This is a genomic window from Morganella sp. HSTU-ASny43 (genome assembly GCF_022819185.1).
In the GTDB taxonomy this organism is placed as follows: Bacteria; Pseudomonadota; Gammaproteobacteria; order Enterobacterales; family Enterobacteriaceae; genus Morganella; species Morganella morganii.
In genome coordinates, this window is sequence record NZ_WSPG01000021.1 from 1 (window position 1) to 54,792 (window position 54,792).

General features: G+C 47.6%; 74 protein-coding genes and 2 tRNA genes (1 of these 76 only partly in view). 52 read left to right on the forward strand and 24 right to left on the reverse strand.

What is annotated here, in order from left to right; all coding sequences use genetic code 11:
- Positions 1-331 precede the first annotated feature (331 nt).
- Positions 332-407: transfer RNA gene (locus GN208_RS11955), tRNA-Thr, on the forward strand.
- Between the two features lie 29 nt (positions 408-436).
- Here the strand turns inward: GN208_RS11955 and GN208_RS11960 are convergent.
- The 16 genes from GN208_RS11960 to GN208_RS12035 form a co-directional block, all read right to left on the reverse strand.
- The gene (locus tag GN208_RS11960; RefSeq protein WP_243828380.1) at positions 437-1,504 is read right to left on the reverse strand and encodes a site-specific integrase; all 1,068 of its coding nucleotides are present in this window, start codon (positions 1,502-1,504) and stop codon (positions 437-439) included.
- A gap of 467 nt (positions 1,505-1,971) precedes the next feature.
- Complete coding sequence (locus GN208_RS11965; RefSeq protein ID WP_087696447.1) at positions 1,972-2,511, reverse strand: phage N-6-adenine-methyltransferase; 540 nt, start codon at positions 2,509-2,511, stop codon at positions 1,972-1,974.
- Positions 2,501-2,839, reverse strand: coding sequence for a phage protein NinX family protein (locus tag GN208_RS11970; RefSeq protein WP_115356113.1), 339 nt, complete (start codon positions 2,837-2,839; stop codon positions 2,501-2,503). The genes GN208_RS11965 and GN208_RS11970 overlap by 11 nt, the downstream gene beginning before the upstream one ends.
- On the reverse strand, positions 2,823-3,116 hold the full coding sequence (locus tag GN208_RS11975) for a hypothetical protein (protein WP_243828381.1): 294 nt from the start codon (positions 3,114-3,116) through the stop codon (positions 2,823-2,825). Before GN208_RS11975 ends, GN208_RS11970 begins: the two co-directional genes overlap by 17 nt.
- A gap of 201 nt (positions 3,117-3,317) precedes the next feature.
- A complete protein-coding gene (locus GN208_RS11980; protein ID WP_098935851.1) occupies positions 3,318-3,719 on the reverse strand; it encodes a DUF4354 family protein in 402 nt (133 codons plus the stop codon).
- 132 nt (positions 3,720-3,851) lie between these two features.
- The gene (locus GN208_RS11985) at positions 3,852-4,547 is read right to left on the reverse strand and encodes a lambda exonuclease family protein (RefSeq protein ID WP_243828412.1); all 696 of its coding nucleotides are present in this window, start codon (positions 4,545-4,547) and stop codon (positions 3,852-3,854) included.
- A 2-nt stretch (positions 4,548-4,549) separates the two neighbouring features.
- Complete coding sequence (locus tag GN208_RS11990) at positions 4,550-5,431, reverse strand: recombinase RecT (protein WP_025155105.1); 882 nt, start codon at positions 5,429-5,431, stop codon at positions 4,550-4,552.
- 47 nt (positions 5,432-5,478) lie between these two features.
- Entirely contained in the window at positions 5,479-5,715 is a 237-nt protein-coding gene (locus tag GN208_RS11995; protein WP_243828382.1) for a hypothetical protein, read from the reverse strand.
- Entirely contained in the window at positions 5,712-5,912 is a 201-nt protein-coding gene (locus tag GN208_RS12000) for a hypothetical protein (RefSeq protein ID WP_036412791.1), read from the reverse strand. The genes GN208_RS11995 and GN208_RS12000 overlap by 4 nt, the downstream gene beginning before the upstream one ends.
- Before the next feature lie 164 nt (positions 5,913-6,076).
- Complete coding sequence (locus GN208_RS12005) at positions 6,077-7,018, reverse strand: cell envelope biogenesis protein TolA (protein ID WP_243828383.1); 942 nt, start codon at positions 7,016-7,018, stop codon at positions 6,077-6,079.
- Between the two features lie 28 nt (positions 7,019-7,046).
- The gene (locus GN208_RS12010) at positions 7,047-7,409 is read right to left on the reverse strand and encodes a hypothetical protein (protein ID WP_243828384.1); all 363 of its coding nucleotides are present in this window, start codon (positions 7,407-7,409) and stop codon (positions 7,047-7,049) included.
- A 29-nt stretch (positions 7,410-7,438) separates the two neighbouring features.
- Positions 7,439-7,654, reverse strand: a complete 216-nt coding sequence (locus GN208_RS12015; RefSeq protein WP_243828385.1) for a hypothetical protein — start codon at positions 7,652-7,654, stop codon at positions 7,439-7,441.
- A 39-nt stretch (positions 7,655-7,693) separates the two neighbouring features.
- Entirely contained in the window at positions 7,694-7,909 is a 216-nt protein-coding gene (locus tag GN208_RS12020) for a hypothetical protein (protein ID WP_243828386.1), read from the reverse strand.
- Positions 7,910-8,165: 256 nt separating this feature from the next.
- Positions 8,166-8,465 carry a hypothetical protein gene (locus GN208_RS12025; RefSeq protein WP_004241050.1) on the reverse strand — a complete coding sequence of 100 codons (300 nt, stop codon included), beginning with the start codon at positions 8,463-8,465 and terminating at the stop codon, positions 8,166-8,168.
- A gap of 506 nt (positions 8,466-8,971) precedes the next feature.
- On the reverse strand, positions 8,972-10,126 hold the full coding sequence (locus tag GN208_RS12030) for a type I restriction endonuclease (protein WP_036424712.1): 1,155 nt from the start codon (positions 10,124-10,126) through the stop codon (positions 8,972-8,974).
- Positions 10,127-10,134: 8 nt separating this feature from the next.
- Positions 10,135-10,821 carry a helix-turn-helix transcriptional regulator gene (locus GN208_RS12035; protein WP_243828413.1) on the reverse strand — a complete coding sequence of 229 codons (687 nt, stop codon included), beginning with the start codon at positions 10,819-10,821 and terminating at the stop codon, positions 10,135-10,137.
- A gap of 102 nt (positions 10,822-10,923) precedes the next feature.
- On the opposite strand from GN208_RS12035, the gene GN208_RS12040 reads away from it, so the two are divergent.
- The 8 genes from GN208_RS12040 (at position 10,924) to GN208_RS12075 (ending at position 14,710) form a co-directional block, all read left to right on the forward strand.
- Positions 10,924-11,130 carry a helix-turn-helix transcriptional regulator gene (locus GN208_RS12040; RefSeq protein ID WP_062772828.1) on the forward strand — a complete coding sequence of 69 codons (207 nt, stop codon included), beginning with the start codon at positions 10,924-10,926 and terminating at the stop codon, positions 11,128-11,130.
- 125 nt (positions 11,131-11,255) lie between these two features.
- The gene (locus GN208_RS12045; protein WP_025154244.1) at positions 11,256-11,582 is read left to right on the forward strand and encodes a hypothetical protein; all 327 of its coding nucleotides are present in this window, start codon (positions 11,256-11,258) and stop codon (positions 11,580-11,582) included.
- A gap of 24 nt (positions 11,583-11,606) precedes the next feature.
- Entirely contained in the window at positions 11,607-12,401 is a 795-nt protein-coding gene (locus tag GN208_RS12050; RefSeq protein WP_243828387.1) for a DNA-binding protein, read from the forward strand.
- A gap of 107 nt (positions 12,402-12,508) precedes the next feature.
- Positions 12,509-13,348: a hypothetical protein gene (locus GN208_RS12055; RefSeq protein ID WP_243828414.1), complete on the forward strand. Its 840-nt coding sequence runs from the start codon at positions 12,509-12,511 to the stop codon at positions 13,346-13,348.
- Positions 13,345-14,040, forward strand: a complete 696-nt coding sequence (locus GN208_RS12060; RefSeq protein ID WP_143971451.1) for a replication protein P — start codon at positions 13,345-13,347, stop codon at positions 14,038-14,040. Before GN208_RS12055 ends, GN208_RS12060 begins: the two co-directional genes overlap by 4 nt.
- A gap of 24 nt (positions 14,041-14,064) precedes the next feature.
- Positions 14,065-14,313 carry a hypothetical protein gene (locus tag GN208_RS12065; RefSeq protein WP_243828388.1) on the forward strand — a complete coding sequence of 83 codons (249 nt, stop codon included), beginning with the start codon at positions 14,065-14,067 and terminating at the stop codon, positions 14,311-14,313.
- Between the two features lie 12 nt (positions 14,314-14,325).
- Positions 14,326-14,535 (forward strand): hypothetical protein, encoded by a 210-nt coding sequence (locus GN208_RS12070; RefSeq protein ID WP_243828389.1) that lies wholly within the window; start codon positions 14,326-14,328, stop codon positions 14,533-14,535.
- A complete protein-coding gene (locus GN208_RS12075) occupies positions 14,522-14,710 on the forward strand; it encodes a DUF551 domain-containing protein (RefSeq protein ID WP_243828390.1) in 189 nt (62 codons plus the stop codon). The genes GN208_RS12070 and GN208_RS12075 overlap by 14 nt, the downstream gene beginning before the upstream one ends.
- 42 nt (positions 14,711-14,752) lie before the next feature.
- Here the strand turns inward: GN208_RS12075 and GN208_RS12080 are convergent, their stop codons facing one another.
- Entirely contained in the window at positions 14,753-15,409 is a 657-nt protein-coding gene (locus GN208_RS12080; protein ID WP_165894657.1) for a DUF4145 domain-containing protein, read from the reverse strand.
- Between GN208_RS12080 and GN208_RS12085 the strand changes: the two genes are divergently transcribed.
- From GN208_RS12085 to GN208_RS12140, 13 genes are all read left to right on the forward strand, one after another.
- On the forward strand, positions 15,408-15,608 hold the full coding sequence (locus GN208_RS12085) for a hypothetical protein (RefSeq protein WP_165894656.1): 201 nt from the start codon (positions 15,408-15,410) through the stop codon (positions 15,606-15,608). The two genes, GN208_RS12080 and GN208_RS12085, sit on opposite strands and share 2 nt — an antisense overlap.
- A gap of 8 nt (positions 15,609-15,616) precedes the next feature.
- Positions 15,617-16,060: a recombination protein NinB gene (locus GN208_RS12090; protein WP_243828391.1), complete on the forward strand. Its 444-nt coding sequence runs from the start codon at positions 15,617-15,619 to the stop codon at positions 16,058-16,060.
- The gene (locus GN208_RS12095; protein ID WP_243828392.1) at positions 16,057-16,254 is read left to right on the forward strand and encodes a hypothetical protein; all 198 of its coding nucleotides are present in this window, start codon (positions 16,057-16,059) and stop codon (positions 16,252-16,254) included. The genes GN208_RS12090 and GN208_RS12095 overlap by 4 nt, the downstream gene beginning before the upstream one ends.
- A gap of 14 nt (positions 16,255-16,268) precedes the next feature.
- Complete coding sequence (locus tag GN208_RS12100; protein ID WP_243828393.1) at positions 16,269-16,661, forward strand: hypothetical protein; 393 nt, start codon at positions 16,269-16,271, stop codon at positions 16,659-16,661.
- Complete coding sequence (locus tag GN208_RS18085; RefSeq protein ID WP_279577438.1) at positions 16,639-16,761, forward strand: hypothetical protein; 123 nt, start codon at positions 16,639-16,641, stop codon at positions 16,759-16,761. The genes GN208_RS12100 and GN208_RS18085 overlap by 23 nt, the downstream gene beginning before the upstream one ends.
- Before the next feature lie 90 nt (positions 16,762-16,851).
- Positions 16,852-17,142 (forward strand): DUF1364 domain-containing protein, encoded by a 291-nt coding sequence (locus tag GN208_RS12105; protein ID WP_036423480.1) that lies wholly within the window; start codon positions 16,852-16,854, stop codon positions 17,140-17,142.
- Positions 17,139-17,504: a crossover junction endodeoxyribonuclease RusA gene (locus GN208_RS12110; protein ID WP_243828394.1), complete on the forward strand. Its 366-nt coding sequence runs from the start codon at positions 17,139-17,141 to the stop codon at positions 17,502-17,504. The genes GN208_RS12105 and GN208_RS12110 overlap by 4 nt, the downstream gene beginning before the upstream one ends.
- A complete protein-coding gene (locus GN208_RS12115; RefSeq protein ID WP_243828395.1) occupies positions 17,494-17,694 on the forward strand; it encodes a phage NinH family protein in 201 nt (66 codons plus the stop codon). Before GN208_RS12110 ends, GN208_RS12115 begins: the two co-directional genes overlap by 11 nt.
- Positions 17,691-18,320, forward strand: a complete 630-nt coding sequence (locus tag GN208_RS12120; RefSeq protein WP_243828396.1) for a hypothetical protein — start codon at positions 17,691-17,693, stop codon at positions 18,318-18,320. The genes GN208_RS12115 and GN208_RS12120 overlap by 4 nt, the downstream gene beginning before the upstream one ends.
- Before the next feature lie 363 nt (positions 18,321-18,683).
- A tRNA-Met gene (locus GN208_RS12125) sits at positions 18,684-18,759 on the forward strand.
- Positions 18,760-18,866: 107 nt separating this feature from the next.
- Positions 18,867-19,175: a phage holin, lambda family gene (locus GN208_RS12130; protein ID WP_049246056.1), complete on the forward strand. Its 309-nt coding sequence runs from the start codon at positions 18,867-18,869 to the stop codon at positions 19,173-19,175.
- On the forward strand, positions 19,168-19,650 hold the full coding sequence (locus GN208_RS12135; RefSeq protein ID WP_243828397.1) for a TIGR02594 family protein: 483 nt from the start codon (positions 19,168-19,170) through the stop codon (positions 19,648-19,650). Before GN208_RS12130 ends, GN208_RS12135 begins: the two co-directional genes overlap by 8 nt.
- 1 nt (position 19,651) lies before the next feature.
- Positions 19,652-20,101, forward strand: coding sequence for a lysis protein (locus GN208_RS12140; RefSeq protein WP_214192932.1), 450 nt, complete (start codon positions 19,652-19,654; stop codon positions 20,099-20,101).
- 29 nt (positions 20,102-20,130) lie between these two features.
- Here the strand turns inward: GN208_RS12140 and GN208_RS12145 are convergent, their stop codons facing one another.
- Positions 20,131-20,346 carry a KTSC domain-containing protein gene (locus GN208_RS12145; RefSeq protein WP_126117329.1) on the reverse strand — a complete coding sequence of 72 codons (216 nt, stop codon included), beginning with the start codon at positions 20,344-20,346 and terminating at the stop codon, positions 20,131-20,133.
- A 420-nt stretch (positions 20,347-20,766) separates the two neighbouring features.
- On the opposite strand from GN208_RS12145, the gene GN208_RS12150 reads away from it, so the two are divergent.
- The 21 genes from GN208_RS12150 (at position 20,767) to GN208_RS12250 (ending at position 39,776) form a co-directional block, all read left to right on the forward strand.
- Positions 20,767-21,309 carry a KilA-N domain-containing protein gene (locus GN208_RS12150; protein ID WP_098935823.1) on the forward strand — a complete coding sequence of 181 codons (543 nt, stop codon included), beginning with the start codon at positions 20,767-20,769 and terminating at the stop codon, positions 21,307-21,309.
- A 252-nt stretch (positions 21,310-21,561) separates the two neighbouring features.
- Positions 21,562-21,759, forward strand: a complete 198-nt coding sequence (locus tag GN208_RS12155; protein ID WP_214182967.1) for a hypothetical protein — start codon at positions 21,562-21,564, stop codon at positions 21,757-21,759.
- Positions 21,760-21,761: 2 nt separating this feature from the next.
- Complete coding sequence (locus tag GN208_RS12160) at positions 21,762-22,364, forward strand: hypothetical protein (protein WP_214182968.1); 603 nt, start codon at positions 21,762-21,764, stop codon at positions 22,362-22,364.
- Position 22,365: 1 nt separating this feature from the next.
- Positions 22,366-23,847, forward strand: a complete 1,482-nt coding sequence (locus tag GN208_RS12165) for a terminase (protein WP_036423454.1) — start codon at positions 22,366-22,368, stop codon at positions 23,845-23,847.
- Positions 23,848-23,858: 11 nt separating this feature from the next.
- Positions 23,859-25,304 carry a phage portal protein gene (locus GN208_RS12170; RefSeq protein ID WP_243828398.1) on the forward strand — a complete coding sequence of 482 codons (1,446 nt, stop codon included), beginning with the start codon at positions 23,859-23,861 and terminating at the stop codon, positions 25,302-25,304.
- The gene (locus tag GN208_RS12175; RefSeq protein ID WP_163623519.1) at positions 25,258-26,253 is read left to right on the forward strand and encodes a phage minor head protein; all 996 of its coding nucleotides are present in this window, start codon (positions 25,258-25,260) and stop codon (positions 26,251-26,253) included. Before GN208_RS12170 ends, GN208_RS12175 begins: the two co-directional genes overlap by 47 nt.
- A 16-nt stretch (positions 26,254-26,269) precedes the next feature.
- Positions 26,270-27,673 (forward strand): DUF2213 domain-containing protein, encoded by a 1,404-nt coding sequence (locus tag GN208_RS12180; RefSeq protein WP_163623520.1) that lies wholly within the window; start codon positions 26,270-26,272, stop codon positions 27,671-27,673.
- 6 nt (positions 27,674-27,679) lie between these two features.
- Entirely contained in the window at positions 27,680-28,117 is a 438-nt protein-coding gene (locus GN208_RS12185) for a hypothetical protein (protein ID WP_163623521.1), read from the forward strand.
- A gap of 10 nt (positions 28,118-28,127) precedes the next feature.
- Entirely contained in the window at positions 28,128-29,204 is a 1,077-nt protein-coding gene (locus GN208_RS12190) for a major capsid protein (RefSeq protein WP_243828399.1), read from the forward strand.
- Between the two features lie 9 nt (positions 29,205-29,213).
- Entirely contained in the window at positions 29,214-29,474 is a 261-nt protein-coding gene (locus GN208_RS12195; protein WP_243828400.1) for a hypothetical protein, read from the forward strand.
- Entirely contained in the window at positions 29,474-29,845 is a 372-nt protein-coding gene (locus GN208_RS12200; RefSeq protein ID WP_163623523.1) for a hypothetical protein, read from the forward strand. The genes GN208_RS12195 and GN208_RS12200 overlap by 1 nt, the downstream gene beginning before the upstream one ends.
- Entirely contained in the window at positions 29,842-30,183 is a 342-nt protein-coding gene (locus GN208_RS12205) for a hypothetical protein (protein ID WP_243828401.1), read from the forward strand. The genes GN208_RS12200 and GN208_RS12205 overlap by 4 nt, the downstream gene beginning before the upstream one ends.
- Position 30,184: 1 nt before the next feature.
- Positions 30,185-30,553 (forward strand): HK97 gp10 family phage protein, encoded by a 369-nt coding sequence (locus GN208_RS12210; protein WP_111759595.1) that lies wholly within the window; start codon positions 30,185-30,187, stop codon positions 30,551-30,553.
- Positions 30,550-30,918, forward strand: coding sequence for a hypothetical protein (locus tag GN208_RS12215; RefSeq protein ID WP_111759596.1), 369 nt, complete (start codon positions 30,550-30,552; stop codon positions 30,916-30,918). Before GN208_RS12210 ends, GN208_RS12215 begins: the two co-directional genes overlap by 4 nt.
- Before the next feature lie 64 nt (positions 30,919-30,982).
- On the forward strand, positions 30,983-31,738 hold the full coding sequence (locus GN208_RS12220) for an Ig-like domain-containing protein (protein ID WP_111759597.1): 756 nt from the start codon (positions 30,983-30,985) through the stop codon (positions 31,736-31,738).
- Between the two features lie 50 nt (positions 31,739-31,788).
- Positions 31,789-32,481 (forward strand): DUF6246 family protein, encoded by a 693-nt coding sequence (locus GN208_RS12225; protein WP_243828402.1) that lies wholly within the window; start codon positions 31,789-31,791, stop codon positions 32,479-32,481.
- 43 nt (positions 32,482-32,524) lie between these two features.
- A complete protein-coding gene (locus tag GN208_RS12230; RefSeq protein WP_243828403.1) occupies positions 32,525-35,986 on the forward strand; it encodes a tape measure protein in 3,462 nt (1,153 codons plus the stop codon).
- Positions 35,983-36,459 carry a hypothetical protein gene (locus GN208_RS12235; RefSeq protein ID WP_159298480.1) on the forward strand — a complete coding sequence of 159 codons (477 nt, stop codon included), beginning with the start codon at positions 35,983-35,985 and terminating at the stop codon, positions 36,457-36,459. Before GN208_RS12230 ends, GN208_RS12235 begins: the two co-directional genes overlap by 4 nt.
- Positions 36,459-36,929, forward strand: a complete 471-nt coding sequence (locus tag GN208_RS12240) for a DUF1833 family protein (RefSeq protein ID WP_243828404.1) — start codon at positions 36,459-36,461, stop codon at positions 36,927-36,929. Before GN208_RS12235 ends, GN208_RS12240 begins: the two co-directional genes overlap by 1 nt.
- Positions 36,926-37,318, forward strand: coding sequence for an NlpC/P60 family protein (locus GN208_RS12245; RefSeq protein ID WP_243828405.1), 393 nt, complete (start codon positions 36,926-36,928; stop codon positions 37,316-37,318). The genes GN208_RS12240 and GN208_RS12245 overlap by 4 nt, the downstream gene beginning before the upstream one ends.
- Entirely contained in the window at positions 37,305-39,776 is a 2,472-nt protein-coding gene (locus GN208_RS12250; protein WP_243828406.1) for a host specificity factor TipJ family phage tail protein, read from the forward strand. Before GN208_RS12245 ends, GN208_RS12250 begins: the two co-directional genes overlap by 14 nt.
- Before the next feature lie 55 nt (positions 39,777-39,831).
- Here GN208_RS12250 and GN208_RS12255 read toward each other — a convergent pair whose 3' ends face one another.
- On the reverse strand, positions 39,832-40,533 hold the full coding sequence (locus tag GN208_RS12255; RefSeq protein WP_243828407.1) for a helix-turn-helix domain-containing protein: 702 nt from the start codon (positions 40,531-40,533) through the stop codon (positions 39,832-39,834).
- Between the two features lie 240 nt (positions 40,534-40,773).
- Here GN208_RS12255 and GN208_RS12260 point away from each other — a divergent pair, with 240 nt between their 5' ends.
- The 4 genes from GN208_RS12260 (at position 40,774) to GN208_RS12275 (ending at position 45,709) form a co-directional block, all read left to right on the forward strand.
- Positions 40,774-41,592, forward strand: coding sequence for a phage antirepressor KilAC domain-containing protein (locus GN208_RS12260; protein WP_243828408.1), 819 nt, complete (start codon positions 40,774-40,776; stop codon positions 41,590-41,592).
- Positions 41,589-42,455: a phage antirepressor N-terminal domain-containing protein gene (locus GN208_RS12265; RefSeq protein ID WP_243828409.1), complete on the forward strand. Its 867-nt coding sequence runs from the start codon at positions 41,589-41,591 to the stop codon at positions 42,453-42,455. Before GN208_RS12260 ends, GN208_RS12265 begins: the two co-directional genes overlap by 4 nt.
- An 85-nt stretch (positions 42,456-42,540) precedes the next feature.
- Entirely contained in the window at positions 42,541-44,544 is a 2,004-nt protein-coding gene (locus tag GN208_RS12270) for a hypothetical protein (RefSeq protein ID WP_243828410.1), read from the forward strand.
- An 82-nt stretch (positions 44,545-44,626) separates the two neighbouring features.
- Positions 44,627-45,709, forward strand: coding sequence for a hypothetical protein (locus tag GN208_RS12275; protein ID WP_126117336.1), 1,083 nt, complete (start codon positions 44,627-44,629; stop codon positions 45,707-45,709).
- 53 nt (positions 45,710-45,762) lie between these two features.
- On the opposite strand, the gene GN208_RS12280 is transcribed toward GN208_RS12275, so the two are convergent.
- From GN208_RS12280 to GN208_RS12295, 4 genes are all read right to left on the reverse strand, one after another.
- Complete coding sequence (locus GN208_RS12280) at positions 45,763-46,776, reverse strand: acyltransferase family protein (RefSeq protein ID WP_164545834.1); 1,014 nt, start codon at positions 46,774-46,776, stop codon at positions 45,763-45,765.
- A gap of 125 nt (positions 46,777-46,901) precedes the next feature.
- On the reverse strand, positions 46,902-47,126 hold the full coding sequence (locus GN208_RS12285) for a DNA polymerase III subunit theta (protein ID WP_015422866.1): 225 nt from the start codon (positions 47,124-47,126) through the stop codon (positions 46,902-46,904).
- 286 nt (positions 47,127-47,412) lie between these two features.
- Positions 47,413-48,567, reverse strand: coding sequence for an SGNH/GDSL hydrolase family protein (locus tag GN208_RS12290; protein WP_004903987.1), 1,155 nt, complete (start codon positions 48,565-48,567; stop codon positions 47,413-47,415).
- A gap of 29 nt (positions 48,568-48,596) precedes the next feature.
- Positions 48,597-49,205 (reverse strand): TetR/AcrR family transcriptional regulator, encoded by a 609-nt coding sequence (locus tag GN208_RS12295; protein WP_036415943.1) that lies wholly within the window; start codon positions 49,203-49,205, stop codon positions 48,597-48,599.
- 210 nt (positions 49,206-49,415) lie between these two features.
- Between GN208_RS12295 and GN208_RS12300 the strand changes: the two genes are divergently transcribed.
- The 4 genes from GN208_RS12300 (at position 49,416) to catA (ending at position 53,024) form a co-directional block, all read left to right on the forward strand.
- A complete protein-coding gene (locus GN208_RS12300; RefSeq protein WP_004903989.1) occupies positions 49,416-50,372 on the forward strand; it encodes an alpha/beta hydrolase in 957 nt (318 codons plus the stop codon).
- A gap of 162 nt (positions 50,373-50,534) precedes the next feature.
- A complete protein-coding gene (locus GN208_RS12305) occupies positions 50,535-51,143 on the forward strand; it encodes a hypothetical protein (protein WP_004903990.1) in 609 nt (202 codons plus the stop codon).
- 283 nt (positions 51,144-51,426) lie between these two features.
- On the forward strand, positions 51,427-52,233 hold the full coding sequence (locus GN208_RS12310) for a hypothetical protein (RefSeq protein ID WP_004903991.1): 807 nt from the start codon (positions 51,427-51,429) through the stop codon (positions 52,231-52,233).
- 149 nt (positions 52,234-52,382) lie between these two features.
- Positions 52,383-53,024: a type A chloramphenicol O-acetyltransferase gene (catA, locus tag GN208_RS12315; RefSeq protein ID WP_004903992.1), complete on the forward strand. Its 642-nt coding sequence runs from the start codon at positions 52,383-52,385 to the stop codon at positions 53,022-53,024.
- A 564-nt stretch (positions 53,025-53,588) separates the two neighbouring features.
- On the opposite strand, the gene GN208_RS12320 is transcribed toward catA, so the two are convergent.
- Complete coding sequence (locus tag GN208_RS12320) at positions 53,589-54,161, reverse strand: XRE family transcriptional regulator (protein ID WP_004903993.1); 573 nt, start codon at positions 54,159-54,161, stop codon at positions 53,589-53,591.
- A 93-nt stretch (positions 54,162-54,254) separates the two neighbouring features.
- Between GN208_RS12320 and GN208_RS12325 the strand changes: the two genes are divergently transcribed.
- On the forward strand, positions 54,255-54,792 hold the start of the coding sequence (locus GN208_RS12325) for a benzoate/H(+) symporter BenE family transporter (protein WP_004240243.1). 638 nt of this gene lie beyond the right edge of the window; only the first 538 of its 1,176 coding nucleotides appear in the window; its start codon is at positions 54,255-54,257; its stop codon lies beyond the right edge, outside the window.

A 54,792-nucleotide genomic window follows, 5' to 3' on the forward strand; every position in this document is an offset into this window, starting at 1 on the left:
ATATTTCCCCGGGTCTTGTTATTGAAATTTAACGCTAATATATTCTATTTATCTGGCATTTAAATCCATAATACATATTAATATCAGTTAATAATTAGAATCAAGTTCTTGTTGTCAGGTTATTCATCTTTGATGGTATCCGGAGTGATTTACAGAGACAGACACGATTTCATGAAGAATCAGCAACCGCCCGCTGAAAACGGAAAATAACGAATTTGTGCTTCAGATCACGCAAGGAAGGTATGAATAAAGAAGAAAAATCAGGCAAAGCGGCAGAGATTTCCGGTTTTCAGCTTGAAAACCCTGCCGGGCAGGAGTGTAATAATGCCGTGCCGGATTAGCTCAGTTGGCAGAGCAGTTCATTCGTAATGAAAAGGTCACCAGTTCGAATCCGGTATCCGGCACCAGTAAATCAATAAGTTACGCGATAAATAAATCAGACTGCATTTTTGCGTGCCATATTCGTGCCATGAGCGTTAAAAATGTCATCGATATTTTTCGCGTGTTCCTGCAAGTGAGCGGGTGATAAGTGAGCATATCTTCGTACCATTTCTATGCTTTCCCACCCGCCCATTTCCTGAAGCGCTGACAATGGTACACCGGCCTGAATTAACCAACTCGCCCAGGTGTGTCGCAAGTCGTGGAACCGGAATCCCTCAATTCCTGCTCTGCGCATTGCACTTTTGAAAGCCTTGTTTGCATCGGCACGCATAGGAACTAACTCTGTAGTGCCGTGCAGCTTTCTTTCCCTGACGAAAACGAACTGCTCATGCCTGCCAATTTGCTCGCGTATTACCTGACAGGCGGTGTCGTTCAGAGAAACACCTATGGCGCGGAAGTTTTTAGACTGATCCGGATTTATCCATGCAACCTTTCTCACCAGGTCAACCTGAGACCATTCCAGCCCCATGATATTCGACTTCCTCAGCCCAGTGGCGACAGCGAATGTAATTACCGGCTTCAGGTAGTCTGCCGCATGACTGACAAGTGCGTTAACCTGCTCGCGAGTCATCCACTTTATACGCGGTTGCCGCGGCGGAGTGGCTTTTATATACGGAGCGTGTTTCAGCCATCCCCATTCATTAGCCGCCATTCTCAGCATTGCCCTGATGAACGCCAGATATGCATACTTCGATGCCTGTGACGGATACCCGCCGCCGGGCTTCTGTTTCTTCATCCGTGATATGATATTCTGGCATTCATTATTGGTTATCGTACCTATTGGCCGTCCCTTGAAATGCTGCAGCCAAAATCTGATCCGGCCTTTGTCTGCGTTAATCGTTCTTTTACTCTGCTTCTCTTTTAGCCACCGTAAGCACGCTTCCTCAAAGCGATACTCCGGCTCCTCTCCAAGGCGGTCTATTTTCCAGTAGTCCGCCTTTAATTTATCGTGCAGTTCTTCTGCTAATTCGCGGTCTGACGTGCCAAGGCTTTTTCTAACTCTCGTTCCGCCTGCTGAAACGAAATCACAGTGCCACACGCCGTACCGTAGTTTGATTGACATGATTTTAATCTCTCCTTCGATTTGTCACGACAATCAGTATTCACCAGGTTATTTTCATGAATGCTGATCGCGTAAGCAAGACAATCCGACTTCAGCATGCGGTACCGGCCGTAAATAACTCTTCCGTTTTCGCCTCTGGTCTTCCTCTGGCTGGCTGTGAGTTCGCCAGTTCTGATTAACCGGCGCACTTCACGTTCAGAGCATTTCAATAGCTGAGATGCTTCTTTTGTAGTAAGAACCTCATCATTAAGATCCATCCTTCATCTCCTTCTGTAACGTACGCACGTAATACCCGAGCACTCTCTTTGCCGGAAAGCGCAGGTGATTAAGTGGTTTAAATTTCGGTGTGTATTTGTCGAGTATTGCGGTGTGTTGTTCATCTGATGTGTACTGCATTAATTCCTTCAGGCATTCCCTTGCTATTCGTCTGCGTCCGTTCTCTGCTTCCTGTGGTGTCATTGGTCACCTCAGATTTGTGCTTCCAGTAACCGGTTGCCGATATCCATCAGGTCATCACGGTTAACTGTGGTAATTATCCGGCGTGGCTGGGTGAATGGTCGCCAGATTAAAAGCATAGAACCTTTGTTGTTTCCGTTCACCGGTTTGTTTGTGCCGGCGTTAATAAACGATATCCGGCCACCGGTAATAAACCTGACCTCATCAACGGTATCCAGTGCCGATTTAAACCATCCCACGGATGTATCTGCCGGAACCAGCATCACGACCGGCTGCAGTTGCTCCCCACACTGTTCGGCAGCTTTGCGTACCCACGGCTGTATGTCGCTATACGGCGGGTTGCACCATATAGAACCGTAGCTTTGCCAGTCTGAGTTTAATGCGTTGTCTTTTTCGGTGAGATAATGAGAGCAGAGGGTATTATTTTTATCGGCGGCGGCATCAAGGTAAAAACCGAATTCAGCGTCCAGTGCTGAGAATAACGGGAGGGGAGTTTGCCATAAATCACGCAATTCCTTTGGTGTTGTGCTCCCGCCGTAATCAGCTTTCATTCTCCGCATCCTTCATCATCAGGAATACTTCCATAGCGGCACGTAAAGGATTTTTATTGTATTTTATATGCCTTGATAGTTCATATGTCGCAGCCCATTCTCCATTTATGCCCCAGTTCGCTAGAATGCTTATGTTATTCTCAATAATAATCGGCATTGCGTCCGCCGGGTTGTTGCAGGGGTCGAATGGATAATTATTAGCATACTTATCCATAACTAATATATGTTTGTCATGATATTCAACGCCAATAATGAAACCGGATTGAATTAATTCCTCAGCAACAGACTTATTAATTTCAAAGTCTGATTTGTCACGATATTTGTTCATCGACAGCCTCACATTTTGATTTTAACAACGCAATCACATCATCAACCTGGTCACGCAAAGCTATCAGAGAGTTGATATTCTGCGTTACAACAACAATGATTGGCTCAAGGTCGCCAATTGTCGTGCCTTCCGGGTAGGTGAATTTATTTCCGATATCACGATTGTTATCTTTTCGTTCAGATATCGATAATCCAACACATTGTTCCTCTTTATAATCAATGGTTGAAAATACTTTGTCACCAGCACCAATCTCAATAACTACACATTTATTCCCCACGAACCACCTCCGCACACACTAATTCAACATTCCGCACAGTCATCATCTGCACTGCGCGGCTCTCACATTCTTCGAGCGTATAAATATCATCAGTAACAGGCACAGCAGAGCCGTGCATTACCAGTGGTAATACAAATCCGATTGTCATGGTTAGATCTGAATTTTAGGTATAAAAAACCCTGCTAGTGCAGGGCGGTTTATTTATTTTGGACACTCTTCCGGAGTCCAATCAATGAATATTGCATCATATATTTTTTTATTTTTACTCTTAAATTCCATTTTGCCATACGAAAATGAGGATTTTTGTATAATAAACCCGAGCATATCACCATCCATTTGACCTGCAGGAAACCTATCTCCGTCATCACTAACGGCAAAAAAACACCCATCTCTTACCCATGTTATCCCTTTTACCTTGTTATCATCAGGGCCTGAAATTCTGACGTCAAACTTTGAAACATAAAATGGGTCCCCCTTAATTACTGAGGTGGAATTCGTGGTTTTTTGTGCGTGTATATTCAGATCGCTTTTAGTTAACTCAGGAACAGAAAAGGCTGAAAATGAAAGTACAGTTAAAGCAGAAAGTGTAAATATTTTAAGCATAACTCCTCCATAGCATGGGTGCTCTTCAATGTTTACACGGCTGACGATATAAGACAATGACTACATTGAGCCACTTTGCTGGATGAGCGTGCCCATCCCTGCATTACGCTTCATCCTGAAACGGTGGGGTTATTAAAGCTGAAATCCTTTCCACTGATTACCGTACTCAATGCCGAGTGTGCTTAGTGCGGCATCCATTGCCTCAATAAACTCTGGTATCTGTTGGTCGAATTCCTGCATCATTTTTTCGTCGCGCTCTACCGGTATGTGGACAATTTCCTTTCCTCCCGGCATGCGCGGGTCGTAGTTTGCGAAGTGCCAGACATCCCTTCCGGTGATCCACATTGAATACTGAACCTGAGCGGTGTATTCCTTTTTCATGGCCTTAATTCCGTTTAAAGCCAGGTCGATAAAGACTTCCGTTGTCTTGGGGCATTTAAGCTCAAGGCCAGCGCCGTCACTGCAAATGCCGTCCGGAGAGCATGCTGTCCGCAGTGATTCATCCCTGAAAATTATCGGGTCTTCCGTGACCACCAGTCCGCTGTAAAACTCGAATGTCATCCGTGCTTCGAGTTCGTAATCTTTTCCCCATTCCAGCGTTCTGGCGCTAACATCCTTGCTTACGCCGGTGCATACTTCACCGATAAGCGTATTGAAATACGTCTTTTTGGTGTCGCTCCATGTCGTCCCTGAGCGTGGTTTTGTGAGCACTTTCCAGACCTCTGAGGCGGTAATCACCCCGAGGCGCAGTGACATCCATTCTTCGCTTCCCTGCGATATGTTTGATAAATCGATGCCGGTTTTGCTGAGAATGATGTCGTTACTGATCATTATTCTCCTGCCTTTTTCCTGAGCATGTCGATGATGGTGTTAGCCTCAAATACGGTGAGTTGTTCCGGGTGGGAGATAGGGCGGTTGAATTTTTTGCTGATGAAGGCGATGAAAACCTCACTCCATTCACCATCAACTTTGATCATCAGATCAGATATATCCTTCAGTTGGTCTTCGCTGGCCGGTGTTATGTCGCGCTCCTGATTCTTGGGTGCCTGAAAATCATTTCCTTCACCAGCATCTGTATTTATGTACTCGATGGCCTGATCAAGCCTTTCACGACGAGGCCAGTATTTGCTGGCACGTTTGACGATGGTCTTCCTTGCCATCTCTTCCCAGAATGTTTTCCATGGCCCGTTACTGGCCTTACTGGTTGCCTCGACAGCTTTGATATCTTCAAGTGTCATTTCTTCCGTGAGATAGTCACCTTCCGCTGTTTTTACCGTGCAATACCCACCGATAACCGCCCCTCGCTCTCCGAATGCGTTATATTTATGAGTGGGGGGAAGCTCCAATCCGTTGGACTCATAAACATCCTTTTCATGCACCAGCTTGCATTGCCCCCAGATGATCGCTTTTGTTGCCTGGGCAAGATGAAGCAGACCCATGTAACTGATATCAAGGCATACCTCACCTTTCCGTGGGACAAGATATGCTAGCTTACTGGCCGGATTCAGGGTTATCCCGATAGCTGCGACGTTGATAATTGCATTCTGTGCGCTGGCCTGATTCTTTAACGCAGCTTCTGCCAGTTTGTCGTTTTTCTGGAATGCCTGAATAGCAAACTGGCTTTCCTTAGCCCATGTTATTGTTTGCTCTGTCAATGCACTGCTGAACAATGTCTCCTGCTGTTGTACAAATTCAATAATTGATGTGCTCATTTCTCCTGTCCTTTCTTGTATAGCGATTCCATTCGCAGATGCTGTCGTTAAAGATGCTGTTGATAAATGGCAGCATAGTGATCCCTGATTTCCACTGTTACCCCGTAAAGAGAATTCCATATCTCGTTCTGTAGTTCCTCGCTGACTTCATCCAGAAGACGCTGAGGGAGCTTATTAAAGGCATCCGTTGCCCGCTCGCTGACTTCCGTGTCCGTGTCATCCTGCCATGCTGCATGCTCCAGCCGCCGCTCTTCCTGAGCATCCTGTGCTGCGTATGCGTTCATGCTGCCTCCCCGTATCGTTCCCTGAGTATTTTTTCCAGAGTTTCCTTCTCTGGATTAAGCAGCAAGATAAGCGTTTCAACGTCCATTGTTTCCACGCTCGAATTACGGTCAAAATAAATGACGGCGCGCTGATTTCCGCATCCTGCCTGCTCAGTGCTTGTCGCCAGGTGTTTTGATTCGATAGTTATCTTGTGCATTCCTGCCTCCCGTAACTTTCTCTGAGTAATTCCATTGCTAACCACCAGATGTCATCGCATTTCTGGCGTATAGCTACCCGCGCCTGTGCTTGCGCCAGACGGAAAACGTTCTGATTGATAGTCATGTGATTACCTGCTGATATCCCGAGGTGGGATAGGGTGGGTTAGTAGTTCATTGAGAGGTGAGGGACTTCGCCTTTGATTACCATCTCAAGGAATTTTGTTGCGGTTTCATCGTCAAATCCTGCTGCAGTCAGTGCCTGTAAAGCTTCGCGGTTAAATTTACGCTGATGCTCTTTGTTCGCCTGGCGCTTTAATTCTTCCTGCTTCTGGCGATCAATCTCCGCCAGTCGTGTGCGTTCGGCTTCCTCTGCCTTTCGCCGCTCCGCTTCAACTGCGGCCAGCTTTTCACGCTCAGCCTTCGCGATAGCCTCCTGCTTTTCACGCTCTGCGCGTTCCTGTGCCTCTCTGGCCTCGCGTTCTCGCTTAGCTGCCGCCTCGACTTCCTGTCGTGCTTTAAATTCCGCAGCTTCACGTTCCTGTTTGGCTTTCAGTTCCGCCGCCTCACGCTCACGCTGTGCTTTTTGCTCAGCTTCGATTCGTGCCTGCTCCGCTGCCTGACTCTTGATTTCGTTTTCATGCTCAATGCGTTTGCGTTCTTCTTCGGCTTTACGCAGGTCGTGCAGCTCATTCATCTGCAGTGCTTCTTCGTGGTCACGCTCAATTTGGCGAGCTAATTCTTCCGCTGCTACACGCGCTTTTTCTGCATCCTCCCAGGCTGTTACCGGTTTGCGGATTTCTTCGCTCAGTGCGTCGAGTTCATCCCGGCACTGTTTGCGACTGGCATCCACTTTTTTAGGCAGCTCTTTCAGCTCATCAACGACAACCTTTCCGGCTTTGTCGATGTATGTTTTTGACTGCGTAACTTTGTAGGCCAGTGATTTGATAGCATCGCGATTCTTGGCTTTCGATAAATCAGTATCGAGTAATGCCTGCTCTGCTAATGCTTTCTCCCGGATACCAGACAGCAGTACCTGAACCTTATCCGGCGCTGTAAAAAGGTCGAGCGCTGTCGCTGGTTCGATAACGACCAGTTCGTTTGCCATAATTAACTCCGTTTATTTATAGGGTGGGTTACTTCTGTGTGAAAGAGAGCAGGGCTGCTGAGTGGGCTTCTGCTGCTTCTTTGGTTAGATGAATGATGCCGCGTTCAAGCCAGCGATAGTCAGCGTCATTATTCTCCCAATTAAAAACAGATGGCGCATATCGAATGTCCGCTATCCAGTACTCTTGGTCGTCTTCCAGAGGCTCCCGAACCGACTCAGGAACCTGGTGGCCGTTAATGTCGATATAGAGTGGCTTAAGCCGGTATTCGACATGTTCATAAAACAGGGAACCAAAAGACATATCAATCCAATCACTGCATTTATCAGTTTTAAATTCAAAGTGCCGATACCACTCTTTATCCGTCTTCGCTATCTCTGCTGCCTTAGCCATAAGGTCAGCATGTGGATGTCCTGACATTGTTATTTCTCCATTGCTCTGAGCATTGCGTCTGCCTGTGCATAAGCAGCATTGGCTATTAAGTGCTGCTCATTACTATCTAAAGCTAACGGGACTGATGCCATAGCCTTTGCTGCGAAATAATCCCGCAGCGTCATTCCTGGGTCGATACTCCAATCTGAGTTGTAGGCTACACTGCCAAGCATTGGAAACGCTGAACCGCCTGTTTTATCTGTCATACTTCCTCCTATACACTTCCCTGTGCTACGTGATGTCCGTTACGGTTCGATTACGGCGTAGCCCTGACCTGTGAGATATTTGATAATGTCTTCATCTTCCATTTCTTCGAGAAGCACTTCTGCGGAGTATTCTTCGATGATTTCCGAAGCATCAACACATCCGTTGAGTGTGGCACCATCAACCTGAAGTAAAACATTGCCGGTGCTAAGCCGCGCTACGCCAGAAAAAGCAATGCACTCAAAATTAATATCCATATCAGTTTCCTTTCGTTATCCCCGCTGCGGGGGTGTTAGTCAGTATTGGTGATTGGTGGCAGGTGCTGAAATCCTGCCCATATCAAAGCTCAAACCACCAAGGATTAAAGTTGGAATCGAACCAACTGCCTCTGATCTGTTCCTGAGCGCATCAGCCTGCGCATTCACCAATCCCAATACTGACTGTTATTAACTCACCATAGCCCACTCACCGAATGGGCTATAATTAGTATCTGCGCTCACACAACCCATCAGGTCATGCTCGCACTGTAATCCCGAAATCACCTTTCGGCTGCTTGACCTTAACTCCGCTGAAAATTGCCACTTTAGGCAGGCAACAGTTATCACCGGATGGGTAATACTGTGTTGGTTTCAGTGTCAGCACCGGACGTTCTTCTTTCGCTGGCGCAAATACTGAATCAAAAATCTCCTCCACTGAGCGGCTTTTAGGCTTCGCTGCATACTCCTCACGCTTTCTGTCCCAGAACGCCATTTGCTTTGCTAACCGGCGGTTCTTCGCGTTGTCTTTCTTTGGAATAACAGTAATTGTTGCCATATTGCCTCCTGAGTAATTTTTGGTGGTGCGGGCAATCTACTTGCTACCTCCATGCTTCACACATGGCGCCCTAAGCTTTGGTTATCAGTTTGCTTGCATCGTGCGCACTCAGCAGGCACTTGATGACGTATTGCAACCGTAATGACTATCGCGAATAGTTCACTTCCGATTCACAGCGAGCTACCGCACCCCAAAAACCACTCAGTGGTGATCTGACACTTATTCAGATCAGGTTCCTGATTGTAAAAGAGCTAAGTCCGTTTTATCTTTGGCTCCGTGCCGTTGATGTTTGTAATATACAAGAATTCTTGTTCTCTTGTAAACAGGTAAACTTGTATTAATTTGTATTTTAAGGGTGTTTATTTTGTATTTGCTTGTTTTTTATGATGTATTATTTTTTGTAATTTTTGTTTTAGTGATGCTGGTCACGCGGATTTATAGTGTGTTCTTGGCGGTGGGCATAAAAAAGCCCTCAGAAGAGGGCTGTAGAGTGGGAGGATTGGTGGTTAACTTTGTTTTTTACGGATGAAATTCTCATCATTTTTAACGTATTCAAATGAGTCAAGCACGATCCCTGTTATACGGAGGATGTCTTCTGGACACCCAAGAGAAATACGGCCATTGGTTAATTCTAATCCGGCTCTGGCTATTTCATTGGCAAGGATGTCAGTGACTTCTATTGGTACCTGGATAAAAGCATTGTTTTTGTCGTAATACCTTACGATCCATCTGTTTGTTTTTCCTTGATACAATATCCCGAAATATGATTCGGTATCCTTGTATTGAATATCTTCACAACCGGTTATTGCCTTGATTTTTTCGAAAAGCTCTAATTCGTTTTTTGTTGTGATAATGTTTGGGTTATCTGGGTCGATAATATTCTCAAACTCTTTATCCTGCTTGGTTTCTGTTGGATCTGTCAACTCAGTTGGCTCATCAATAGAGAGCCCCTTACCAGACAGGCCAGACACCACCATTGCACTAACAGAGCGTTCTACTGCTTGTTTAACTAATGGGGTAATAGAATCAATAAATCGCTGGTTAAGCTGCCTTTCTACATTAGATCTGCTGGCAACATATCTTACGAACTCACTGTCCACATCTCTCAGGCTTGAGCTGATTGTTTTTGTAAATGCAGATAAATAAACACTTTCTTCAGCTAAGGTTCTCAATGCTTCTGGTTTGAATTTGTCATGTCTGAATCGGAATAACTGACCAGCATCAGAATCACTTACTTCATCCATTCTAATCCGGAGGAACGGAGTCGGGTCCATGACGTTCTTTTGTTTTAGATCAGTAAAAAAACGCCACTCAAGGCCGTTTGTAATGGCAGAAATAGTAACTTCGGGCGTTGAGTTGAAATAGCGAGATAACTGAGGGCAATGGTTGTCTAATTTCTCAAAATAACCTTTGGCCTCTATAAACATCACCGGAACATCCTGGCAGAACAGGGCATAATCGACCCTTTCATTTGCTTTTGCACCAGGGAAATCGGCGCCATACTCGGCTTTTACTTTCTGTGGATCATACGGGCTAAACCCTAGAATATCCAAGAATGGCAGAATAAGAGCTTGTTTTGTCGTCTCTTCAGTAGAGCAATGCTGTCCAACCTGTTTCACATGCTCAACATGATTTTTCAGTCTTGCCTTAAAGTTATCCATTACTTACCTCAATAATCAAGTACGGAATACCAAAACATTCTGCCAACTATCTGGACTTCATTTTCATCGGCTTCTTCATCTTCGTATTCATCACGGTTATAACTACGAATAATAAGTTTGTTCCCTGGTCTGCGATAAAGCATCTTCAAACGCTTCAATCCATCCTGATCTATCGCGTAAACTTTCCCGTCAATTATTTTTTTATTAGATATATCAATAGCTACAGCTGCCTTATCAGGTATAACTGGCTCCATGCTATCGCCTTTAGCTGGGAAACAGACAATAGTTGACCCATCAGAAGGCGCACCAATTCTTCTAAGGGTGGATTTTGAAAACCTTAATTTGTAGCCGTTATAATCAACATTAATAAAACTGCCATTGCCACATGCCAACTCAATGTCTTTTAAAAATGGCACTTCAACCTCGTCATCTTCAAGTGGCGTTCCGCTGTCCCACGTCGTAACAGCTCCCCACTCAGATTGTGGAGGAATAGAATCCTCCTGATTTCCTGTAACTAACCAATCAACTGAGCAATTTAATGCCGCAGCTAACTCCGGCAAAAACCGTGGTCTCTTGGTTTTACCGCTTTCTAATTGTTCTATTGACTGCTGTGTAGTTCCTGCTCGCTCGGCTAACTCAGCCTGTGTTAATCCGAGAGCAGTTCTCTTGTTTTTGACTCGTTCTGAGATCGACATAAAAACCTCTTTAAATATCTTATCGATAGTCACAAGAAAACCTGTAATTGACAAACAAACTAATTTGTTTTTAAATACAAGAAACTTTGTCAAGGAGGCACGATGAGTACACTATCGGAAAGAGTTAAAACTCGTCGCGTAGCGCTTAATCTTACCCAGTCAGAATTAGCTGAGATGGTTGGATTAAAACAGCAATCAATTCAACAGATTGAATCAGGGTTCATCAAAAGACCGCGATTTATTGTTGAAATTGCTACTGCACTGAAATGCGACCCAAGTTGGCTGATCTGCGGCGCAGATGCAGCATAAAAATAAAATCACCGCTCTTTACACAATTTAGCCCGTTCCGGATATGTGCTGGAACATTTTTCAACACAGCAACACCTCACAGGAAGTGAGCGAATAACTGTATCTCAATAAGGACATTATGAATTATGGAAAATGCAAATCCACGCAAATCGTTTAACCGGTTTGTGTCAAATCATCTGATGGCAACTGCTCATCAGGCACTGAGAAGCACCACACAGACAGTGGTTGCAAAACTGCTCGGTGTACACGATTCAACAGTCTTACGCAGAACAGAAAAGTTACCGGAGATATGCGAGACATTGGCCGCAGCCGGTATCACCGATTTTGTTTTGCCAGGCGAGAAGAAAATCAGCGAGGAAGAGTACCGGTTTCTGTGGAAACAGATCGGCGAACTTTCTCTGATGAGAACAAAAGAAAACGCCCCTGCTGTTGGAGCAGCAGAGGCGCATTAACTGAACATACATACAGGAGTAATTATGAGTTCTTTATCGCTGCATTACAAGTCAAAAGATAAGAACGGTACGGAGACAACGGTCAAAAAAACGTATCTGGTTCCGGTTTCAGAGCTGTACGTCGAGCCAGGATATAACGTCCGCGAAATCGACCAGGAACATGTTGCTGAGTTTCGTGACGCATTTGTGGCGGGGGAATATATCCCGCCTCTTGCTGTTCAGGTGACAGAGCAGGGCATCAAAATTATCGACGGTCACCACCGCTATTACGGCGCGCTGATGGCTATCGAATCCGGTACCGAAATCCCGCGCATTGAGTGTAAGGATTTTGTCGGTTCGGATGCTGACCGTATCGCATTCATGATCACCAGCTCACAGGGGAAAGCATTATCTCCACTGGAAAGAGCTGCGGCATATCAGCGGCTGATTAATCAGGGATGGGAACCGGCAGAGGTGGCGAAGAAAGTGAAACGCTCACTGGCCGATGTTGATCACCACCTTCAGTTACTGGCGTGTGGCGATGGCCTGATTGAAATGGTTCGTACCGGCGAAGTATCAGCGACAACAGCTGTTGCATTATCCCGCGAACACGGCACTCAGGCATCCGCAGTTGCCACCGAGCAGATGAGCAAAGCCAAAGCCGCCGGTAAGAAGAAACTGACCCGCAGCGCGGCGTTACCGCAATTCAGCGCAGTGAAAGCCAGAAAGTTTATTCAGGCTGTTGCTGATGCCGGATTGGAGCTGAACGGCGAGGCGGGGTTGCTTATGGAAGAGTACCGAGCATTTTTATCTGAAACCGGGCAGGAGGTCGGATCATGAATACCGCATTAAATAACGTGTACCGGTTCCCCGGCAGAGCGCCGGAGGAGCGGCCTGTAACGCCGGAGCAATCTGGCAAGGGGTTTGCATTGATACACAGACAATTCATGGACAGCAGGCTATACAGGGATTCTCAGGCAGTCCATTTATGGCTGCATCTGATACTGAAAGCAAATCACACTGACGAGGAGGTTAACACTGATATCGGCATGATGATTGTCCGGCGCGGCCAGATGATCACCGGCAGGCCGACACTAGTATCCGAGACGTTCATTCCGGACAACAAAGTGAAGAGTTTACTCCGCACTTTTGAGTCGAAAGGGATGATTAATATTGAGTCGAAAGGTCGTAAATTCAGCCTGATTTCGATAGTGAAATATGACGATTTTCAGTCTCAAAATTGTCCAACGGATGTCCAACAGATGTCCAACGCAAACACCAGTAAAAACGCACCTCTCAGCGATGTTTGTCCAACAGATGTCCAACGATTGTCCATAAACAATAATAATATATTAAATACTAACGTATTTAATGATCGTCCGAGAATTTCAAAATCTTCTCCCCGCAAAGCAAAACCAGAGGCCGCAGTCAGCTCACCGAAAGGTGACAAGTGGGGAACTGACGACGACCTGAAAGCCGCTCAGTGGATATTCCAGCTCATCACCAGAATCAGCCCGTCTGCCAAAACACCTAACTGGTCAGGATGGGCTAACGATGTCCGGCTGATGCGCGAGCAGGACAACAGGACGCATTCGGATATCTGCCAGATGTTCAAATTCGCGAACCAGGACAGTTTCTGGAAGAGCAATATCCTCAGCCCTGCAAAGCTTCGCGAGAAATGGACTCAACTGGAAGCCAAGCGGAACACGCAGGGGCAGGGTAAGCCATCCGGCAGGCCGCATCTTGATTTCGATAACACCGATTGGGCGGAGGGGCTGAAAGTATGAAATCACTCACCACAGCCATTCAGCAGCGTGATGCCGGCGCATTGCGGTCAATGGCTGGAGCTGCACCAAAACCGCAACAGAAAGTTCCACAGGAAGCCATTCAGGTATTCAACGAGCTGTTCCGGCAGCTGAAAGCAACATTCCCGGCCGCAATGGCAAACTTCCAGACACAGGATGACCTGAACGAATTTCGTCGTCAGTGGGTTCTGGCCTTTGCTGAAAACGGAATCCGGACGGTGGAGCAGATCAACGCCGGTATGCGGATTGCCAGGCAGCAGGAGAAACCGTTTCTTCCGTCACCGGGTCAGTTTGTTCAGTGGTGCAAGCAGGCAGACTGCGTGGCCGTTGGATTGCCGGACGCGGACGGGCTTTACGACATGATCATGAAGTTCAGTGCTAACCGCAGCATGTACCGGACGGCAGAGGATTATCCGTGGCAAAACAACGCCTGTTACTGGATGGTCACAAAATTACACGCGCTGAGTCGTGCGTCCGGCCTGACTGAGTCAGAGCTGAAAAAACGCTGCGCTCAGGAACTGGCGGTGATGGCATCCAGAATCCGATCCGGTGAAGAAATTCCGGCACCGCGTGTGCAAATCCCTAAGCTGCATATTCCGGTACCAAAGGAAAAAGCACTGGCGCATATCGCAGAATTAAAGGCCAAGTTCGGATTCCGGACGCGGACGGCATAACCCAAGACAGAAGGACTTTTGATTATGAAAAAATGTGAATCCAACGGAACCAAATACGCGAGCTACCTGTGTGACTTCATGCGCAAAAGGGCGAAAAGTAAATCACCGACCGGCAAAGTAAAAGGAATTTACAAATACACAGCCATTGACACGATGACTGGGGATAGCCTAGGTGATGCAGTTTATTACGACGAGGGTAACGGTAGTCGAATTCACATCAATTTCTGTCCGTTCTGCGGCGGAAAATTGCATAGCGTTGATATCGGTGAGTGAGGAATCCTGATTATGGAACCAACGGATTTTGAAAAGTGGTGTGCGGGGGAACTTGGTTATACGCCGGAGTGGGTCATGATGCAGCGGAAAATAAATTTTTTCGGCGGTCATGAATACAAACATGGTGAGATTGCGAAAAGATACCGCGCCTACATGGCCGGAGTTCTCAGCAGATTGCCGTACCAGACACCGCCAAAAGGAGATGAAGATGAAATGGATTAAGTGCTCGGAAAGAATGCCGGAAGACCGCAGTGGTGTCCTGTTATGGGATGCAGACCTTGAAGAAGTAATCAGCGGCCACTACAGCCATAAAACGCAGTTGTTCTATCACCACGGACATCTTATCGAAAATGAGATTACCCACTGGTGCATGCCGCCACAACCACCGGAGGAGTGATGAAAAGCAGCGGAAACCAGTTTATTAGTCTCCGCCATCTGATCATTTAGAGTCAGAACGACGTTTCTCAATCATCGCTGGCAGGGTGAATGAATACATCAGGAATACTTCAGTAAATCCTAATATTTGCTCAGCTTCTTCTTTGGTAAATTCTTCGTCTGAATGAACAGCACCGTTGGAGTCAATCCTCACAATGTGCGCCCAATCTTTCATTTGTTCGGTGATTTTCCCTTTACCGTGAAGCATGGATATTCGTTTTGATAGTGGCTCACTTCCGGCTTCATCACCCATCAGAACTTTGGTGGCTATATCGATTACTTTGCGGCAATTCATTACAGATGTTTCGTACCTGCCACGCTGATAATCGTCTTTTGATTCAATGAAAAATTTGGCTGCTCTTTCCGGAGTTTCATCTGGCGCACTACTAACTTTTGGTGCTGGGATTACCTCTTCTATTTTATATCCATATGAATTAGAAGGAATAGTTATGCCAAATAGACTCTTGGCGGCGAAACTAAGGGGCTCCGGATTTCCAAAGGTATTCACGACAGCTACACCAACTTTTAAACAACTGCGACATTTAAAAGTAATATCTATCAAATCCAATTGTTCGTCACGACGAACTTCATTAATTGCAGTAAGTACAGCTTTTTCACGCAAACAATGTGGACAGGTCATATCAAATGAGAGCATACCCATGAATAAATTAACTCCATTATTAAATGATATTTCAATAATACTCGGCAATTCAGATAGACCAGAATTTACCTTATTGCAACGGTACGAAACAGCGACTAATGCACAGAAGGGCGATATTGTTGTTGCCATGATTGGAAGATTGATTGAGCAGCACCAGATGCTGAAGGTCATGCACCATAAACATATAACGAAGGAGTAGGAGGTAATGTGGAAAATTTCTGCCTGCATGAATCCAACAAAAAACTGTTTTACGAGCAACTAAAATCACTACTGAATACCCACCCGAAGTTAAGTATCACCGCAAAACCCTACCGCCTGAAACGAAGCCTTTCACAAAATGCACTCAGCCATGTCTGGTACAAAGAAATCAGCGATTATCTGATTCGTGCCGGCCGGCCGTTTTGCACTGAAGCATGGGTGAAAGAAAGCCTGAAGGCGACATACCTCGGATTTGAAACCACTGAGTACACCGATGTCATCACCGGCGAGAAAACGCAGCGTGAGACGCTCAGGCGCACTTCAAAACTGGATAAAGGGGATATGCATTACTTTCTTCAGCAAATCGAATCATGGGCTGCACAGTTCGGTTTAATACTGACCACGCCGGAGGATTCGGAGTACATGAAACTCAAAAGGGAGCAGGACGCATGAAAGAACCTCACATACACCAGCTTCTCACCAATGACGAAGCCGATAACCTCTGTGCTTACTACAGGAGCAAAGGATATAACCCGGTTAAGTCACTGAATATCAACCCTCAGTATTTCGACGTTACCGTGTATCTGCCGGTAGTCAAATATCTGAAACCAACACCACGAGCAATGGTTAACAGGATGTGGCGATGACAAACAATATGTATATGCAATTTGATTTCATCATCAGTGTTTTCCGCAACAAAAAATCTTTTACGTCTCAGGATGTTGCTGATGACACCGGCTACGCTGACGTCACCGCAAGAGCAAAAATCGCTGAAATGGTGAGGATGGGAATTATTCATAAATTACCGAAGGTTCTTAATAAAGGGATTTATGTTATTGACCCGATGGCAAATGAAAAACTGGAATCATGGCGAGGGATGGGGCGGTTCGCATTTGAGCCGGATGATGATGTTTTCGATAAATATCCGAAGCTGAATTTCACCGGTGGAAAAGTGGTGAAAAAAGCCAATGTGAAAAGGATGGGCAGCGCATTCTTAAAGCGTTTTGATTCGTTGCTGCGGGAGGTGCGCTGTGGAATGCCAACTGTGCAGTAAAGAACTGGCCGACGATGAAGTTTATGTCTGTGACCAATGCGCCAATGAATGCCCGCATCTGGAAGTGGTCGAGAAGAAAAAAGGAGATGGTGATGATTAAACGCATCCTGGGATATCTGAGTAATCCGTTCACTCTGAGTTGGGTGATATTTGTTATTGCACTCGGCATCTATGAATACTGGTGGTGATTATGGCGAATTTACGAAAAGAAGCGCGCGGCAGAGAGTGCCAGATCCGAATTCCGGGAGTGTGTAACGGAAATTCTGAAACGGTGGTGCTGGCTCACTATCGGATGCCTGGATTGTGCGGTACCGGAATTAAGTCACCGGATATTTTTGGCGCATGGGCGTGCAGTGCGTGCCATGACGAAACAGATCGACGCACACGCCTAACAGACACTGAGTATGCAAAACAGTGTCACCTTGAGGGCGTTATCCGGACTCAGGCGCAGCTGCTGGCAGAGGGGAAAATATCGGTATGAACCAATATCACCTTAAGTTGCCGTATCCGCCATCGCTAAACACGTACTGGCGACACGCCAGAGGTCGGCACTACATCGCAGAGAAAGGAACCAGATACCGGCAACACATCACAGAGTTAATCAGACAGCAAAACCTCGATATCAGCACCACATCCCGCATCAGAATCAGCATCACAGCAAATCCACCGGACAAACGACAGAGAGACCTCGATAACCTGCCAAAGGCTGTTTTCGATTCGCTAACTCACGCCGGTTTCTGGAAGGACGACAGCCAGATTGATGATATGCGGATCAGTCGTGGTGAAAGGGTAAGTGGCGGGTCACTGGATGTCACGATATGGGAGATAGGGGATGAAACCTGAGATCACATCGATACCGGAAATGCTGGTTAAGCACCACGGAAACATGACTGCACTGGCGAGAGAGCTGGAAATAAACCGGAACACCGTCAGGAAGTTTCACCGCGATACCCGGTGTGAAATGCGCGTTATCTACAACGGCGTGCTGATGACCAAATCCAAGATGAAAGGCAACCAGGGGAAAGAGAAATGAGAGATAGTGTTTCTTATACGGCAGTTGCTAATTCACCAAGAAAATCTCACCTCGGGAAGGCGCGGAAATTAACTCCGGCGCAAGACCGGTGGGTCAGAGCCATTATCACCGTGTGGGCTGATGAAATGCGGGGTAGTGATAGCCCTGGCTATGGAGGATGTGGTGGTGTATGGCGATTTTTAACGGGCTGGTCTGTGGAAAATCTGGATAGGTTTACCGATGCCTTTAACTCTCTTCGAAAACTTGGATATAAGGGAGAGGAATTACTGAAGAAGGCGCAATCAATATTATTTCCTAAACAATCACTCAGCAACATGTTCCAGCGCGCCAACGATGTAGATGAAGCTGACTTTGTCGAAAAATCAATATTGAAAGCCTTCGATAAAACCAATCCCGTATATGTAATCGCTACTGATTACTATCTTCACAGAGAAACAATGCAAAATCTCGCAAATTATATGCAGGAAAGAATAGCTCCGTGGCTAACGATAAAACAATGCACAGATCGGGTTAGGTGGTGCATTAGTTTATTTAATGCAAAGGTCTACATGGTTATGCAGGATGAAATAGCCAAAGAGCGTGTAACAAAAGGAGATTTTTCAGAAAATATATCAAAAATAACTTGAAAAAAAGTTATTGATGTGTATATTTGTGATATGCTCGGGCAGTTAAAGCAAGAGCAGGTAACAGGGTAAAAGAGGCGGCTCCTGTTATCGATGCCGCCTAGTTCGTCACTTCGCCGCAGGGCTGGGACTCGAACCGCATCGGCTGAGAGGTCGATATAATTTGCTTAGGATTAACGATTACGACGGGTCACCCCATAGTTATCTTTAATAAAACAGAGCCCTCTCCGGAGGGCTTTTTCATATCTGCAACTTGTAAGAGTTACTTACAGGTTTAACTCTCCGGAAATTCCGGATAGTTCACATGTTCGGTTATTCCGAACAACTGATACTAAAGGTTGCCCTGTGCGGCCTTTTTTCATATACGCCCCAGTAGCCCAACGGTAGAGCGCTCGGCTCATAACCGATGGGTTGTCGGTTCGAATCCGGCCTCGGGGCACCAATACGCCGCCACAGAATCCTGAACAAACAAACGTAATCAGCGCAGAGATACTGTGCGCGGCACCCTATTAACTTCTAATACCCTCCGTCAGGAGGTAAGCCATGAAAATGAAAGAAAACCCAGACGTTTGGGATCAGGTACTGATGTATCTGTCTCAGTACAAAGACCAGGGCATATTTGCCGCTCTCGCTGGGTCGGTGGCTATCCTTCGTGGTCGCTATAACGGCGGAGGATGGAAGAAGACCATTTTTGACGGGCTGATGTGTGCAATCTTCGCGTGGTTCGTGAAGGACTTGCTGGCGCTACTCGGCCTTAATCCTGATTTGGCGTATCTGACCAGTGTATTCATTGGGTATATCGGTGTGGATGCGCTGAGCAAAATAATCAAAGGCAAGGCGGGAGTGAGTGATGACTGAACCAAAATGGATTACTGAAGCCCAGAAAGAAATCGGCGTATCAGAACACACAGCAGCAGGTTCCGCAGCTGTAGACCAGATGTGGATTGACAGCAAACTGCGCGGACTGGTTGGCACTGCGCGTAAAGTGCCGTGGTGTGCCGGGTTTGTGAATGCCTGCCTGGAGCGCGCCGGTATTCGTTCTACCCGCTCTGATTCTTCCCGCTCATATCTGGCGTTCGGGAAAATGCTGACACAGCCTGCATACGGTTGCATTGTGACGTTTTCCCGTACCGGCGGCGGTCATGTTGGCTTCGTGGTCGGTAAGACAGAATCAGGTCAGTTGATGGTGCTGGGCGGCAATCAGTCCGACGCGGTAAATATCAAAGCATTCGGTACTGACCGTGTTACTGGTTACCGGTGGCCATCTGGAGAGCCGGTAGATAATCGCCCATTGCCGGTTGGCAATGCTGCGCTGTCAGTAAAAGAGTCATGATATGGACTGGCTGACAAAAGCACTGACTGGTATCTGTGTGGTGCTGGTCATTGGTCTGCTACTTACCCTGCACCTGTATGGTGGTCTGAAAGATAATTATCAGCTGCTGTCCTCTCAGTTTGCTGAGCAGGTCGCCATCAACAAAGACTACAAATACCGCATTCAGTCACTTCACGAACTCGACACCATGTATACGCAGGAGTTAACCAATGCCAAAACTGAAATTGATAACCTGCGTGATGCTGTTAAGTCTGGCAACAAGCGGGTGTACATCAAAGCCGAGTGTCCAAAGGCCGGAGCCGATACCGCCGAAAGCGGAAGCAATGAAACCGCCCCACGACTTAGTGAAGCAACTGAACAGGATTATTGGCGTCTCAGAGAAATGATGGCTGAGAACGAAAAGCAGACCCTGTATTTGCAGGACTACATAAAGACTCAGTGCCTGAAATGAAAAAGCGAGGCTAGCCCCGCTTTAACTAATCACCCCACCTTGCGATAAGGGTATCCGGCTTTTTTAATGTGAGCATCAAAATACTGGCCTTTTGATGACGCGTTCATTAACCCGCTGTGAATATGCGGAGGTACACCGGAGTACTGATAGATGCCACTACTGTGGAACTCAATTTCCAGCACGTGAGTGGCAGGATCATAACCAACTGAACGAAGGTTTGAAGATGAAACAGGAACACGATTCAATTTCTAAATCTCCTATCATCGGGAAAAGTCCCGAGGAGATAGTAGAGCATTTCAATAAATATAACTTCGTGGACGATCACGGACACCGCCTTGAGTTTTGTCAGGACTTCATCGACTTAATCCGGTCGGCAACAGCGCCTCGCTAAATAGCGGGGCTTTTTAATGGATTCTTCGCAAATAAGTGAGGTGATCCAAACTATCTTGACATGCCGGAACAGACGGAAGTGACCAAAGTAACGCAGTGATGCGTGATGATGGTTGCGCATCTCTCGCATTTCACCCTGTGCACCACATGCACACATCTTTAAACACCAAGCCAATATTTAGGAATGAGTCCTGAGGCGATCAGTTATAGCTGATGTCGCTTTGGTGGGCTGATCTCCTATGTGGCAGGATTCATTACTAAGTAAGGTAGACATCATGCAATATCCAAAAGTTATTGTGAACGGCGTGTCCGTTCGTGTTGATAGCGAAGGGCGTTACAGCCTGAATGATTTACACGCTGCGGCAGTTCTCAAAGGCGAGGCAAATGAGTCACAAAGGCCAAGTAAGTTTATCCGGAGCGCCGGAGTTAAGCGCTTTGTTTCTGCTCTCGATGCCAGAGGACAAAAAAGTCCTCTGAAAGGAAATCAATCACTTAAGGTAGTTAACGGTGGTAATGAGCAAGGCGTATGGGCTGCTGAATTATTGGCGATACGCTATGCAGCATGGATTAAGCCTGAGTTTGAAATCAGTGTGTATGAGACATTCCGCGAAGCGACACTTAACGGGCTGTCGAACATGACCATGCTTAACCGCCTTGACCTGCTGATTGCCACTGAAAAGCAGGAGATTAGCCACTGCGCCCGCAGAATGAATAGCTGGGGCGTTGGCGGACGGAAGAAGTCGCTGACAGATACCCGAGCAAATATCATTGCGCAGATGGATCCGGATATGGTTTCTCTGATGGAGGCGCACCAGTAATCTGATGAAGCTCCGCATTCGGAGCCTCGTCAAAGAAAAACAATCGTTCACGGAATAGACCGCACAGCGGTCTTTTTTATTACCTACGAGCCGCCGATCTCATCTGCCACATTAGCCACGACCTGTGCCACTCCTCACAGCTAGCGTGTGGACATCCAGAATAATCGGTAACACCGGGATAAAGACACCCTCATATGCGGCGACACCTGCCGTGGTGGAAGAAATGGTGAACATCAATCAACTGAGGTGGACATGACTGAAAAATACGAAGTCACAGCAACCAAAAAGGACGGCACGACATATCACGGATTGATGGCAACGAAAGAGCCGCGCATTACTAACGGACTGATTGGTATTTCTGGTCTGGATGGCTCATGGACATATATCGCACCGGATGAAATCAGCGACATCAGATACATTCCGGTGGTTGAGGAAAAGAGTAAGGAGTAGGAATGGCTAAAAGACCAGACTGGGAGGCCATCGAGTCGGCTTACAGAGCTGGCGTGATGTCACTCCGTGAAATTGCCTCACAGCATGACATATCCGAAGGGGCGATAAGAAAGAGAGCAAAACGTGACGATTGGTCGCGTGACCTGAATGCGAAGATAAAAGCCAGGTCTGATGACATGGTACGCAAGCAGGAGGTACGCAGGCAGGTACGCAGTGAAACGGCGCTATCGGAACGCGTACTTATCGAAGCTACCGCAGAGGTAATAACCAATGTTCGAATGGAGCATCGCGGCAATATCCGGCGGGCGCGTGAATTGGCTAACGTGCTGTTTGACGAGCTGAGCGCAGAGTGTGCCGATGTGGCCGCACTGGAGAAACTCGGCGAGCTGATGATTGAGCCAGATGATAATGGGCGAGACAAGCTGAACGAGCTTTACCATGCTGTTATCTCACTGCCTGAACGCGTGAAGTCAGCTAAAGCGCTGAGTGAAACACTGAAGAACCTTATCGGCCTTGAGCGTCAGGCGTATGGCCTTGATGACATGCAGCCGAATAAAACAGCCAGCCAGCTATCCGACCTGATGGACGAACTATCGAGCAAATAACATGAAGCCAGAGCATTTAGCGTTACTGCGTAATAAGCAATGGCGTCTGAATAATCTGTACTGGATCACCGATAAAGAAGGTCGCCCGGTTCGCTTTAAAATGACGCCTGAGCAAACGGAATATTTCGAAGGCATCCACAACCGCAATATCATCTTGAAAGCCCGTCAACTTGGATTCACGACTGAGGTCTGCATCATCCAGCTTGACGCGGCCATATTTGAATCGGCTAAGTGCGCACTGATTGCACACACCCTGCCGGATGCAAAACGCCTGTTCCGGGAGAAAATCAAATACGCCTACGAGCGCCTGCCGGACGAAATCAAAGCAGCCAATCCCGCGAGTAATGACTCCGCCGGTGAACTGGTGTTCAGCAAAGGCGGCTCGGTGACTGTGTCCGTGTCGTTTCGTGGCGGTACGCTGCGCTACCTGCACGTATCGGAGTTCGGTAAGATATGCGCCAAGCAACCAGAGAAAGCCCGTGAGATTGTTACAGGGGCGTTTGAGGCGGTATCAACGGAATGCTTTACGACGATTGAGAGCACGGCAGAAGGGCGGGCCGGTTATTTCTTTGACTACTGCCAGTTGGCAGAAAAAGCACTGATGCAGGGCAAATCATTATCTCCGCTGGACTGGAAGTTTTTCTTCTTCTCCTGGTGGAAGAATCCGCAGTACGCAATCGACCCTGTTGAGCAACTTCCGCAACGCCTGTCTGATTATTTTGCTGAGCTATCCGGCAAGTACGGAATTACGCTCAACGACCGGCAGAAAGCCTGGTACTACGCCAAAGAAAAAACACTCGGCGACGATATGAAGAGGGAATACCCGTCGATACCGTCAGAGGCATTTCAGCAGTCTGTGGATGGTGCGTATTACGCCAAGCAATTCCGCTGGCTGTACGAGAATAAACGCATTGGCGAAATCCCTGATAACTCACACCTGCCGGTGCATACGTACTGGGATATCGGTGTGGGTGACTCCACTTCAATCTGGTTTGTTCGTGAAGTTGGTGAAGAATTTCACATTGTAGATCACTACTCAAACAGTGGTGAGGGTCTGCGGCACTACATGAAGGTGCTGAAAGATAAAGGCTATGACTATGCCAGCCATAACGGGCCACATGATATCGATAACCGCGAGTTCGGCTCTGATGCGAAATCACGCCGGGAGCTGGCGCGGGAAGGGTACGAAATTGACGGGCAGATTTATTCAATACGTTTCGAAGTAGTGCCGAAGCTATCCGTTGATGAGGGTATTGAGGCAGTGCGTGAAATCCTGCCGCTCTGTGTATTCGACGAGAACAAATGCGGCGAAGGCATCACTCACCTTGAGGCGTACCGGAAAGAGTGGGATGACAAACGCGGGTGCTGGAAAGATAAACCACTTCACGACTACACATCACACGATGCTGACGGATTCCGTTATTTCGCGGTCAGTCGCCGTAATAAGAAATCTCACTCCGGCATGCTGGTTCGTAAACGTTAATGAGGGCAACAATGGAAGTAAACAGAGACAGGCTGTCATTGGCGGTGAATAACGCTATCAGTGCGGTAGCAAGAGCCAGAATGACATACGCAACCGGTGGCACCGGAACCGGAAACACAAAGCGACCGCGCATCTGGCGTGAGTTCGGTTATCCGGAAGTGCTGACGTTTAATGACTTTTACGCCGCCTATGACCGTAACGCTTTGGGCGGTGCAGCGGTAGACCGGTATATCTCCGGCTGCTGGATTGATGTTCCTGAAATATTCGAAGGTGACGAAGAAGCAGACCAGGATGGGTCTACTGATTGGGATAACAAACTGAACAAGTTGCTTAAATCGCACTGGGAGCAAATCAAAGAGGCCGACAAGCGCAATCTGGTTGGCCGGTATTCAGGTCTGATTATTCAGTTGCGCGATGGTCGCAAATGGGATGAACCGGTAGACAGAGCCGTGGTTTCCCGCCTGAAAGATAAAGCCATTATTCGCATGATCCCCGCGTGGGAAGAGCAGCTTGATGTGAGGCTCTGGAATGAAGACCAGACTAGTGAAGATTACGGCTATCCTGCTCTGTACTCATTTACAGAATTGCATGTCGGTAAGGAATCAGATGGCTCTCCGGGGCGGATTATTGATATTCACCCTGATCGCGTAATCATCCTTGCTGAAGGGGCGGCAGACGGAAAATTAACATCCGGTACCCCGTTACTGAGGAAAGGCTACAACAAACTCATTGATGCTGAAAAGGTATCGGGCGGCAGCGCTGAAGGATTCCTGAAAAACGCCAGTCGTCAGCTCAACTATGCGTTCAGCAAAGAAACCGACTTCCAGCGCCTGGCGGAGGCATTAGGCACCAATATGGATGGCCTGGCCGATGCACTTGATGATCAGGTTCGCAGGCTGAACGAGAGCATTGACGCATCAGTGATGATGCAGGAAGGAACGGCAAGTGTGCTTTCCGTTGCACCGGCTGATCCTGAACCAACATGGCGTACCGCACTGGCTGAATTCGCTGCCTCAATCAATATGCCGGTTAAGGTGCTTATAGGTCAGATTACCGGTGAACGGGCATCAACAGAGGACATGAAGGATTGGGCGAAAACGTGCATGTCACGGCGCACAGGATTTCTGAAATCAGTGATTGAGTCCGTGGTATCACGATTCTGGGCGCTCGGCATTATCGAGCCAAGAGAGGAAATCACCGTCAGTTGGTCTGATTTACTGGCACCGAGTAAGGCTGAGAAAATCGACTCGATGAACAAAGCTGCCGATGTCGCTGTTAAAACACAGCAGGCATTCGGTCATTCGGTATTCCAGGAGAACGAAATCAGGGCGCTGGGGGAATATCCGACTCTGACCGAGTTTGAAAGTACTGATCCACCGGAAACCGGCCCCAAAGGAGATCCGTTAACTGATGATAACGAACCAGAAAACAGGGTCTCCGATAATACCGGGGAATAAGGCGGACCCGACACAGTCAGGAAAGCCTGTCAGAAAGATGTACCGCGATATTGAAAACCGGTATCACGGACTGAAAAAATCACTCCGCCAACTGTTCGATCTGTCATTCACCGGCAGAGAGCGAAACCAGAACTCACTCTACAGCTATATCATCGCTAAAAACGCACAGAACGAACCAGATTCGCTTATCAGGGTTAACGCGGGTGTTTATTTGTATGACCTGGCTGGGCGTCCTGATGAGTACGCACGGTTCCTTGAGCGGCTGCAATCCATTCTGGATGAATATCTGCTTGAGGGCGGAAATGAAAACCTGTGGGCGTTCAGCCATGTCGCAGCTGAGTATGACCGCGGCACACTGAATGCATATACCAACCTGTCGTTACAGTCAGAGGTGTATGCATCACAGACCACGCTCACTTACCTGATGTCGCAGCCTGCATACCAGAACCAGATAGCCGCAGCGTTTATCTCAACGTTCAGCGACTGGAAAGGTATTTCTGATGCCGCCCGCGCCGATCTGTCGAACATCATAGGCACATCGATAGCCAGAGGTGTTAATCCGAGAGAAACAGCCAGAATCGTTAGTCAGCGGCTGGATGTCTCAATGAGCAATGCAAAGCGCATAGCTCAGACAGAGCAGGTAGGCGCGTTACGCCGTGCAAACTGGAATGAAACCACATGGGCGAGTGAGAGATTAGGGCTGCGCACCGGCCTGTTGTGGTTATCTGCACTGAAGCCGACGACACGCAGCTGGCATGCTGCACGACACGGCAAAGTGTTCACTGTCGAGGAGGTTGAGTCGTTCTACGCTGACGGCGGCAACCGGTTTAACTGCTACTGCGCGACACAGCCGGTATTACTGAATGACGACGGGACGATTTACAACAAAGGCATTACTGACCGGCTGACAGCAGAACGGAAAGCCTGGTCAACAGACGAAGATTCATAACCAAAGAGGCCACCACATGAAGCTTTCGGGTATTCATGTTAAATCGCTGGCTATCAACTCCTCCAATATCGCAACTGAAACCATCGACGGTGACGAGCATATCGTCATTCGCGGCGTTGTTCCTGTTGTTGATGACGTTGTGATGAACGGGGGGCTGTATCCGGCCAGCGAAATTAACAAAAGCTTTCAGTCGATGGAGGGGCGGCAGTGCCCGTACGGGCATCCCAAAATCGGCACAGATTACGTATCGGCTGACACGCCGAGAGCAGTAAATCAGTTTCACATCGGCGCATGGGCTGAGAATGTCCGCAAAGATGGTGAAAGAGTCGTCATGGACGTGAAGGTCAACCGTCGGTTTGCTGATGCCACTGAGAAAGGCAAAGAGTTCCTTGCCCGTGTGGATGACATCATTGCCGGTAACAGCACAGACCCGATCCACGTATCAACCGGATTACTGTTACAGCGCGAGCAGAACAAAGGCAAGTCGAAGGGCAAACCGTACACATGGGTAGCCAGGAACATGCACTTTGATCATATCGCCATTCTTCCGGCGAGTGAGCCCGGCGCGGCCACTCCTGATGATGGTGTCGGGATGTTCGTTAATGCTGACGGGCAGAAATGCGATATCGAAAATGCCAGCCTGGTTGATGCGGCGAACTGCACGAAGGCGGATATTTTCAGTCAGGTGAAATTCTTCTTCACCAACGGTTCAAATTTCTCTTTCGAGGATATCCATAAAGCACTGCGAGATGCCATGAGAGAGCAATCATCAGGTGACGACTGGCCTTATCCGGAAACAGTCTGGCCTGACAAATTCATCTACTACAAATCCGGAAAAACCTACCAGCAAAAGTACCTCATTGACGACAACGGCGAAGCTGATCTTGTCGGTGAGCCCATTGAAGTTGTGCGCAAGCCAACAGAGTACGAAGTAAAAACCAATAAGGAAAACGACCCGATGAAACAACTCATCACAAACGCGCTGAAGGCAAAAGGCATCGACACAGATGGTAAATCCGATGCTGAGCTGATGGATGCGTACAACCAGATGATCGCCAATGAATCAAAAGGCGAAGAAACGCCGGAAGAGAAAGCGGCGCGTGAGAAAGCAGAGAAAGAGGCCAAAGACAAGGCCACTAACACAGATGACGTCACCGCAGCAGTGAATGCCGCACTCAAGCCGCTCACTGATGAAATCAGCGCACTTAAAAGCCAGTTAAACGCAAACGCTGACAAAGAAAAGTCAGCCATGCGCGAAGCAGTTAAAGCCAAATTCGGCTTCACGGAAACAGCCGTGAATGCGCTGGACGGCGACCCGTTGAAAGAGCTGTATGCGCAGTGTGCACCGGTTCAGGGGCTGAATGGCTCGTTCCATTCTCAGCATAACTCTTCCACCTCAGTATCAGAAATGCCGGAGTAAAACGAAATGGCGAACAAAACAAAACGCGTTATCCATGCGGGCGGTATTTTTCCTAACCCGCTGTTAAATCGTGAGGGTGCGGCAGCGGCAGACACCAAGCCGGGCACTATCGGGTTCTTTGATGGTGGCGAGTTCAAAGCCTCCGTTGATGGTAAAGAGTCGGCGATCCTGTACGTGGCAAACATGGATTATCTGCGCTGCAAAGGTGTAGATGACGACCTGAAGGCTGGTGATTGGGTGGTGGCAATCCAGCCATTGCAGGGATTATTCCTGAACGTCCGCGCTGCTGCCGGTACGTACAAAAAAGGCCAGCCGGTGATTGTTGCCAACGGCCAGATCACAGCGGCCACCGCTGCGGAAGGTGAAGTTGTATTCGCCTATGTCGAAGAAGATTCAGCACTGACCGCTAAGGCGGGTGAGCTGGTTCGCGTTGTGTTCAAGTAAGGAGAACTGAATGTTTTATTTTTCAACCAAAAAAGCGACCGAAACCGGCAATCTCGAAGCAAACACGGCTCAGTTCGGTGAATTGCAGATTGCCCGTGACGCATCCGCACAGGCAGTTGCTGAGTTCATTATCCGCGCCAATTCACGCGGTAATGGCGCAATCAGAGTTGACGCCGCTAACGCAGTTGATGACATCCGCCGCCTGTACAAAGCATATGACCAGACTGTCCTGTCTGAGTTTCAGCCAACCACTGAGTTCACCCTGCTGAATGACCTGATGGGACTTTCCCGCTCAGTGCGTCTGGAAGAATCCGTGTATGAATACGCCCGTAAAGGCAGTGGCGGTGTGGCTCATACGTCAATGTCCGGCCAGATCGGTGCGTTGCTGGATGCTGGCGCTTTCACCTTTGACGGTACGATGGTGCCGATTCACGATACCGGCTTTAAGTTCGGCTTCCGTGACCCGATCTTTGCAAAAGGTTCCGCGCTGGCCTCTTTGTCCGATGCGCAGTCTGATTCTGTTGATACTGTCCGCCGCAAATACGTTGACTTTATCTGGAACGGGTTCCGTGATTCCGAAGGTAATTTCATCAAGTTTGATGGCAAATCATGGAAAGGTCTTCGTGCTGATGAGCGCGTAGCACAGGTGACACTGACGGTTAACTTTGCCACTGAGCAGGACGGCAAGGTGATCCGCGCAGAAATCATCAAGCTGCGTGACGTGCTGAAACTGCAAAACCTGCAATACGGTGAGCAAACCTGGTATGTGTCAGGTGAAATCTTGTCAAACTGGGAAAGCGTGTATTTCGACGTTAACCAGACCCGCACCATCCTGGAAGAGGTGAAGAAAATCACCGGCATCAAAGATATCAAAGAAGATTACGAGCTGAAAGGCAATGAAATGCTGATCGTTCCGCTGGGTGCCGGTGTTATCGCTCCGATTGTCGGTCAGGCGTTCGGTACTGTCGCAGACCCGCGTCAGTTCTATAACTCTGATTACGTATGGCGCACATGGGGCGCTGCCGGTCTGATGGTTAAGCAGGACATCAGCGGTCACTTCTCAGTCGTTCACGCGAAAGGCGCATAAGGTGGATTTATGGCACTGGTAAAAGTAGTTTCAAATAACTTCTTCGCCGGTGCCGGTTTCCAGCCTGTGGAAGCCGGTAGCCAACTGACAATGTCAGATGAAAGCGCGAAAGAATGGGAAAAGGCTGGTCTGGTTGAGATTATCGCATCGGGTGATATTGAAGTAGCATCGCCTGGTAACGACGATTCTGAACAGCCTGAACAGCCTGAACAGCCTGAACAGCCTGAACAGCCTGAACAGCCAAAGGGCAAACCTAACGGTAAAAAATAATGCAGATAACTCTTGATGACGTAAAGCCGATGATTGCGGAACTCGGGTTTACATTGCCTGATTCTGTGCTGTCGCTGTTACTGAGTCAGGTTAATGCAAAGTCCGGATGCCTCGAAGCCAACTACGACGAAACAACGCAGAAACTGCTGCTGATTTACACCGCTGTCCGGTTGGCCTCGCTGTCTGGCGCACGAAAGATATCATCACAGAGCGCTCCTAACGGGGCGTCTCGTTCTTTCGCATATGATTCTGCCGGTACTGATTATCTGCTGAACCAGATCCGCTCATGGGACAGCGCCGGGTGTCTTTCTGATTTGCCGCTGTCGAGCAAAACGGTCGGATTCTTCGGTGTGGTCGGGGGGTATCAATGAGTTCATTGGCAAACTGGGCTTATACCTCATGGGCTACGCTTTGGCGGCTTGCCGGGAAAGACAAATACGGAAAGCCAGCATTCTCGGACCCGGTTCATTTCCTGTGTGGCTATGGTAGTGAGCTTAAGGGCGGAAAGATTGATATCGGCTCTGAAATCGCTATCAAACTGGTGTTCTGGACTGAGTACGCCGATGCGAAGAAAGGTGATTTTATCGCTATCGGAAAGCACTCAGGTGATCCGGTTTCTGCCGGTGCTGACGAAATCAAATTCATCAAGCGTGATGAGGACGTATTCGAGCACATAGCGGACGACTACACCCTGATAACGGCGGTGTGATATGGCGGCGAAAATAAGAGGTATCGCAGAGGCCAGTGCCAATCTCAATGCTCTGGTCGGCAATATCACTGGTCGAAAAGTTACCCGCGCAATACAGGCGGCGATGCTGATTGGTGGTGCTCAGGCCACGCTGTTCACGCCTATCGACACATCAACACTTATCAACTCTCAGTTCCGTGAAATCACAGTGAACGGCACCCGCGTTACCGGCCGCGTCGGGTATTCTGCGAACTACGCGGTATTTGTTCATGACCCGAAAGTTAAGCAGACATTCCGGCGTGCGACTGCGCGAAAAGAGTTCCTTACGCTGGGATTTGAAGAGGGTCGCGATGAGATTGAAGCAGCCATGCATCAGGAGATGCACATATGATACACGAGGCATTTGAGCGTTATCTGAGCCGCGTCGGCCTGCTGGATGATTTCACTGTTCAGTACCTGACGTGGACAGAAGAGCCGGATTCACGCACGCAGCAATATGCCGTTATTCAGCCTGACGGCGGCAGCGGCAGATTTGCCGACCTTGGAGCTGACGACAATGTAATGCTGATTCTGGTGTCCGCGCAGAATGATCCGGAGCCGGTGTTAACCAGGGCGAAAGGCATTCTCAGTTTCGTATCCGAGTTTCCGGACGATTGCGAACTCAACTCAGTTTACAACCTTGGCGGCATGCCTAAGCCGGTACCGACAGAAGAAGGCCGGTTCATCATGCAATTGGCCTTCCGCTGCACATCCTGAACAAACACACTTCAAACAGGTCGCTTATGCGGCCTTTTTTATTTGCAAATAAAGAGGTTACAACATGGCACAATGCCCTGATGATAAAGGCCTGGTGATGGGTAATGCGGGAATTCTCCGCATCGCGCCCGGTTGCCCAGGTACAGTTCCTGAACAGTCAGCGTTTCTGCGTCTCGGCGCACTGACCAGTAAAGGGCTGGATTACGGTACTGAAACGGTTACTTCCAAAGCAGACGACACAAAAGGGCTGACCGAGGCTATCGTGACCGGTCTGGATTTAACCATTAAGTTTGATGGTGAGCTGAAGCGCAAAGGTGCTGAGGGCTCCACGTCTGCTTTTGATATCGCCAAAGAAATCCTTGCTGAAGTCAAGGCCAGCCGTCAGCCGTCATATTGGGTGCAGCTCGACATGAAAGGCGACGGCAGTGATGTGATTCAGGGGTACATGAACTTCACATCATGGTCGATGGAGTTCCCGACCAAAGAGATCGCCACGTATTCCGGTGAACTGAAAGTCGCAGACGCTGACAGCTTTGAGTGGCTGCAGGAAGAAATCGTGGTGCAGAGCATCACCGCCAACCCAGCGACACTGACAGTGAAATCCGGTGAAACTGCAACATTCACGGTCGGATTTACTCCGGTTGATGCGACAAACAAAAATTACGAGGTGGTCAGCGATAAGCCTAATTTTGCCACCGTCAGTAAATTGCTGAATGTCGTCACTGTTACCGGTGTTGCTGCCGGCACCGCGAATATTACTGTCACATCTGAAGATGGCAGCAAAACGGCGAAGTGCGTCGTTACTGTCACTGCTGCCTAAATATTACAAAGGGCATCTCAGGGTGCCCTTGATAATGTTCAGGAGGATATATGACACCGCGTTTAGAATACGGCGAGATGGTGATATCCACTGCCGAAAATGATTACCTGTTTCGCCCGTCACTGGATGCTATGACGCGAATCGGTGAGCCTAAAGAGATTGTGAGCGCGTTCACGCGATTAAATGGCGCAGAAGTACAGCAAATTATTGCGTCTGCCGTAGCCTCTTACGGAGTGGTTCCTGAATGGCTGATTACGCTGTTAAATAAGCCGGTGTACGGACGCAGCATCTTATCGACCGCAATGGGCGTGATGCAGGCATGTTGTGACGATGACTGTTCCGAAGTTATCGGTGAATGGCGACCAGGTAAATCCGGCATGGTGTACAGGCAGGGCGCTATGCATTACCGCGATATTATCCTGCTGGCGCGCGAGCTAATGACCCACGGCATTATCGGTAAAGCCAAGGTGCGCAAACTTCAGCGCAACGAAGGTAAAGACGAATACTCAGACGAGTTCCGCGCCGTCGATTACATCAGTGCCGCCCGTGTGCATTTCAACATCACCCGCAGTGAAGCGGAGCAACTCACAATGACCGAGTTCGTGATGATGCTGAAAGCGAAATATCCGGACGAGAAAGGCTTCACGAAAGATGAGTATGAGGCCATCACCAAGGCCGATGATGCCCGTAACGATGACCTGATTAGGGGCAAGCGTCGGCTGGTGAGCAGGAAGAAGATTTAACACATCCGCCGTTTGGCGGTTTTTCATTTTAAGGAGCCGGTAAATGGCAAACGTCGGTGAAATCGTATATCAGGTGCAGATGGATGTTGCTCAGTTGCTGACATCACAACGTCAACTGGATCAGCGGCTGCGGAATATGGAGGGCGGATTTAACCGCACAACGACCGCCGTCAATGGCACTGAGCGATCAATTTCCTCACTGTCGCGGGTTGCTGCGTCACTGACTGCGTATTTATCTGCTTCTGCTGTTGCCAGCTACGCCGAAGCCTGGACGGTTCTCAACAACAAACTATCGAACTCTGTCCGTGCCAGTGAATCGTTAGTTGAAGTGACTGAGCGTGTATTCAATATCTCTCAGGACACCCGGTCAAGCCTTGACGCCACAGCGACATTGTACGCCCGACTTGAGCGCGGAACACGACAGTACAACACATCAGCGGAAGATCTGGCGAAACTTACAACCATTATTAACCAGGGCTTCATTGTTTCCGGTGCCACCGCTCAGGAAGCTGAAAATGCCATCATTCAGTTGTCGCAGGGGATTGCGTCCGGCGTGCTGCGCGGCGAGGAATTTAACTCAGTTTCCGAGCAGGGAAGTCGGTTGATGGTCGCTCTCGCTGATTCGATGGGTGTCAGCATCGGGCAGTTACGCGCAATGGCCGCAGAAGGAAAGCTGACCACTGACGTGGTAGTTAACGGACTTTTGTCGCAGGGCGCAGCCATTGGCGAGGAGTTTTCGAAAACCACTCAGACCATGTCTCAGGCATTACAGGAGGCTGGTAATAACATCACTAAGTTTTTCGGTAACTCATCGACTGTTCAGTCGTTCATCGGCGGTTTTAATGACTCAGTGGTGGTGGTAAGTGAAAACCTTGATTCTCTGACAAATATTCTGGTTATTGCTGCCGGGGTTATTGGCTCAAGGTACGCCGGTGCACTGGCGCTGGCTGGTGCTGCGCAAGTTAAAAAAGCTCGTGACACAATGGCTGGTGCAGCCGCATCAAGACAGGCGGCAGTGGCTGAACGTGATGCAGCAGCTGTGCTTGTGAGAAAAACAGTGGCAGACAGAGACGCGGCAATGTCAGCGCTAAATCTTGCCAGGGCCGAATATCAGGTAGCCAGAGGGTCGGCGGCAGAGGCTACAGCGCTGGCTAACGTTACAAGATTGAAAACAGCGTACAGCAATGCAGCCATCATTGCGGCGCAGGCGAACAATACACTGAGTGCATCTCAGGCCAGGGTGGCTGCTACTGGTTTGACAATGGCTAATGCACTGAAAGCTATGAACTGGTTGCTTGCACCGATAGGTGGGCCAGCCGGTGCCGCCATGTTGGCCGGTGCCGCAGTTTATTACTTTTTCCAGAAAACGGAAGAGGCCAGACAGGAGGCATCAAAGTTTGCTGATGAGCTTGAGGGACTGACGGAAAAAATGCAGAGCATGAACCGCGTCCAGCTCGAGGGAATGATAGCGAAAGCCACTCAGCATATGTCTACTCAAAAAGATGAAATTAAAGAGCTTGGCAGCGAAATAGACAGCCTGAATGAGAGGTACAAAAAGGCAGGTGAAAGGAACTACAGCCTTGCCGGGGCGGAAAGTGACAGAGCCAAAATACTCAATGAAATAAAGATAAAGCAGGCTGAATTAGATACAAAAACAACTGAGTATTCGCGTACATTAAACTCAACAGGACTGATGCAGGCGAAGCTCAACGGTGAATTACTGCAAGGCGCTGATCTCCTCAAGGCTCAATCCGGCTCTGTGTTGCCGAATGCCAGCGCGGCCCTTAAAGCGTACGGGTTAAACCTTGAAGACGCCACAAGGGCAAAGCAGAGATTTAACGCAACATCATTGACTGTTGAGCGCAGTCAGGATGGCGATAAGTTACTGGAAAATCTTCGCAAGCAAAATGAGCTCCTGGCAATAACAGATGCTCGTCAGAGAGCTATCGCCACCGCAAAGCAGAAAGCTGAAGAAGCAGGAGTCAAGGCTGACTCGACTCAAATGCAGCAAATAGAGAATGAAGCAGCCAGAAGTTATGATCTTGCTGATGCCAAAAAGGAAACAGTTCGCACATCGAAAGCAGCCGCCAGCGCAGCAGCAAAAGAAGCCACTGAAGCGGAAAAGCTCAAGCAGAAGATAACTGACCTGGCTAATGCGACGAAGGTTGCAGAGTTGGAAACTAAAGGGCTTTCCCGCGAGGCAGCAATCCTTGAGGCAGTGCAGAAGCTTGGGTCAAAGGCCAATGCAGCACAGATAGCCGAAATAACTGAACTTGCCGGTAAGGAGTACGACCTCACTCAGAAGATAAAAGACCGCAAAGATGCATTTGAGCAGAATCCACGGTCGAAAGCCAACCAGGATATGAAACTGGCCAGCGAACAACTTGAGCGACAACTGAAAGGTAATTTGGTTACCGAAGAGCAATATCAGCAACGCAGGGCGGCGATACACGCTGAGTATTCGCGCAAAATATCGGAAGAAACATCAAATGGTCAGGTGAATATTGTCGCTGAGAATCGGGCGAAAATTGACCCAATTCAGGCACTGGCTAACGAAAATGCTCAGAAGCTGGCTCTGATGGAGTCGTACTATCAGGCAGAGCAGGCGTTGCTGAAGCAGTCACAGCAGGATGGGCAAATCAGTTATGACCAGTATATAGCCGCAAAACAAGCTACCGATGCACAGTATATGGCGCTGAAAACCGCACAGGATAAACAGTATCAGGAGCAGCAAATTGCAGCACAGTGGCAACTGCTGAGTCAGCAAAGCATCGGCTATGACATGCTCACATCCGCAGTTGATTCTCTTTCCGGGAATGCGTCCAACGCTATCACCGGGCTGATCACACAGACCATGAGCTGGAGTGATGCTGCGCGGTCGCTGGGTAATACCATGCTTAACAGCGTGGTCAACTCTATCGTTCAGGTTGGCGTGGAGATGGCTAAAAACTTCATCCTCGGTCAGACATTAGGCGTTGCTACTCAGGCAGCGAACGCATCAGCAGCCGTTGCCGGTGGTGCCGCGGCTTTGGCTGCGTGGACTCCGGCTGCTATCGCGGCATCTATCGCAACGATGGGGGCGGCATCTGCGAGCGGTCTTGGTGCGTATACTGCGGCACAGGCGACCGGCGCAGCAACCAGTATCGGAATGAAGGCACTGACGATTGCCGGTGCGCGTAAAGATGGTGGCCCGGTATCTGCCGGTGAAATGTACCGGGTTGGTGAGGGTGGTAAGCCGGAGATATTCAAAGCGTCAAACGGTAACCAGTACATGATCCCCGGCGATAACGGCAAGGTCATCAGTAACCGTGATATTGGCGGCGGACAGATTCCGGTGACGGTGAATATCAATGACTATTCATCCGGAGGTAACAGGATTGATGCTCAGGCCAGACAGGACAGCAGCGGCATGACCATAGATGTGTTTATAGCGGACATGGACAACAAAGGGCCGATGCATAGCGCCATCACACGAAACACAACAGCATCTGCGAGGGTGAGATGATTATCGATTATCCTGACTGGCTTCCTCTGGCACAGAAGTCAGATAAAAACATGACCATCGACACCGGTTATATGACAGATCAGCCACAGGTAGGTGCGCCGATATTCCAGAAACTGACCGATGACCTGAAAACGGTATGGAATGTCACCTGGATATTCACGCTGGCGCAGGAGCGGGCATTTGCTCAGTGGCTGCGCCATCCTGATTATCTGGATAACTGTAACCGGTGGTTCCGGATGAAAATCGACATCGGCGGCAGCGGATTACAGGAGCAGGAACTGCACTTTGTGTCCTACCCGGTGCAGACCAGTGTTAACGGTGCGTCGGTCACATGGACCGGTCAGGTTATCTGCAAAAACCTGCATAACGACGATGACGAGTTCGGTGATGTGATTATCGAGTTCCCGCCGCCGTTCGGCAGCTGGCTGGATGTTATTGTCACTGAAACACTGCCACGGTGTAAGGAGGAATAATGCCGACATTGCGTGAGTTCCGCGCACAACGACCAAACCGCATCCTGTACGAAACACTTCAGTTATCACACCCATCGTTCGGCGACATTTACCTGATCACTCGCCAGATTTTCCCGAAGACACTCGGCGGTATTGAATATCTGCCGTGTAACTTTGAGATGTCGGAGAGTCAGCAGAGTAAAACGCCGATCATCGACGCAAGTGTGAAATTCAGCCGTGTGGCACATGAGTTTAAGCAGAAGCTGAAAGCATGGCGGTCATATTCACGAATGATGCCGGTCGAAGTGACGTACCGGCTGTTTGATGAGGCGGACAAAGGTACGGCAATCGTTCGCTGGAAGCTGTTTGCAAAGGATGTATCACTGGACGCGGAAGCGGTATCAATGACACTTTCGATGACTAATCCGCTGAACAAGAATGTCGGACGCATTTATGAGCCGCAGGAGTGGCCGGGACTGGAGGCAGTATGACGACAGATGAATTTACAGAAAGGATAATCGGGGTGCCGTGGGTTAACCGGGCGTGCTCGTTTACTACGTGTGACTGCTGGGGACTGGTGACGCTCTATTACCGGCATGTTATCGGTGCTGAAATTCATCACGATAGCAGTTATGAATCTGACGGTGATTTTATGACCTGTTATCAAAATGAGGTGAATTTCTGGAAGCCGGAAGAACATCCGGTAAGTGGCGGGATATTTGTGGCCTATGACGGTTCGGTGCCGGTTCATGTCGGCGTTGTGCTCGGCGGAATGGTTCTGCACAGCCGAGGCGATAACGGACATGTCCGTCTGGACAGATTACTGACCATTCAGCGGATATACAGCAAAGTGGAGTTTATGACTTATGCCGGTAATTGAAATTCAGCGCCTGCCGGGAACACCAAAAGAGAGAGTCGAAGTAAAATCCGGCTCTCTTTTTTTTGACTGGCTGAAAGAGCAGAGCATCAGCAGTGACGTAGTGATCATGGTTAATGGTGTGAAACTGACCGATAGCGACAGCCTTGATTTTGTTGTCTCTGAATTACATCACATTCAGGTGTTTGATCAGCCGAAAGGCGGTGCAATCGGAGATCTGTTAAGCCCGATATTCAAACTGGTATCGAAAGTATTCTCTTTTCTGGCACCAAAAACGCCGTCATTCACATCAGCAGACGCTAACGTTAAAGACAGCCCGAACAACCGGCTCACCGGGCAAACCAATGTCGCCAGAACATACCAGGCACGACCGGAAATTCACGGACAGGTGAGGGCATATCCTGATCTGATTCAGCAGTCGCTGTTTGAGTACATCGATAACAAGAAAAAAGTCACGGAGTGGATGAACTTCGGTATCGGGAAATTTGATATCGAAAACGTGAAATACTCAGAATCAGAATTAACCGCGCTGGACGGTGCCAGCTATCAGATATTTCAGCCGGGTGAGAATATCCCTGAAATATTTGAAGGCTTTGAATTTCACGACGTTGACGGTCAGGAAGTTCCGGGTCCGAATGAGAGTGATGAAATACCGCAGTATCAGGCGTCGGCGAATGAGGTCATATCCGGTGAGATAAAAGGCGGAGAGGCAATGATTAAAATCAGCAGGCAGAGTGAGTTCGATTATTTCTATGACATCATCAAACCGCGCTCAGTATCCATGACCGTGAGTGTTTCGTACAGCACACCAACCGGTAACGTGACAAAAGACATCAAAGTCGATGCTTATCTGTCTGAGGCGAAAAAAACAGACGATGGTTCAATCGTGCTGCCGAAAAAGTATTACGAGTTTTTTTTCGCCAACCTATCCGGTGGCGATCTGGCGACACTGCCGCCGAATGCTGTTGTTAACACCACCAAATTCATTCTCTATGACAATCAGTTTCTGACAGTCGGGCCATTCTTTTCACCAATGGAAGGCGGGCAGCTGTGGATTCATATAAACGCCCAGCTTGGCGAGGGTGATTATGCTAATGCCAGAATGGAATTCTGGAAGGTAAACGACGACAACGAGGAAATTCCCGGCACCAGGGAATCATATAACCGTGGGTTCCCGGCAGCACCGAAGACAAAAAACTATTATAAAACGGAAAAATTTATTCCACGGGGAGGCTACGGACGATATGCATTTCAGTTAACCCGACTGGAAAACAGCAACGACCACAGCGTACTGAAGCTGGAAAAGGCCCACATTATTCGCCGCAGGCTTAATGAGAAGCATAATGACGATACCATTGTCCGCGTGACTGTAAGGGCAACAGAGAACCCGACAAGCTCACGTGAGCGCAAATATAACGCTCTGGTGACGCGGCATGTTATCAGTTATGACATGGTCAACCGCAAAGTGGATTACACAGAACGGCCATCACGCTCATTTGCTGATGCTGTGGCGCATACGTGGCTGGTTACCGGCAAGCAACCGGAGAACACTATCGATTTGCACGGGCTGTATGAGATTTACGCCGGACTGCCTGATGATCGCCTCGGGTACTTTGATTACACGTTTGATGATGAGGATGTATCGTTAGGCCAGCGCGTCGAGACAATCTGCAACGTGGCGCGGGTGACGGCATTCTTTGATAACGGTGTGCTGACATTTTCCCGTGAAGAAGAGCGGAGATATCCGGCGGCGGTGTTTAACCGGTCAAACATCACCGGTAATAACTTCCGTATCTCATACGATATGTCATTGCCGGGCGGGAATGACGGCGTTGAGGTTGAGTATGTTAACCCACGAACCAACAAAAAAACCTACCTGAAATACCGTATCGAAAACGGCGCAGTGGTGAAAGGAGCAGCGAAAAGCCCGAACAAAATCACCCTGCACGGATGCCGTAACGAGTATCAGGCCACTGACCGTGCATTACTGGAAATGGACAGACTGATCAGCCAGCGGACAAGTATCAGCCTGCAAACACTGGCAGACGGTGACTATGTTTATCCCGGCGATATGGTGTTGGTGGCAGACAGCTACGACAGCAATCAGCAGGGCGGACACATCACTGGCAGAAACGGGAATGTGTTCAGCACCAGTGAGCGTATTGAGTTTTCCGGTGACATGGTGGTGAGCATCACCGATCACCTCGGAAACTCATCCGGAGAATATCCGGCGCAGGCGAGGGCTGATACGGATAAAGGCTTTATTGCCGACATTCCTGATATTCAGCTCAATATCTACGACGGCCACAATGTTCAGTCACCGTCACGGTACATCATATCAACCGTCACTGAAATGGATGCTATGCGCTGGGTAGTCTCGGATAAGAAACCGGATGCAGACGGCACATTCTCCATCACCGCAAGCGAGTATTTCGCACCGAAAGCAGACTATAACGTCTGACACGACTAAGCCCCGGAAGGGGCTTATTTGTGAATGGTGAAAATTAAATTTTCAATCATGAAGTTCGCTTTATAGCAGGCAAACTGAAGATAACCTGAACAGCGGCAATAACTAAGTTTTGACAATTATCGATACTATCAATTGATATCTTTTCAGTGGGATAACGTGAGTCCAGCGGTATGAGGTTACATTCAGTTGCACCCATGAAGATTTGCCTAAAAATAGCCGTCTTGTGTTCGATAATAGCAAGAATAAAATCACCATCTTTAATGGGCTTCTTGCTTGGGTCGAACACAACAATAGCCCCGGTGGGGAATGAAACCCCCTCTCGGCTTATGTCGTTCATTGCTGGGTCATTCTGGATTATGGCGAATGAATTGGCGGACACATCTCCACTGACTGCGATATAGTCATTAACACCTACTCTATATAGCTCGTTTTTTAGCCATGGAATCACATTATCTATTTCGATTAATGGGATGTGAGTAGCATCTCTATCAGCAGATTTATCCGACATACTGACAATTTTGACATCGCCTATGTCTATTGTATTGCTTGCCAACCATATGAAGCTTACATCGAGAGCTTTTGCTAACTTCATTAAGGTTCCTATTCTTGGTTTGGATTCACCAGCTTCATAAGCAGCTATTTGTCTTTGTGATATCCCAACTTTATTGGCTAACTCCTGCTGAGTTAAGTTCAGCCTTGATCTCTCAGAGAATAGACGTTGAGCAAAGCCATCTTCATTGTCACTCATATTTTCTCCTAAAACTTCATGCAGTAGCTTGACGCAATATTATTCATGAAGTAATATGAATTTGTTAGTTAATGATGTGAGGATACATGATGAATAAGAGCAAGACAATTAATCCAATGCAGCTGCGCATGCCAGATGAGTTAAAGGACTACATCTCGAAGTCAGCAGATAAATGTTTAAGGACTCTGCATAGTGAGGTTTTGTATAGGCTAATGTTGCTGAGGGAAATGGAGGAGAAAGGTGAAGTCAGAATCCAATAAAAACAAAACCCCAATGGCTGCAACCATCGGGGCTTCAAATCAAGTTAACCTAACCACAGGAAATAACTCTATGTCTAATTTAGCAGTTGCGAACCAAAATGTCACTATGTCAAGTATTGACTTTCTTAACGAGATCATTAATCCAGCCCGTATTTCTGCCGGAGAAACGGAAGTTGAAAATAGACATTTCATTGCTCGCATTGAGGATGAGATTGATGATATCGGGGTCGCGGAAAATTTTTACGTGACCACTTCTCAGGGCGCAAAACGCAAGGTAAAAGGGTATTCGCTTAATATGGAGCAAATGACTCTTGTTGGAATGCGTGAATCTAAGGCGGTGCGCCGGGCTGTTCTGGAAAAATTGAAGGAACTGCAAAAGCCAGCAATCGACCCAATGACCGCGCTTAATGATCCGTCATTCCTGCGTAGCACTTTGCTGACCTACACCGAGAAAGTTATTGAGCTTGAATCTCAGGTTGAAGAAATGAAGCCTGATGTTGAAGCCCTGACACGCATTGCCAAATCCCAAGGGTCTATGTGCGTGACGGATGCAGCCAAGCAGTTGCAGGTTAAGCCTAAGTCTCTTTTTGACATCATGAGCCAGCTCAAATGGATTTACCGCCGCCTTGGTACTCCGTGGATTGGTTATCAGGACAAAATCCAGCAGGGACTTATTGAGCACAAAGTAACGGTGATCACTAAGCCGGATGGTGAGGATAAATCTATCCCGCAGGTTCGTGTCACTCCGAAAGGGCTTTCTAAACTGGCAAAACTGTTAACTCAGGGGGCGGCGGCATGAGCGTATCAATTTCAACAATCAACGTACCTTTCCACGGTGACAGCCTTTATGTTGTCAATTACAACGGCCAGCCATATGTTCCGATGAAGCCTATCGTTGAAGGTATGGGGATGGATTGGGCTTCACAATTTACTAAGTTAAAACAGCGATTTAAATCAACCATTGCGGAAATCACAATGGTTGCCGAAGATGGCAAATCACGCAACATGTTATGTATTGCACTGCGTAAATTATCTGGCTGGCTCCACACCATCAGCCCGAACAAAGTTAAACCTGAAATCCGCGACAAGGTAACCCGCTATCAGGAAGAGTGTGACGATGTTCTGTATGAGTACTGGACTACCGGCGAAGTGAAGAAAAAGCCAAACTTCCGCCAGTCCACGGCGAAAGAACTCATTCCGTTACGCCAGACAGCCGAGCGCCTTATCGCTCACGGTGTCGGCAATATCTACCCGGATATCTGGAAGCACGTTCACGCTGAGTTCGGTGTGCAGCACATCAACGAATTGCTGCCGGAGCAAATTCCGCTGGCGATATCGTATCTGGATGCGCTTGAAGGCGAGTACATTCCGAAGCAGGGCACACTGCTGGAACCTGTCGGCATCACCTTTACCGAAGATGAAGCGCTGGCATTGGTCACAATGTGCAATGCTGCTAATTTTGCACAACAGGAAGCAAAAGCAATGTATCCTGCATTTGTTGAGTTTGGTAGTCGATTCACTGGCAGCATCTACGACATTGCACACTCAAACGGAATCTTTGTCAGAAACGGAACAAAAGTCCTGATGGACAAACTTTCCGGATTGCGCTTGTCAGGCAAGGCATGGACGGGAGCATTAAATCGACTCACCATGAACGCATAACACCCACAGGCCACGGACGGCCTTCAATTTAACCACCCAATATATTCCACTAACTATTATATCTTCCAATGGGAGAGGATAACTGATGCCTACTATACCAACACAAAATGCAGTACCGAGTGAAGCACCGCGCGACCTGAAATTTAATTCAGGCAAAATTGACGAGTTCGTGACATCACTGGAACACGAATACAAAGACCGGTTTGGTCGCTGCCACATGACCATTGAAGGCATGCGCTGGATATTCGATCAGCTCATGGAGCGCTTCAAAGTCGATATGAACCAGGCGATTATCGCCGCCGGTTATATCCCTATGGACAGCTTCCAGCAGGGTGCTGAAATTACAAAGCGCAATGAAATTCTGCGTGACGAAACCACTGGCGAATATTACCGCTGGGATGGCGATTTGCCGAAATCAGTTCCTGTCGGATCAACACCTGAATCTGCCGGGGGAGTTGGCGCGGGAAAATGGGTTGGTGTTGGTGATGCAAGCCTCAGAACAGAGATCGTTAATTCTGGCGACAAACTCGTAGGTTCATCGTTTGGTAATACTGTGTACGCTGATTACAGCCGCCTCACTATTGCGCGAAAAGCGTCATTTGCTGACGGTGGCATTCTTAATTCAGACAAAGAGGCTGCGCTTGCCGGTGATGGATTTTTCTATGTCTACAAAGGCGCATACCCTGTAACCATCACACCGGGTTCGTCACCGGATAGCAACTGGCTCTGCTGCGGCCTGCTGAATGGCTATCCGCTACATAATTTCAAAAACTTCAAAGGCCAAAACAGTGATACCGATGCCCTGACAAAATGCATTGATTTTAATAATTTTGTTCATATTGACGAAAACACTGAAATTTATATTGAGCCGATTGTCTTAACAAAAAGCATGACAATCAGAATCGATGGTGTTGTTTATGCAGATCGTAACTGCCCTGATTTATGTGTTCTGATATCAGCGACAGGAGTTGATGATATTACCATTGAAGGGCATGGTCGGATTGATGGTAATGAAAAAGAGGTAACTTCATCAAAGATGCGCCTTATCCACTTAACCGGTGGGGGTAACCGTCATCGTGTTTATGGAATTACGCTGGGTAATAACTATATCTCCGAAGCAGATTACACCGGTTATGCCGAGAGTACTCTCTGGATAGATGGTGGCGTTGAACATGAAGTTAGAGGGGTAAGGCTTGTTGATTATGGTCTTGAGGGTATATCGGTATGTGCTGAGCGGAGCGTAATAGCAGATATTATCAGCACAAGCTCATGGGGGAAGACTGGAGGAACTAGATGTTTAAATTACTCAACGCTTCATACTCTCGGTGCTAATTTTATCGTAACTAACATATCTTCATATAATACTGGTGCCAGCGCTATTGGTATTGATAGTACTGATAGTGTGGTGACAGATATTAATGTTGATACAGTCAGGTGGTCTAATGGTGTTGGGCTTGGTCATCCAGGAAAGCCAGCAAGCAGGACTATCGTCAGCAATTGCGTAATAAAAAACGTAATGCAACCACCGGGCTCGAATAGAGCTGGTGTTGGTGTGAGCGAATCTACTGATGTGCAACTGAATAATATCAGCGTGGTTAATTCAACGGTTCAGGGAGTTAACATATCCGCATTTGCTGACAGGGTTTCTGTGACGAATTTATATGCGGAAAATTGCGATACCGCTTTATCCATGTTTCGTGCAAATGTGTCTATCACTGGTATGAGTGTAAAAGCATGCAAAAATGGAATATCAAAGCAAAATGCAGATGATAAGTTGATACTTAGTAATGTCGACCTTACGGGCGCTGATACAAAAATATTGGGTTCTGAAGATAACATTAGTGGTGTAAATGTTACGTTTGACTCATCATTTCCTCGTCAAGGAGTAGCTAAAATTAGCAATGAAACACTTCCAGTGAAAATAACAAATCCAAATATTCGTCCGTGGTCAACAATCAGCATAACTCCGACCAGTGCAAATTCCGCGTCATCACTTCCTTACATCACTGCCATTCAGTACGGTATACTGCAGATCGGTGCCGTCAATAGCCCTGTTCATTACGCAGGGATTAAGTGGTATGTTTCATAAGTAAATTTATCCCCTCTCGTTATAGGGAGGGGAATTTAGTGTATAATAACAGAGACTTAGTTTTGGTTATGGTGGTAACGCAATGATATCACGGAGAAGTTTTATTTTTGGTAGTGCATCTGCGTTGATTGTTGGTGCCTCAATGTTGGGATATAAATTTTTAGATAAAAAAGGCCGTGGCCTATATATCTATAAATGGGGTGCTAAGTCTGGCGGTAACGATTGGTGTTTTGTCAGAACTCCTGAAAATTATACGGAGTATGGGAAAAAACATGAGTTTGTTGTGTTAAATCACGGTAATGGGTGGGTGATGAATGGAACTGAGGCTACCGCAAATTTCAGTGGGAGTACACAGTTTGGTGTTGATCAACAAAATAATGGTGCTTATTTAAATAAGAAACGTGCCGATTATGTTGAGTTTAGCAGCCCACTTATAGAGAAGCTCTTGAATAATGGTTACGTTGTCTGTGGAGCTCAAAATGACAATGGAATGCCCGATGGGTCTAGCGCAGGATGGGGGGCGGACATTGTAAGAAATAATATTAAAGATTTTGTTTCCCATATAAAAAATAATTTTAATGTTACCGAATATTGTCATATGGTCGGTGCTTCAAATGGCGGCTTGGCTACATTGAATGCGGCGATGATCATGCCTGAAAAAAGTATAAAAAGTATTACATTGATGTACCCTGTAACAAACTTGTATGCAGCATGGAAGTACTCACATCGTGAATCTGTGGAGGCTGCTTATGGAATTACTCCAAATAGCTTTTATAGCTTTTTAAAGAAAACTTCAGGACATGACCCTATGTCGGCTTTTACTTCATATAGAGTAAATGACAAAGAGTTAAATAAAACATCTGCCATTGAGTACACTTCTGATATTGGGTTAAATAAAATTATAGTAAAAGGAAAGTTGTATTCTGAGCCTGAGTTTGAAACTGATAGGATATCAGTAATAAAAATGTCTACATTCACTTGGCCTAAGATATTGTGCTATTACAGTATGCAAGATAGAACATTAGATATGGACATGCACTGGATACCATTTCGTTCGCTATTGCAAAATGGCGGGCATAAATACAAGGATATTAGGGTGACTGGTGATCATGGTGGATGGATGAATCATGATGATACTGATACCATTTTGGCATGGATGTCATAATAGGTAAAAGTAAGAAGGGCGGAAAATCACCACCCTTCTTATATATTATTGTATTACACAATCTGTCTGATTACCTTTATTCGTGATGCAATATAGCAAATTACAAAACAAGATACGAAGGTAACGCCAACTGCTATAGGTATCCATATAATAGCTGGGTCATGTGTAGCTCTGACATTTAACTTGTAAGCTACTTCTTTAATCATCATTGATTGCAAACAATAAATACCTAATGCGCATGATGAAAATGCAGATAAACACGAAGCAATAAAACTTGATTTTATATTTGTGTTTATAGTGACATAAAATAAAGAAAATGCAGATAAGACAACTAATGACGATAAGTAACTATAAAATACACCATTAAATTTGCCTGATGAATATGAGTATGTTTTCGTTAAATAAAATGTAAGGTAAGAGCAAGTAATAAATATTACCAGCCCAATAATCTCAGAATAGAATTTTCTGTATGGAAGGTCATATATTAGTTTCCCGGCAAAAATATATCCAATATATCCAGCCAAAGAATTTAAACCAAATAATGATGCGCTAATACCAGACACGCCAGTGTTGTTAAGTGTAGGGAATAAAGACGAACCTATAAACCAAATAGCTAAGAACAACACTCTCTCAGATAATGTTGATTTAAAATAAATCATGGATAAAAACGGCACAAGAAGATAAAGGCCTATTATTGCGTATAGGTACCAAAGATGAACCGATATTGGTGAATTAAACAGACTGGCGATTGTTCTTGGTTGCTCATACCCATAGAACATTGGATACACATAGTATATTGCACTCCAAATAATTACTGGGGGAATCACTCTATAATAACGTTTTTTTATAAAATTTATAAAGCTGGTATTCTCTCTTATGAGTAAAGCACCTGAAACCATAAAAAATAAAGGTACGCATATTCTTGATATGGAGTTATAAAAATTCGACACACCCCACTTGCTTGATGTTATATCATCAATGTTAGTTGCTGAAACATGGACGACAATAACCATTATGCAAGCAATTAGCTTTATTAAATTTAGCGCAACGCTTCTTTGATTCTTCATGTGATACTTCATATTCCTTTTATGGTAGCATGAGAATATGGCTCAATACGCCGTTAATTCGTTTGTTATTGTTACACTTAAGCCAAGTTTACCAGTTTAGTGCTGGTTGGTCAGCATGAATGACATCATTCCTTCTCATACTCGAACCCACGCGGAAACCTTTTCCCGATCTCCCTGTAATGTTCCAGTCTCTCTCTGAAGTACGGGCGCAAATGCTCGGGCTGCTGGTTTTCTGTTTCGTACAGATCATACGGCAGTCCGAGTCTTTCTTTGTACGCGATACCGGATGCGGCTAAATCGGCATTAATTTTGTCTTTTTCGTCTTGGGGCAGGTTGGCGATATTGTGCATGTTGGTTTCGGAGTGGTGGGTGATGATGGGAGTATAGCAGGGGGATGGGATATTGGGACGAGTTTGGGACGCGGAACATTTTGCATGCTTGCGTATCAGCAGGTAACTTTATGCATCTTGGTACGTGAGAGCGAGAAAAGATGCGGTGTAACGTGTTGTATTTTAATAAATCTTCGGTTTCGTAATGAAAAGGTCACCAGTTCGAATCCGGTATCCGGCACCATTACTTATCAAAGAGTTAGCGATTATACCCGAAGCCCCGCTGAAACAGCGGGGCTTTCTGGTATCAGGGCCGGATAACCGTCAGCGGGACAGACTGTGCAACCAGCCGGTGTCCTTGATTATTAAGATGAAGGTGATCCCCTGAATCATAGTCCGTACTGAGCTGCTGAGGACTGACCGGGTCGTGTACCAGCCGGTCGCTGTCAATAACAGCATCAAACTCGCCGCTTGTGCGCATCCAGTGGTTTATATCCTGCCGTACAGCCTCTTTTTCCGGTGAATAAAAACCGGTCATACCATACTCACCGGTTCCGCGTAGTGGTACCAGGGTGACGACGGTCATACGGATATTTTTTCCCCGCGCCATGGTCAGCAATTGCCGGAATCCCGTAATCACATCCGCTGCCGAAGGCACAGAACCCGCCGGGTCCAAATCGGTTCCCGCCAGGCCGATATCATTTAATCCGACCTGCACGATACAGGCGGTAACACCGGGTTGCATCAGCACATCACGCTCAAACCGCGATAATGTACTGATGCCGATGCCGTCTTTCAGCAGGCGCGAACCTGATTGTCCGGCATTCACCACGGCAATGTTTTCGTCAATAAAACGTTCTGCCAGATAATCAGTCCAGCGGCCATAGGTGTCCATGTCCACGCCGTTGCCGTCAACCATTGAATCGCCGATCACCACGAGTGTGCGGGCTTCTGATTCCGGCTGAATCAGCACGCTTTCAAGTAAAAGACGGGAACTGACAGCCTCGCCGTTTCCGGCCTCTTCCTGTCGCGTCCGGTTACCCGGTTCCAGTAAAGAGAAACGACGGGCATCCCAGTGGAAGGTATTAAGTGGTACCGGCTCCGGCAGGAAGGTCCTCAGCGTGAGCTCCGATAATGACGGAACATGCAGTGCAATTTCATCACTGCACAGGGTATCACCGGCAGGGATCACCGCACCCTGCTGTCCGCCAAAGGTGACCGGTATTGCACGGTACTGGCCGGGAACGGAGAGATAACTTTCACCTGTCACCAGTGGCTGTGTGCCGTAGCGGTTGGAAAACACCAGCTGCAGTTTCTGCCCGCCTGTGCTGATACGCAATGACTGCCGGAGTGTCTGATTGCCGGTGATGGCCGGCATATCCGGCGGAAACGGCAATGCTTCACCGGATGCGGGCTGGGAGGCGGAAAGCCATGTGCAGATCGGGCGGACGGAAGAGGACATCAGAGATTCTCCTGCAGACAGAAACAGATTCAGTGTGTGGCCGGTGAGGCGGTCATGAGATCAAACATGTGCATGGCAATCTCTGTCATGGCCAGCAGGCGGTCACGGCTGACACCATCCCGAGCCTGGACAGAAATTCCGTGCAGCAGTGTTGCCACATAGTCCCCGAGTGCCTGTGTATCCGTATGTTCCGGTAAATCACCGGACTCAGCCCCCCGGCGCAGACGCTGTATGATCCCGCTTGTCCGTTCCCGGCGGTGGTCTGCCAGCCAGTGCATAATGGCTTCATTATCAGCAGAATAATTGGTCAGTGACAGCACCACCATACAGCCGTGCGGCCGGTCATCCCGGGTGTAGGTATCAACGGCACCGGTAAGCAGCTTTTTGATAGCACTGCGGGTATCCGGCTCTTTCAGCGCCGCATCCGCAAATGCACCTTCTTCCGCCAGATAAAGGGCTATCGCCTCCCGGAACAGATTTTCTTTCGACCCGAAGGCCGCATAGATCCGGGCGGATGCAATACCCAGCGCCGCAACCAGATCAGACATGGATGTACCTTCATAACCGCGCTGCCAGAACACCTGTTCAGCCTTGCGTAATGCAACTTCGCGATCAAATTCCCGTGGTCTGCCGGCCATCATATTTTCTCCGTATAGTTTATCTGAGGCAAATGCTACCAGTTCTTTATCGTTTAACAAAGAATTATTTTTTAGTGATTGACAAAGATTTGGATATCTCGTTAACCTATTAATTGTCGATCGACAAATAATTGAATTTCGTTGCAGGCAACATCCGTTTTGACGGGCTGCTGCGGAGACTTTTTAACTTATGACTTATACGGAACAGGTATGAATACATTATTCGGTAAGGTATTACTGGCAGCGGTAATGACTTTCGCAATCCACAATAATGTGCTTGCGGAGAATACACCGAAACCGCCGGTAACAGCACAGGTGAATGAGGCGGATTTTCAGCATCACTATACGGATGTGGCGGGGCAGCGGATACATTATGTGACGGCGGGAAAAGGCGAACCGGTGTTGCTGATCCCCGGCTGGCCGCAGACCTGGTACACATGGCGTTATGTGATGACAGGGCTGGCAGCACAGGGATATATGGCGATAGCGGTGGATCCGCCGGGAACCGGTTTTTCTGCCCGGCCGGACAGTGGCTATGATACCGGTGCGGTGGCCACAACGTTACATACCATGATGAATCAGCTGGGTTATAAAACCTATTCGGTAGTTGGTCATGATATCGGGATGTGGGTCGGTTATGCGCTGGCCGGTGACTATCCGGCAGATATTAAAAAAATCGTCCTGACCGAGGCTGTTATTCCGGGTCTGGCACCGGCTCCGGGTATTTTTGTTGATCCGGAGGAGAATATTTTCCTCTGGCACTTTATGTTTAATCAGGTTCAGGATTTACCGGAAACGCTGACCGCCGGTAAAGAGCGGGAGTATCTGAATTTTATTTTTGACCACTGGGCGTACCGCCGTGACCGCGTTGCCGCACAGACGTATATCGATGCCTATTCCTCTCCGGGCGGACTGCGTGCCGGGTTTGCCTATTACCGGGCTATTCCGCAGACCATCGCGCAGAATAAGCGGCGGGCAGAGAAAAAACTGACTATGCCGGTTCTGGCCATCGGTGCCGATCACGCGACCCGTGATGCCCCGCAGCTGACAATGCAGGGCAGGGTGGTGAATTTGCAGGGCGCGATACTCAGTGAATGCGGTCATTTTGTGACGGAAGAGTGTCCTGAACAACTGATGGATGTAGTACTGCCGTTTTTACGCCAATAAAAACACCGGGATCTGATACGAGCCTCCTTTACGGAGGCTTTATTTTTTGCTGGTACTTTTATTCAGGATTGATATTGTTTGTTGCCGGAAAACAGCCGGATTAAATGATAAGTCAAATATGGCGGGATAACGTCATCATTAAATCAGCGGATATACTGAACAATGAAAAAAATAACGATAATTTCTGCATTGGTTGCAGCGTCACTATTACTGGGTGCCTGTGATAAAACAAAAGCAGCGGATACCGGACAAAGTGAGCGTTATGCAGCTCCTTTCGGTCTTACCTGGGGAATGACGGAAGAGGCGTTGGTACCACGGCTCGGTAGTCCGTCTGAAACGGATAACAGTGAATATGTCTGCCCGCTGACTAAAGTGACGTCCAAAACATTTTCCGGCGGATTAAATGAAGCGGGTGAGTACGAATTCCGCTTCTTACCACAGTACGGACAGCCGGATTTCAGCGGGCTGGTCGGTATTGGTTATTTTTATTCCACAGATGATGAAGCGGCATATCAGACACTGCTGAAAGAATTACAGCACAATCTTGAAGCGGAATATGGGAAACCCTCAATACTGGAAAGCAAAAAAGCAGACGAAGAACATTTTATTTATAAATCCGAAGAAAACGAAATCAGTTTATTTGTCATGATGCGTAACGCCCGTTTTTATATTTCACTGGATTACAGTTATTTTCCCAAAGAACATCAGGTCTCCCTGAAAAATAATATACAAAAAATAAAAGAGACCTGCATTAAGCAGCGGGGGGAGTAAGATATCAATAAGTACAGAAAACCACCGCTCATCCGGTGGTTTTCTGTTTGCGGAATAAAACAGATTAGTGACAGTTTTCTCAGAATAGCGTGTTCCGGTGGCATATACTGGTCATCAGGGAAAATAGTTACCGGGATGGAATGCCGGATGAATAAACGAATTTTCAGAGAATTGTTTCAACCGGACAGATCTTCTGTTCTCACGGGCTGATCCTATTTTATTGCCAATATCTGACTAAAAAAGAATTGTCTGCCTGAATGGTCCCCCTGTACCGGAGAGATGAATGTCCGTTTATTTTGTGATTTCTGTACTGATTATTTTTCTGATTATCCTGCTGATTATATTAATGATTACCAACAAAATTGTGATCAGCCGGAAGAAAATAGTTTATCTGTCACTGATTGCGCTGTTTTTTGCATTTTTTATTAAAAGTGCGGTGGTGGAAAAAAATGAACAGATAAAAACTCAGGTTCTTGAGATGGTACCGACACTAAAAGCCATCAATCAGGTTGATCCCGTTATGTCCGGGGCCTTTTTTGCCGATTTCAGAAATGCGGGTAAGGGTTCGAAAAAACGGGAAGAGTATTATATGCGCCTGCAGCAGTGGGCCACCGAAAATATTAAAAAACTGCTTTATCTCGCGGGGGATGACGCGGTGATTAATTACGGGAAAATGCGGCTGGAATTTTTGCAGAAAGCACTGGCGCAGGATACCTCCGGTGACTTCTGCTTTCGTGTACTGCATCCGGAAGTATCAGGCCCGCCGGATATGAAAAAGGCTTCAGCCGGGTACCGTGACTTTATTATCGGTAACAGAGCGTTGCTGGATCTGGTGAATTCAGCCGGTGAAGGGGCTCCGGTTGCACATTATTCTGCGGATGAAATTCAGTCATTATTTTCGGCACAAATACAGGGGTCGGTGGATAAATACGGCGATAGTTTCCTGACGGATGATCCGTATGTACTGGCGGAAGACAAGCTGCAAACCTGTCAGATGGAAATTGATTTAATGGCGGATGTGCTGAGAGCACCGCCCCGTGAATCCGCAGAACTGATCCGCTATGTGTTTGCGGATGACTGGCCGGAATAAATAAAGCCGGGCTTAATACAGATTAAGCCCGTATCGGGTATTATTACTGAATACCAGACAGCTTACGGAGGACGGAATGTTACCCATTGAGACAACCAGACTGCCTTCTGATTATTAATATTTTTCACTATTAATCAGAAGGAATAACCATGAATTTTACCCGGATTGACCTGAATACCTGGAATCGCAGGGAACATTTTGCCCTTTATCGTCAGCAGATTAAATGCGGATTCAGCCTGACCACCAAACTCGATATTACCGCTTCGCGTACCGCACTGACGGAAACCGGTTATAAGTTTTATCCGCTGATGATTTACCTGATCTCCCGGGCTGTTAATCAGTTTCCGGAGTTCCGGATGGCAATGAAAGACAATGAACTGATTTACTGGGATCAGTCAGACCCGGTTTTTACTGTCTTTCATAAAGAAACCGAAACATTCTCCGTACTGTCCTGCCGTTATTTTCCGGATCTCAGCGAGTTTATGGCAGGTTATAATGCGGTAACAGCAGAACATCAGCATGATACCGGATTGTTTCCGCAGGGAAATTTACCGGAGAATCACCTGAATATATCATCATTACCCTGGGTAAGTTTTGACGGATTTAATCTGAATATCACCGGAAATGATGATTACTTTGCCCCGGTTTTTACGATGGCAAAGTTTCAGCAGGAAGGTGACCGCGTACTATTACCTGTTTCTGTACAGGTTCATCATGCAGTCTGTGATGGTTTTCATGCAGCAAGGTTTATTAATACACTTCAGATGATGTGTGACAACATACTGAAATAAGTTAATTAATTCTGTATTTAAGCCACCGTATCCGGCAGGAATGGTGGTTTTTTTTATATTTTAACCGTAATCTGTAATTTCATTTCAGAATGGTTCAGGATCACTGTACGATAATGCCCCCGCAGTTTGGTAATACCCTTAATAAAAAAGAAACAGCAAATACTAACAGCAATAATAATAAAATAAGCAGTAACAATAATATTAATAACACCAGATATAATAATAATAGTATTTAAGACACAAGAAAGACTGCTGCGACAGTCATTTGGAACAACACCAAAATGCCGTAAAGGTAGTAGTAACAACACCAGTGAAAACATCACGACAGCATAGCGATATGCCTGAGTGTGTTTAATTAAACAATAAATAAACCGCCATATATAACAGAAGATAGTATTCTGAATGGCATGCTTTTCTGTTCAGTATAAACATATCATCCCGGTTGGTATAAGGATGATATATAATAAGTTAAGCTGAACACGTATTTATTTTGGTTTTATTTTACAAATAAAGTAAGACGATCCGTTAAGTCAAAGCGGGGTATATTTATTATACCCCGCTTTTTTATTTGTCCGCCGGACGCGGGTAATGGATCAGATTATGCAGTGTCACAATGGTCTTACCGGGATTGGCGTAAGCGTGCGGGATATCCGCATAAAAGCGCAGGGATTCCCCGGCAGAAACGGTATGCCACTCATCCCCCAGCCGCAGTTGTAATGCACCTTCCAGCATAATGACATGTTCGATAACCCCGGGTTCATGAGGGCCGGATTCACTGAGCGCCCCCGGCAGCAGGTCAATCTTCAGTAAATCCGTTTTCAGTTCATCATCAAACGGGATCAGCGGTGTGACACGCATCCCGGAGCGGGTCTGTTCAAAGACCGGCAGTGTTGCAAACGAATGAAGCCCCGCCTGCACCTGCGGCTGTGCACCTTCCAGAAAAACAGAGAAAGCGACATTGAAGCCGGTGGCGATTTTCCACAGCGTGGATACCGTCGGGCTGGATTGGCCGCGTTCAATCTGGCCGAGCATGGCTTTGCTGACGCCGGTCAGTTGTGCTGCCTGGCTGAGGCTCAGCCCGCGTTCGGCACGCAGTTGTTTAAAGGTCTCTGCAACAGCGGGTGTGATATCGTGCATAAATTGTCATTATTCCGGGTAAATGTCATTGTCCGTTATAGCATCCGGTGATAGAGTCCGATCGTCTGCTATAACATCCGATGGTGTGTTCCTATGAGTAAGTTAACATTTTTTCGTGCCTTTTCTCCAGCAATGATGATGACAGGCCTGGTTGCGGTGCTGGTCGGCTATGCCAGTTCAGTGGCGATTATTCTGCAGGCGCTGGATGTGGCGGGGCTTGATGCCGCACAAACCGGCGGCTGGCTGATGATGCTGGGGATCGGGATGGGGGTGACAACGATCGGGTTGTCGCTCTGGTATAAAATGCCGGTGCTGACCGCCTGGTCTACGCCGGGGATCGCGCTGCTGGTAACCAGTTTGTCCGGCGTGACCATCAATGAAGCCGTCGGCGTGTTTATTTTTGCCTCCGGACTGATGTTTCTGTGCGGCGTGACCGGTATTTTTGCCCGGCTGATGAATTATATCCCGCGCGCACTGGCCTCGGCGATGCTGGCCGGTATTCTGCTGCGTTTCGGGCTGACGGCGTTCGGTGCGCTGAATACCAGCTTTGTGCTGTGTGCCGCGATGATAGCCGCGTATGTGGTGATGCGGCGGATTTTCCCGCTGTACGCCATTATTGCTGCCCTGATCA

Coding starts and splice junctions, on each gene's coding strand:
- GN208_RS11960 (WP_243828380.1), bottom strand. CDS start 1,504: ATGTCAATCAAACTACGGTACGGCGTGTGGCACTGTGATTTCGTTTCA.
- GN208_RS11965 (WP_087696447.1), bottom strand. CDS start 2,511: ATGAAAGCTGATTACGGCGGGAGCACAACACCAAAGGAATTGCGTGAT.
- GN208_RS11970 (WP_115356113.1), bottom strand. CDS start 2,839: ATGAACAAATATCGTGACAAATCAGACTTTGAAATTAATAAGTCTGTT.
- GN208_RS11980 (WP_098935851.1), bottom strand. CDS start 3,719: ATGCTTAAAATATTTACACTTTCTGCTTTAACTGTACTTTCATTTTCA.
- GN208_RS11990 (WP_025155105.1), bottom strand. CDS start 5,431: ATGAGCACATCAATTATTGAATTTGTACAACAGCAGGAGACATTGTTC.
- GN208_RS11995 (WP_243828382.1), bottom strand. CDS start 5,715: ATGAACGCATACGCAGCACAGGATGCTCAGGAAGAGCGGCGGCTGGAG.
- GN208_RS12000 (WP_036412791.1), bottom strand. CDS start 5,912: ATGCACAAGATAACTATCGAATCAAAACACCTGGCGACAAGCACTGAG.
- GN208_RS12005 (WP_243828383.1), bottom strand. CDS start 7,018: ATGGCAAACGAACTGGTCGTTATCGAACCAGCGACAGCGCTCGACCTT.
- GN208_RS12010 (WP_243828384.1), bottom strand. CDS start 7,409: ATGGCTAAGGCAGCAGAGATAGCGAAGACGGATAAAGAGTGGTATCGG.
- GN208_RS12015 (WP_243828385.1), bottom strand. CDS start 7,654: ATGACAGATAAAACAGGCGGTTCAGCGTTTCCAATGCTTGGCAGTGTA.
- GN208_RS12020 (WP_243828386.1), bottom strand. CDS start 7,909: ATGGATATTAATTTTGAGTGCATTGCTTTTTCTGGCGTAGCGCGGCTT.
- GN208_RS12025 (WP_004241050.1), bottom strand. CDS start 8,465: ATGGCAACAATTACTGTTATTCCAAAGAAAGACAACGCGAAGAACCGC.
- GN208_RS12030 (WP_036424712.1), bottom strand. CDS start 10,126: ATGGATAACTTTAAGGCAAGACTGAAAAATCATGTTGAGCATGTGAAA.
- GN208_RS12035 (WP_243828413.1), bottom strand. CDS start 10,821: ATGTCGATCTCAGAACGAGTCAAAAACAAGAGAACTGCTCTCGGATTA.
- GN208_RS12040 (WP_062772828.1), top strand. CDS start 10,924: ATGAGTACACTATCGGAAAGAGTTAAAACTCGTCGCGTAGCGCTTAAT.
- GN208_RS12045 (WP_025154244.1), top strand. CDS start 11,256: ATGGAAAATGCAAATCCACGCAAATCGTTTAACCGGTTTGTGTCAAAT.
- GN208_RS12050 (WP_243828387.1), top strand. CDS start 11,607: ATGAGTTCTTTATCGCTGCATTACAAGTCAAAAGATAAGAACGGTACG.
- GN208_RS12055 (WP_243828414.1), top strand. CDS start 12,509: ATGGACAGCAGGCTATACAGGGATTCTCAGGCAGTCCATTTATGGCTG.
- GN208_RS12060 (WP_143971451.1), top strand. CDS start 13,345: ATGAAATCACTCACCACAGCCATTCAGCAGCGTGATGCCGGCGCATTG.
- GN208_RS12065 (WP_243828388.1), top strand. CDS start 14,065: ATGAAAAAATGTGAATCCAACGGAACCAAATACGCGAGCTACCTGTGT.
- GN208_RS12070 (WP_243828389.1), top strand. CDS start 14,326: ATGGAACCAACGGATTTTGAAAAGTGGTGTGCGGGGGAACTTGGTTAT.
- GN208_RS12075 (WP_243828390.1), top strand. CDS start 14,522: ATGAAATGGATTAAGTGCTCGGAAAGAATGCCGGAAGACCGCAGTGGT.
- GN208_RS12085 (WP_165894656.1), top strand. CDS start 15,408: ATGAATAAATTAACTCCATTATTAAATGATATTTCAATAATACTCGGC.
- GN208_RS12080 (WP_165894657.1), bottom strand. CDS start 15,409: ATGGGTATGCTCTCATTTGATATGACCTGTCCACATTGTTTGCGTGAA.
- GN208_RS12095 (WP_243828392.1), top strand. CDS start 16,057: ATGAAAGAACCTCACATACACCAGCTTCTCACCAATGACGAAGCCGAT.
- GN208_RS12100 (WP_243828393.1), top strand. CDS start 16,269: ATGCAATTTGATTTCATCATCAGTGTTTTCCGCAACAAAAAATCTTTT.
- GN208_RS12105 (WP_036423480.1), top strand. CDS start 16,852: ATGGCGAATTTACGAAAAGAAGCGCGCGGCAGAGAGTGCCAGATCCGA.
- GN208_RS12110 (WP_243828394.1), top strand. CDS start 17,139: ATGAACCAATATCACCTTAAGTTGCCGTATCCGCCATCGCTAAACACG.
- GN208_RS12115 (WP_243828395.1), top strand. CDS start 17,494: ATGAAACCTGAGATCACATCGATACCGGAAATGCTGGTTAAGCACCAC.
- GN208_RS12120 (WP_243828396.1), top strand. CDS start 17,691: ATGAGAGATAGTGTTTCTTATACGGCAGTTGCTAATTCACCAAGAAAA.
- GN208_RS12130 (WP_049246056.1), top strand. CDS start 18,867: ATGAAAGAAAACCCAGACGTTTGGGATCAGGTACTGATGTATCTGTCT.
- GN208_RS12135 (WP_243828397.1), top strand. CDS start 19,168: ATGACTGAACCAAAATGGATTACTGAAGCCCAGAAAGAAATCGGCGTA.
- GN208_RS12140 (WP_214192932.1), top strand. CDS start 19,652: ATGGACTGGCTGACAAAAGCACTGACTGGTATCTGTGTGGTGCTGGTC.
- GN208_RS12150 (WP_098935823.1), top strand. CDS start 20,767: ATGCAATATCCAAAAGTTATTGTGAACGGCGTGTCCGTTCGTGTTGAT.
- GN208_RS12155 (WP_214182967.1), top strand. CDS start 21,562: ATGACTGAAAAATACGAAGTCACAGCAACCAAAAAGGACGGCACGACA.
- GN208_RS12160 (WP_214182968.1), top strand. CDS start 21,762: ATGGCTAAAAGACCAGACTGGGAGGCCATCGAGTCGGCTTACAGAGCT.
- GN208_RS12165 (WP_036423454.1), top strand. CDS start 22,366: ATGAAGCCAGAGCATTTAGCGTTACTGCGTAATAAGCAATGGCGTCTG.
- GN208_RS12170 (WP_243828398.1), top strand. CDS start 23,859: ATGGAAGTAAACAGAGACAGGCTGTCATTGGCGGTGAATAACGCTATC.
- GN208_RS12175 (WP_163623519.1), top strand. CDS start 25,258: ATGATAACGAACCAGAAAACAGGGTCTCCGATAATACCGGGGAATAAG.
- GN208_RS12180 (WP_163623520.1), top strand. CDS start 26,270: ATGAAGCTTTCGGGTATTCATGTTAAATCGCTGGCTATCAACTCCTCC.
- GN208_RS12185 (WP_163623521.1), top strand. CDS start 27,680: ATGGCGAACAAAACAAAACGCGTTATCCATGCGGGCGGTATTTTTCCT.
- GN208_RS12190 (WP_243828399.1), top strand. CDS start 28,128: ATGTTTTATTTTTCAACCAAAAAAGCGACCGAAACCGGCAATCTCGAA.
- GN208_RS12195 (WP_243828400.1), top strand. CDS start 29,214: ATGGCACTGGTAAAAGTAGTTTCAAATAACTTCTTCGCCGGTGCCGGT.
- GN208_RS12200 (WP_163623523.1), top strand. CDS start 29,474: ATGCAGATAACTCTTGATGACGTAAAGCCGATGATTGCGGAACTCGGG.
- GN208_RS12205 (WP_243828401.1), top strand. CDS start 29,842: ATGAGTTCATTGGCAAACTGGGCTTATACCTCATGGGCTACGCTTTGG.
- GN208_RS12210 (WP_111759595.1), top strand. CDS start 30,185: ATGGCGGCGAAAATAAGAGGTATCGCAGAGGCCAGTGCCAATCTCAAT.
- GN208_RS12215 (WP_111759596.1), top strand. CDS start 30,550: ATGATACACGAGGCATTTGAGCGTTATCTGAGCCGCGTCGGCCTGCTG.
- GN208_RS12220 (WP_111759597.1), top strand. CDS start 30,983: ATGGCACAATGCCCTGATGATAAAGGCCTGGTGATGGGTAATGCGGGA.
- GN208_RS12225 (WP_243828402.1), top strand. CDS start 31,789: ATGACACCGCGTTTAGAATACGGCGAGATGGTGATATCCACTGCCGAA.
- GN208_RS12230 (WP_243828403.1), top strand. CDS start 32,525: ATGGCAAACGTCGGTGAAATCGTATATCAGGTGCAGATGGATGTTGCT.
- GN208_RS12235 (WP_159298480.1), top strand. CDS start 35,983: ATGATTATCGATTATCCTGACTGGCTTCCTCTGGCACAGAAGTCAGAT.
- GN208_RS12240 (WP_243828404.1), top strand. CDS start 36,459: ATGCCGACATTGCGTGAGTTCCGCGCACAACGACCAAACCGCATCCTG.
- GN208_RS12245 (WP_243828405.1), top strand. CDS start 36,926: ATGACGACAGATGAATTTACAGAAAGGATAATCGGGGTGCCGTGGGTT.
- GN208_RS12250 (WP_243828406.1), top strand. CDS start 37,305: ATGCCGGTAATTGAAATTCAGCGCCTGCCGGGAACACCAAAAGAGAGA.
- GN208_RS12255 (WP_243828407.1), bottom strand. CDS start 40,533: ATGAGTGACAATGAAGATGGCTTTGCTCAACGTCTATTCTCTGAGAGA.
- GN208_RS12265 (WP_243828409.1), top strand. CDS start 41,589: ATGAGCGTATCAATTTCAACAATCAACGTACCTTTCCACGGTGACAGC.
- GN208_RS12270 (WP_243828410.1), top strand. CDS start 42,541: ATGCCTACTATACCAACACAAAATGCAGTACCGAGTGAAGCACCGCGC.
- GN208_RS12275 (WP_126117336.1), top strand. CDS start 44,627: ATGATATCACGGAGAAGTTTTATTTTTGGTAGTGCATCTGCGTTGATT.
- GN208_RS12280 (WP_164545834.1), bottom strand. CDS start 46,776: ATGAAGAATCAAAGAAGCGTTGCGCTAAATTTAATAAAGCTAATTGCT.
- GN208_RS12285 (WP_015422866.1), bottom strand. CDS start 47,126: ATGCACAATATCGCCAACCTGCCCCAAGACGAAAAAGACAAAATTAAT.
- GN208_RS12290 (WP_004903987.1), bottom strand. CDS start 48,567: ATGTCCTCTTCCGTCCGCCCGATCTGCACATGGCTTTCCGCCTCCCAG.
- GN208_RS12295 (WP_036415943.1), bottom strand. CDS start 49,205: ATGGCCGGCAGACCACGGGAATTTGATCGCGAAGTTGCATTACGCAAG.
- GN208_RS12300 (WP_004903989.1), top strand. CDS start 49,416: ATGAATACATTATTCGGTAAGGTATTACTGGCAGCGGTAATGACTTTC.
- GN208_RS12305 (WP_004903990.1), top strand. CDS start 50,535: ATGAAAAAAATAACGATAATTTCTGCATTGGTTGCAGCGTCACTATTA.
- GN208_RS12310 (WP_004903991.1), top strand. CDS start 51,427: ATGTCCGTTTATTTTGTGATTTCTGTACTGATTATTTTTCTGATTATC.
- catA (WP_004903992.1), top strand. CDS start 52,383: ATGAATTTTACCCGGATTGACCTGAATACCTGGAATCGCAGGGAACAT.
- GN208_RS12320 (WP_004903993.1), bottom strand. CDS start 54,161: ATGCACGATATCACACCCGCTGTTGCAGAGACCTTTAAACAACTGCGT.